This is a genomic window from Streptomyces sp. NPDC054872 (genome assembly GCF_053610705.1).
In genome coordinates this window covers 199811-252459 of record NZ_JBSGYY010000010.1, presented here as the reverse complement: position 1 = coordinate 252459, position 52649 = coordinate 199811, and the positions used below count along the sequence as shown (strand labels likewise).

46 protein-coding genes and 1 tRNA gene are annotated in these 52649 nt (G+C 67.8%); 21 read left to right on the top strand and 26 right to left on the bottom strand.

What is annotated here, in order from left to right:
* Positions 1–58: 58 nt before the first annotated feature.
* A complete protein-coding gene (locus ACWGIH_RS15295) occupies positions 59–187 on the bottom strand; it encodes a DLW-39 family protein (protein WP_003999697.1) in 129 nt (42 codons plus the stop codon).
* 337 nt (positions 188–524) lie between these two features.
* Here ACWGIH_RS15295 and ACWGIH_RS15290 point away from each other — a divergent pair, with 337 nt between their 5' ends.
* Positions 525–854 (top strand): DUF6344 domain-containing protein, encoded by a 330-nt coding sequence (locus ACWGIH_RS15290; RefSeq protein WP_453452804.1) that lies wholly within the window; start codon positions 525–527, stop codon positions 852–854.
* Between the two features lie 95 nt (positions 855–949).
* Here ACWGIH_RS15290 and ACWGIH_RS15285 read toward each other — a convergent pair.
* The 9 genes from ACWGIH_RS15285 to dnaA all read right to left on the bottom strand — a co-directional run bounded on the left by ACWGIH_RS15285 (position 950) and on the right by dnaA (position 13720).
* A tRNA-Ile gene (locus ACWGIH_RS15285) sits at positions 950–1023 on the bottom strand.
* Positions 1024–1294: 271 nt separating this feature from the next.
* Positions 1295–2011, bottom strand: a complete 717-nt coding sequence (locus ACWGIH_RS15280; RefSeq protein WP_453451513.1) for a DUF3566 domain-containing protein — start codon at positions 2009–2011, stop codon at positions 1295–1297.
* 18 nt (positions 2012–2029) lie between these two features.
* Complete coding sequence (gyrA, locus tag ACWGIH_RS15275; RefSeq protein WP_453451512.1) at positions 2030–4630, bottom strand: DNA gyrase subunit A; 2601 nt, start codon at positions 4628–4630, stop codon at positions 2030–2032.
* 42 nt (positions 4631–4672) lie between these two features.
* Positions 4673–6742: a DNA topoisomerase (ATP-hydrolyzing) subunit B gene (gene gyrB / locus ACWGIH_RS15270; protein ID WP_453451511.1), complete on the bottom strand. Its 2070-nt coding sequence runs from the start codon at positions 6740–6742 to the stop codon at positions 4673–4675.
* A gap of 265 nt (positions 6743–7007) precedes the next feature.
* Entirely contained in the window at positions 7008–7571 is a 564-nt protein-coding gene (locus ACWGIH_RS15265) for a DUF721 domain-containing protein (protein ID WP_453451510.1), read from the bottom strand.
* Between the two features lie 22 nt (positions 7572–7593).
* Positions 7594–8715, bottom strand: a complete 1122-nt coding sequence (gene recF, locus ACWGIH_RS15260; protein ID WP_453451509.1) for a DNA replication/repair protein RecF — start codon at positions 8713–8715, stop codon at positions 7594–7596.
* An 81-nt stretch (positions 8716–8796) separates the two neighbouring features.
* On the bottom strand, positions 8797–9681 hold the full coding sequence (gene gnd, locus ACWGIH_RS15255; RefSeq protein ID WP_453451508.1) for a phosphogluconate dehydrogenase (NAD(+)-dependent, decarboxylating): 885 nt from the start codon (positions 9679–9681) through the stop codon (positions 8797–8799).
* An 89-nt stretch (positions 9682–9770) separates the two neighbouring features.
* Positions 9771–10901, bottom strand: coding sequence for a DNA polymerase III subunit beta (gene dnaN / locus ACWGIH_RS15250; RefSeq protein WP_344518427.1), 1131 nt, complete (start codon positions 10899–10901; stop codon positions 9771–9773).
* A 926-nt stretch (positions 10902–11827) separates the two neighbouring features.
* Entirely contained in the window at positions 11828–13720 is a 1893-nt protein-coding gene (gene dnaA / locus ACWGIH_RS15245; protein WP_453451506.1) for a chromosomal replication initiator protein DnaA, read from the bottom strand.
* Between the two features lie 367 nt (positions 13721–14087).
* Between dnaA and rpmH the strand changes: the two genes are divergently transcribed.
* The 9 genes from rpmH to ACWGIH_RS15200 all read left to right on the top strand — a co-directional run bounded on the left by rpmH (position 14088) and on the right by ACWGIH_RS15200 (position 21016).
* Positions 14088–14225 (top strand): 50S ribosomal protein L34, encoded by a 138-nt coding sequence (rpmH, locus tag ACWGIH_RS15240; RefSeq protein ID WP_006381191.1) that lies wholly within the window; start codon positions 14088–14090, stop codon positions 14223–14225.
* Between the two features lie 19 nt (positions 14226–14244).
* Complete coding sequence (gene rnpA, locus ACWGIH_RS15235) at positions 14245–14616, top strand: ribonuclease P protein component (protein ID WP_363210336.1); 372 nt, start codon at positions 14245–14247, stop codon at positions 14614–14616.
* Positions 14613–14972 carry a membrane protein insertion efficiency factor YidD gene (yidD, locus tag ACWGIH_RS15230; protein ID WP_453451505.1) on the top strand — a complete coding sequence of 120 codons (360 nt, stop codon included), beginning with the start codon at positions 14613–14615 and terminating at the stop codon, positions 14970–14972. Before rnpA ends, yidD begins: the two co-directional genes overlap by 4 nt.
* A 3-nt stretch (positions 14973–14975) precedes the next feature.
* Entirely contained in the window at positions 14976–16268 is a 1293-nt protein-coding gene (gene yidC, locus ACWGIH_RS15225) for a membrane protein insertase YidC (protein WP_453451504.1), read from the top strand.
* Between the two features lie 14 nt (positions 16269–16282).
* Complete coding sequence (locus tag ACWGIH_RS15220; protein WP_363210333.1) at positions 16283–16804, top strand: Jag family protein; 522 nt, start codon at positions 16283–16285, stop codon at positions 16802–16804.
* A gap of 99 nt (positions 16805–16903) precedes the next feature.
* Positions 16904–17620: a 16S rRNA (guanine(527)-N(7))-methyltransferase RsmG gene (rsmG, locus tag ACWGIH_RS15215; protein ID WP_453451503.1), complete on the top strand. Its 717-nt coding sequence runs from the start codon at positions 16904–16906 to the stop codon at positions 17618–17620.
* Between the two features lie 285 nt (positions 17621–17905).
* Positions 17906–18982: a ParA family protein gene (locus tag ACWGIH_RS15210; protein WP_453451502.1), complete on the top strand. Its 1077-nt coding sequence runs from the start codon at positions 17906–17908 to the stop codon at positions 18980–18982.
* Entirely contained in the window at positions 18979–20091 is a 1113-nt protein-coding gene (locus ACWGIH_RS15205) for a ParB/RepB/Spo0J family partition protein (protein ID WP_453451501.1), read from the top strand. Before ACWGIH_RS15210 ends, ACWGIH_RS15205 begins: the two co-directional genes overlap by 4 nt.
* A 307-nt stretch (positions 20092–20398) precedes the next feature.
* Positions 20399–21016, top strand: a complete 618-nt coding sequence (locus tag ACWGIH_RS15200; RefSeq protein WP_363210329.1) for a GNAT family N-acetyltransferase — start codon at positions 20399–20401, stop codon at positions 21014–21016.
* A 107-nt stretch (positions 21017–21123) separates the two neighbouring features.
* Here the strand turns inward: ACWGIH_RS15200 and trxA are convergent, their stop codons facing one another.
* From trxA to ACWGIH_RS15165, 7 genes are all read right to left on the bottom strand, one after another.
* The gene (trxA, locus tag ACWGIH_RS15195) at positions 21124–21456 is read right to left on the bottom strand and encodes a thioredoxin (RefSeq protein WP_190082982.1); all 333 of its coding nucleotides are present in this window, start codon (positions 21454–21456) and stop codon (positions 21124–21126) included.
* 43 nt (positions 21457–21499) lie between these two features.
* Positions 21500–22459: a thioredoxin-disulfide reductase gene (trxB, locus tag ACWGIH_RS15190; protein ID WP_453451500.1), complete on the bottom strand. Its 960-nt coding sequence runs from the start codon at positions 22457–22459 to the stop codon at positions 21500–21502.
* 183 nt (positions 22460–22642) lie between these two features.
* Complete coding sequence (locus tag ACWGIH_RS15185; protein ID WP_453451499.1) at positions 22643–23128, bottom strand: hypothetical protein; 486 nt, start codon at positions 23126–23128, stop codon at positions 22643–22645.
* A 452-nt stretch (positions 23129–23580) separates the two neighbouring features.
* A complete protein-coding gene (gene sigM / locus ACWGIH_RS15180; protein WP_453451498.1) occupies positions 23581–24315 on the bottom strand; it encodes an RNA polymerase sigma factor SigM in 735 nt (244 codons plus the stop codon).
* Positions 24316–24347: 32 nt separating this feature from the next.
* The gene (locus ACWGIH_RS15175; RefSeq protein WP_453451497.1) at positions 24348–26057 is read right to left on the bottom strand and encodes a protein kinase family protein; all 1710 of its coding nucleotides are present in this window, start codon (positions 26055–26057) and stop codon (positions 24348–24350) included.
* 118 nt (positions 26058–26175) lie between these two features.
* On the bottom strand, positions 26176–28446 hold the full coding sequence (gene murJ, locus ACWGIH_RS15170; RefSeq protein ID WP_453451496.1) for a murein biosynthesis integral membrane protein MurJ: 2271 nt from the start codon (positions 28444–28446) through the stop codon (positions 26176–26178).
* Positions 28447–28493: 47 nt separating this feature from the next.
* Complete coding sequence (locus ACWGIH_RS15165; RefSeq protein WP_453451515.1) at positions 28494–30839, bottom strand: DUF6049 family protein; 2346 nt, start codon at positions 30837–30839, stop codon at positions 28494–28496.
* A 193-nt stretch (positions 30840–31032) separates the two neighbouring features.
* On the opposite strand from ACWGIH_RS15165, the gene ACWGIH_RS15160 reads away from it, so the two are divergent.
* Positions 31033–32499, top strand: a complete 1467-nt coding sequence (locus ACWGIH_RS15160) for a CCA tRNA nucleotidyltransferase (protein ID WP_453451495.1) — start codon at positions 31033–31035, stop codon at positions 32497–32499.
* Positions 32500–32603: 104 nt separating this feature from the next.
* On the opposite strand, the gene ACWGIH_RS15155 is transcribed toward ACWGIH_RS15160, so the two are convergent.
* The 4 genes from ACWGIH_RS15155 to ACWGIH_RS15140 all read right to left on the bottom strand — a co-directional run bounded on the left by ACWGIH_RS15155 (position 32604) and on the right by ACWGIH_RS15140 (position 36354).
* Entirely contained in the window at positions 32604–33077 is a 474-nt protein-coding gene (locus tag ACWGIH_RS15155; protein WP_453451494.1) for an LppU/SCO3897 family protein, read from the bottom strand.
* Positions 33078–33190: 113 nt separating this feature from the next.
* Positions 33191–34447: an MFS transporter gene (locus ACWGIH_RS15150; RefSeq protein ID WP_453451493.1), complete on the bottom strand. Its 1257-nt coding sequence runs from the start codon at positions 34445–34447 to the stop codon at positions 33191–33193.
* 78 nt (positions 34448–34525) lie between these two features.
* Entirely contained in the window at positions 34526–35608 is a 1083-nt protein-coding gene (locus ACWGIH_RS15145; RefSeq protein WP_453451492.1) for an inositol-3-phosphate synthase, read from the bottom strand.
* A 59-nt stretch (positions 35609–35667) separates the two neighbouring features.
* Entirely contained in the window at positions 35668–36354 is a 687-nt protein-coding gene (locus ACWGIH_RS15140) for a helix-turn-helix transcriptional regulator (RefSeq protein WP_453451491.1), read from the bottom strand.
* Positions 36355–36929: 575 nt separating this feature from the next.
* Here ACWGIH_RS15140 and ACWGIH_RS15135 point away from each other — a divergent pair.
* The 3 genes from ACWGIH_RS15135 to ACWGIH_RS15125 all read left to right on the top strand — a co-directional run bounded on the left by ACWGIH_RS15135 (position 36930) and on the right by ACWGIH_RS15125 (position 41163).
* Entirely contained in the window at positions 36930–37106 is a 177-nt protein-coding gene (locus tag ACWGIH_RS15135) for a hypothetical protein (protein ID WP_453451490.1), read from the top strand.
* Complete coding sequence (locus tag ACWGIH_RS15130) at positions 37103–39481, top strand: transglycosylase domain-containing protein (protein ID WP_453451489.1); 2379 nt, start codon at positions 37103–37105, stop codon at positions 39479–39481. Before ACWGIH_RS15135 ends, ACWGIH_RS15130 begins: the two co-directional genes overlap by 4 nt.
* A 134-nt stretch (positions 39482–39615) precedes the next feature.
* Positions 39616–41163: a glycosyltransferase family 87 protein gene (locus ACWGIH_RS15125; protein WP_453451514.1), complete on the top strand. Its 1548-nt coding sequence runs from the start codon at positions 39616–39618 to the stop codon at positions 41161–41163.
* 94 nt (positions 41164–41257) lie between these two features.
* On the opposite strand, the gene ACWGIH_RS15120 is transcribed toward ACWGIH_RS15125, so the two are convergent.
* The 3 genes from ACWGIH_RS15120 to ACWGIH_RS15110 all read right to left on the bottom strand — a co-directional run bounded on the left by ACWGIH_RS15120 (position 41258) and on the right by ACWGIH_RS15110 (position 43958).
* Positions 41258–42289, bottom strand: a complete 1032-nt coding sequence (locus tag ACWGIH_RS15120) for an alanine racemase (RefSeq protein WP_363210315.1) — start codon at positions 42287–42289, stop codon at positions 41258–41260.
* A gap of 89 nt (positions 42290–42378) precedes the next feature.
* Positions 42379–43500: a lipid II:glycine glycyltransferase FemX gene (locus ACWGIH_RS15115; protein ID WP_361828908.1), complete on the bottom strand. Its 1122-nt coding sequence runs from the start codon at positions 43498–43500 to the stop codon at positions 42379–42381.
* 146 nt (positions 43501–43646) lie between these two features.
* Entirely contained in the window at positions 43647–43958 is a 312-nt protein-coding gene (locus ACWGIH_RS15110) for a hypothetical protein (protein WP_453451488.1), read from the bottom strand.
* Between the two features lie 276 nt (positions 43959–44234).
* Between ACWGIH_RS15110 and rpsF the strand changes: the two genes are divergently transcribed.
* From rpsF to rplI, 4 genes are all read left to right on the top strand, one after another.
* Positions 44235–44525 (top strand): 30S ribosomal protein S6, encoded by a 291-nt coding sequence (rpsF, locus tag ACWGIH_RS15105; protein ID WP_006604399.1) that lies wholly within the window; start codon positions 44235–44237, stop codon positions 44523–44525.
* Positions 44526–44605: 80 nt separating this feature from the next.
* Positions 44606–45214: a single-stranded DNA-binding protein gene (locus ACWGIH_RS15100; protein ID WP_453451487.1), complete on the top strand. Its 609-nt coding sequence runs from the start codon at positions 44606–44608 to the stop codon at positions 45212–45214.
* A gap of 57 nt (positions 45215–45271) precedes the next feature.
* Positions 45272–45508, top strand: a complete 237-nt coding sequence (rpsR, locus tag ACWGIH_RS15095; protein ID WP_003949403.1) for a 30S ribosomal protein S18 — start codon at positions 45272–45274, stop codon at positions 45506–45508.
* A gap of 18 nt (positions 45509–45526) precedes the next feature.
* Positions 45527–45973 carry a 50S ribosomal protein L9 gene (rplI, locus tag ACWGIH_RS15090; RefSeq protein ID WP_190082966.1) on the top strand — a complete coding sequence of 149 codons (447 nt, stop codon included), beginning with the start codon at positions 45527–45529 and terminating at the stop codon, positions 45971–45973.
* Positions 45974–46139: 166 nt separating this feature from the next.
* Here the strand turns inward: rplI and ACWGIH_RS15085 are convergent, their stop codons facing one another.
* Positions 46140–47477, bottom strand: a complete 1338-nt coding sequence (locus tag ACWGIH_RS15085) for an MATE family efflux transporter (RefSeq protein ID WP_453451486.1) — start codon at positions 47475–47477, stop codon at positions 46140–46142.
* 460 nt (positions 47478–47937) lie between these two features.
* Here ACWGIH_RS15085 and dnaB point away from each other — a divergent pair, with 460 nt between their 5' ends.
* Positions 47938–49416: a replicative DNA helicase gene (dnaB, locus tag ACWGIH_RS15080; RefSeq protein ID WP_451215015.1), complete on the top strand. Its 1479-nt coding sequence runs from the start codon at positions 47938–47940 to the stop codon at positions 49414–49416.
* A 31-nt stretch (positions 49417–49447) separates the two neighbouring features.
* Here the strand turns inward: dnaB and ACWGIH_RS15075 are convergent, their stop codons facing one another.
* Positions 49448–50425, bottom strand: coding sequence for a helix-turn-helix transcriptional regulator (locus ACWGIH_RS15075; protein ID WP_453451485.1), 978 nt, complete (start codon positions 50423–50425; stop codon positions 49448–49450).
* Between the two features lie 136 nt (positions 50426–50561).
* On the opposite strand from ACWGIH_RS15075, the gene ACWGIH_RS15070 reads away from it, so the two are divergent.
* The gene (locus tag ACWGIH_RS15070) at positions 50562–50957 is read left to right on the top strand and encodes a RidA family protein (RefSeq protein WP_453451484.1); all 396 of its coding nucleotides are present in this window, start codon (positions 50562–50564) and stop codon (positions 50955–50957) included.
* A gap of 168 nt (positions 50958–51125) precedes the next feature.
* Positions 51126–52508 carry a serine hydrolase domain-containing protein gene (locus ACWGIH_RS15065; RefSeq protein WP_453451482.1) on the top strand — a complete coding sequence of 461 codons (1383 nt, stop codon included), beginning with the start codon at positions 51126–51128 and terminating at the stop codon, positions 52506–52508.
* Positions 52509–52649 lie beyond the last annotated feature (141 nt).

Here is a 52649-nt window from a genome sequence, read left to right as displayed (position 1 = left end):
GCACAGGGCCCCGGCCGCAGAAGCGGCCGGGGCCCTGTTAAGAGACTGTTGTCGGTACTCACGAACCCGTGGGCACGGAGTCAGTCGCCTCCGTCCACAGATCCTGCTCGGCGCGATCCGCCTGGATCTGGCGGTACACGAGGAGCCCGCCGATGGCGGCCAGTGCGACCAGGAGAAGCTTCTTCACCGCGCGACCTCGTCTTTCTTGACGTAAGGGACCTCTGGCGCCCGACTATACACACCGATCGATACCGATCGGTGACCTGGATCCACCCCAACTCCCGCCCCGATCACAGCAGTCGAATCGGGGTGTCGCCGCTCTCCGGCGCCTCACGGCCCGCCGCGGAGTTCACCGCTCCCGACCCCACCCGGGCCTCTCCCAGGCCCTCCAGAGGCCTTTTACGGCCATACGGGTGGTGTTCATCTGAACATCGACGCGCCACGAGCGTCGGTCCCCCACTCTCGGCTCGACATACACATGATGAGGAAAGTACGCAAATCGCCCAACCCGAAAGTGAGAAGCCATGACCGGCTCCAAGGCCATGAAGCTGTGGACCACGCTCATCACCGCCTTCCTCGCACTGTTCGCCACGCTGGGATTCACCACGACGGCAGCGGCGGCCACGCCGGTACAGCAGGCCACGGAAACGTGCAAGAGCACGCCGACCATGACGGCCCCACTCGCGGCCTACTGGGCAGCAGCGTACGAACGGTCCCTGCCGCCCACGATGAAGCAGCGCATCCGGGCCGAGGCCCACGGGTCGTCCCCCAGCTGCCGCCACCTCCCCACGGACGACACGGAGACGGCCGTTGAGGCCGAGGCCCATCCGGGCGGGCTCGCCGCGGAACCGTAGTCACACCCCGGCCACCCCGGCCGCTGTCCCCCAGGGATTCGCACAGACACGAAGAAGACCCCCAGCCGACGGGCTGGGGGTCTTCTTCGTGTCTGTGGGGCTAACAGGATTTGAACCTGTGGCCTCATCCTTATCAGGGATGCGCTCTAACCAACTGAGCTATAGCCCCGCCGCGCTGCGGTGTGTGTCCCGCGCGCTGACCTCTGAAGATTAGCGCACGTGCGGGCCAGTCCCAAAATCGATACCTCCGTGGGCACCGCGCAGGCCGATGCACGCGACAGGACCCCGCCCTGAACGGGCGGGGCCCTGGCCGCGAAGACCCCGGCGTGGAGCACCGGAGGGGAGGTGGAGCTCGGAGGGAGCGCCCCAAGAGAGGGACCGCTACAAGAGAGGGAGCGCTATGACCCTCTTCTTAAAGAAGAGGGTCAAGGAAAGAAGAACTACTCGTCCTCGGCCAGCGTCAGCTCGACGCCGCCCACGAAGCCCGCGGAGAGGTTGTAGATGAAGGCGCCGAGCGTCGCGAGCGCCGTGGCGAGAACCACGTCGATGACCGCGATGATCGTCGTGAACATCAGGACGCGCGGCAGCGACAGGAAGGACTGCAGGTCGAAGCCGTTGGACTCGTTCGAGCCCGTCGCCTCCGAGATCGTGCCGCCCACCGTGGAGAAGACGCCCATGGCGTCCATGACCATCCACAGCACGGCGGCCGCGACGATCGTGCAGATGCCGAGCGCGATAGAGAGCAGGAAGCTGACCTTCATCACCGACCACGGGTCGGCCTTGGCCACCCGCAGTCGCGCCTTGCGCGTACGAGGCGTCGTGCGCGCGCCCGTCCGCGGCCTGCGCACGGAACCCGTCTGGGAATTCTGCTGGTAGGCCTGCGGCGGGTGGTACGGCTGGGAGGCCTGCTGCTGGGGCTGGCGCTCACCGGGCAGGGCACCGGTGGCGCTCTGGGACCCCTGAGTCGCGTGGCCCCCTTGGGCCCCGTCGGCGTACTGCGCTGACTGAGCCGACTGCGGCCCTCGGGTGTCGGTCACGGTTCCCCCCTGGGATCCACGGGACTCATGCGAGTCGGGAGAATCAGTGGCGGAGCCACGGACACCGTCTGTACCGGCTTGGCCGGTTCCACTTGCTCCGGCGCCCGTGGCTCCACTCACGATGACTCTCTCCTCGCGCTACTCGGCCGCGGACTCCGTGCCCTCGTCCGTACCGACGGCCGGCTCGCCGTCGGCCGATTCGACGACGATGTCTCCGTCGACTTCCTCAGCCTCGCGTCCGGCCTCGGCGTTACGAGCGATACCGACCACGGCATCGCGCTTGCCCAGGTTGATCAGTTGGACGCCCATGGTGTCACGGCCCGTCTCCCTGACCTCGTTGACTCGCGTACGAATCACACCGCCGCTCAGGGTGATGGCGAGGATCTCGTCGGTCTCCTCCGTCACCAGCGCCCCCACGAGTTCGCCGCGGTCCTCCACGATCTTGGCGGCCTTGATTCCGAGGCCGCCGCGACCCTGGACGCGGTACTCGTCGACGTTGGTCCGCTTCGCGTACCCACCGTCGGTTGCGGTGAAGACGAAAGTACCCGGCCTGACGACATTCATCGAGAGCAGTTCGTCGCCACCGCGGAAACTCATTCCCTTGACGCCCGACGTCGCACGGCCCATGGGGCGCAGCGCGTCGTCCGTCGCCGTGAACCTGATCGACTGAGCCTTCTTGCTGATGAGCAGCAGATCGTCCTCGGACGAGACGAGTTCGGCACCGATCAGCTCGTCGTCCTTGCCGTCGTCCGTCTCGCGGAGGTTGATGGCGATGACACCGCCGGAGCGAGGCGAGTCGTAGTCCTTGAGCGGGGTCTTCTTGACGAGGCCGCCCTTGGTGGCGAGAACCAGGTAGGGCACCGCTTCGTAGTCCCGGATCGCGAGGATCTCGGCGATCTGCTCGTCCGGCTGGAAGGCGAGCAGGTTGGCCACGTGCTGGCCGCGGGCCTCACGGCCGGCGTCGGGCAGTTCGTACGCCTTCGCGCGGTAGACGCGGCCCTTGTTCGTGAAGAACAGCAGCCAGTGGTGCGTCGTCGACACGAAGAAGTGGTCGACGATGTCGTCCTGCTTCAGCTTCGTGCCGCGCACGCCCTTGCCGCCGCGCTTCTGCGAGCGGTAGTCCTCCGTCTTGGTGCGCTTGATGTAGCCACCGCGCGTGATGGTGACGACGATGTCCTCTTCGGCGATCAGGTCCTCCATGGACATGTCGCCGTCGAAGGGCACGAGCGCCGAGCGACGGTCCTCGCCGAACTTGTCGACGATCGCCGCGAGCTCCTCGCTGATGATCTGGCGCTGCCGCTCGGGCGAGGCCAGGATCGCGTTGTACTCGTTGATCTTCGCCTGCAGTTCGTCGTGCTCGGCGACGATCTTCTGGCGCTCCAGGGCGGCGAGGCGGCGCAGCTGCATCTCGAGGATGGCGTTGGCCTGGATCTCGTCGATCGAGAGCAGGCCCATCAGGCCCTCACGCGCGACGTCGACCGTCTGGCTGGCCCGGATGAGCGCGATGACCTCGTCGATGGCGTCCAGGGCCTTGAGGAGGCCGCGCAGGATGTGCGCCCGCTCCTCGGCCTTGCGCAGCCTGTACTTCGTGCGCCGGACGATGACCTCGACCTGGTGGGTGACCCAGTGCCGGATGAAGGCGTCCAGGGAGAGGGTGCGCGGCACGCCGTCGACCAGGGCCAGCATGTTGGCGCTGAAGTTCGACTGGAGGTCGGTGTGCTTGTAGAGGTTGTTCAGGACGACCTTGGCGACCGCGTCCCGCTTCAGGACGACGACGAGGCGCTGACCCGTACGGGATGACGTCTCGTCGCGGACGTCGGCGATGCCGCCGACCTTGCCGTCCTTGACCAGGTCGGCGATCTTCTGCGCGAGGTTGTCGGGGTTGGTCTGGTAGGGGAGCTCGGTGACCACCAGGCACTGGCGGTTCTGGATCTCCTCGACCGCGACGACCGCGCGCATCGTGATGGAGCCACGGCCCGTGCGGTACGCCTCCTCGATGCCCTTACGGCCCACCACCAGTGCGCCGGTGGGGAAGTCGGGGCCCTTGATGCGCTCGATGAGCGCGTCGAGCAGCTCCTCGTGCGAGGCCTCCGGGTGCTCCAGGGCCCACTGCGCGCCCGCCGCGACCTCGCGGAGGTTGTGCGGCGGAATGTTGGTGGCCATGCCGACCGCGATGCCCGCCGAGCCGTTGATCAGCAGGTTCGGGAAGCGCGCCGGCAGGACCGTCGGCTCCTGGTTGCGGCCGTCGTAGTTGTCCGTGAAGTCGACGGTCTCCTCGTCGATGTCACGGACCATCTCCATGGCCAGCGGCGCCATCTTGCACTCGGTGTACCGCATGGCGGCCGCCGGGTCGTTGCCCGGGGAGCCGAAGTTGCCGTTGGAGTCCACCAGGGGCATCCGCATCGACCACGGCTGGGCCAGGCGGACCAGGGCGTCGTAGATGGAGGAGTCGCCGTGCGGGTGGTAGGTGCCCATGACGTCGCCGACGACGCGGGCGCACTTGTAGAAGCCCTTCTCGGGGCGGTATCCGCCGTCGTACATCGCGTACAGGACGCGGCGGTGCACGGGCTTCAGGCCGTCCCGTACGTCGGGCAGCGCGCGCGACACGATGACGGACATCGCGTAGTCGAGGTACGAGCGCTGCATCTCCGTCTCGAGCCCGACGGGCTCGACACGCAGGCCCACGCCGGGGACGGCGGGCTCCTCTTCGGGCATCACAGGGGTGTTCTCGTCGGCCATTGCTGGTCAAAGTCCTTTCGAGGTGCGGCTTGTGCGGCCGACTCAGATGTCGAGGAAGCGGACGTCCTTGGCGTTGCGCTGGATGAACGAGCGCCGTGCCTCGACGTCCTCTCCCATCAGCACCGAGAAGAGGTCGTCGGCCTGCGCCGCGTCGTCCAGGGTCACCTGGCCGAGGACGCGGTGATCCTGGTCCATCGTCGTGATGCGCAGCTCCTCGGCGTTCATCTCACCGAGACCCTTGAAGCGCTGGACCGAGTCGTCCCTGATGCGCTTGCCCGCCTGGCGGCCGAGCTCGACGAGCGCGTCGCGCTCACGGTCCGAGTACGCGTACTGGAAGTCGTCCCGGCTCCACTTGATCTTGTAGAGCGGCGGGCGCGACAGGTAGACGTGGCCGGACTCGACCAGCGGCCGCATGAAGCGGAACAGGAAGGTCAGCAGCAGGGTGTTGATGTGCTGGCCGTCGACGTCGGCGTCCGCCATCAGGATGATCTTGTGATAGCGGAGCTTCTCGATGTCGAAGTCCTCGTGCACGCCCGTGCCGAAGGCCGAGATCAGGGCCTGGACTTCCTGGTTCTGCAGGATCTTGTCGATCCGTGCCTTCTCGACGTTCAGGATCTTGCCTCGGATGGGCAGGATCGCCTGGTACATCGGGTTGCGGCCCGACTTCGCCGAACCACCGGCGGAGTCACCCTCGACGATGAAGATCTCGCACTTCGTCGGGTCGTTCGACTGGCAGTCGCTGAGCTTTCCGGGCAGCGAGGCCGATTCGAGCAGCCCCTTGCGGCGGGTCAGGTCGCGCGCCTTGCGGGCGGCGACACGGGCCGTGGCGGCCTGGATGCCCTTGCGGATGATGTCCGCGGCCTCGTTCGGATTGCGGTCGAACCAGTCCGTGAGGTGCTCGTGCACGACCTTCTGCACGAAGGTCTTCGCCTCCGTGTTGCCCAGCTTGGTCTTGGTCTGGCCCTCGAACTGCGGCTCGCCCAGCTTCACCGAGATGATCGCCGTCAGACCCTCGCGGATGTCCTCGCCCGTGAGGTTGTCGTCCTTCTCGCGCAGCAGCTTCTTCTCGCGCGCGTACCGGTTGACCAGGCCCGTCAGCGCGGCCCTGAAGCCCTCTTCGTGCGTACCGCCCTCATGCGTGTGGATCGTGTTCGCGAAGGAGTAGACACCTTCGGTGTACTGCGAGTTCCACTGCATGGCGATCTCGGCCGAGAGCATGCGCTCCTTGTCCTCGGCCTCGACGTCGATGACGGTCGGATGAATCATTTCTCCCTTGCGGGAGTTGAGGTACTTCACGAAGTCGACGATGCCGCCTTCGTAGTGGTACGTCACCGTGCGGGCCTCGGCGGCCTCGTCGTCGGTGGCCTCGGCCGAGTCCGCACCCGCCGTCGCCTTCGCCGACTCGCGCTCGTCGGTGAGCTTGATGGTCAGTCCCTTGTTGAGGAACGCCATCTCCTGGAAGCGCCGTGCCAGCGTTTCGAAGGAGTACTCCGTCGTCTCGAAGACGTCCGGGTCGGCCCAGAAGGTGACCGTGGTGCCCGAGTCCTGGACCGCCTCGTGCTTGGCGAGCGGGGCCGTCGGCACACCCAGCTTGTAGTCCTGGGTCCAGCGGTAGCCGTCGGTCCGGATGTCGACCGCGAGCTTCGTCGACAAGGCGTTCACGACGGAGACACCGACGCCGTGCAGGCCACCGGAGACCGCGTACCCGCCGCCGCCGAACTTGCCGCCCGCGTGCAGCACGGTGAGCACGACCTCGACGGCCGGCTTCTTCTCGACGGGGTGGATGCCCACCGGGATGCCTCGGCCGTTGTCGATGACGCGTACGCCGCCGTCGGCAAGGATCGTGACGTCGATGGTGTCCGCGTGCCCGGCGAGGGCCTCGTCGACGGAGTTGTCGACAACCTCTTGCACGAGGTGATGCAGGCCACGCTCACCGGTCGACCCGATGTACATGCCGGGCCGCTTGCGGACCGCGTCCAGACCCTCGAGGACGGTGATCGCGCTGGCGTCGTACAAGGCTGTGACCTCGCCGTTCTCGCCAGCGACGGTAGACGGGATGTTCTCGTTGGGGTTGCCGGAATCGGCCACGAAGCGCCCTTTCTGGCACAGCACAAGCCAAGCACCCGGCGGTGGCCGGAGCGGCTGCGTCGTTCAGCGATAGTCAGCGTTGTTCTATGGGTCCCACGAGTGGGGCGGGATTAGCTTCCAGTCTACCGGTAGCGCCGACAGTGATGGGGGTTTGCCGGTACCTGAGTCCGCATGTGCCGTCCTGAAGCGGCGTCCTCCGACTCCCCATATGCGGAGCGGGGCCCTAGGAGGCTCACAGCGGCACTCAGCGCTTCGGGGTGTCAACCTTGAGCTACCACTCGGTACGGACTCAGCCGTAGGTGTCCCCGGGACCCGTGCTGCCCGGTGCACGCAAGGGCCCGAAGCGCCGCGTGGGGCCGCTGGGACCAAGGACTTTGATGAGGCGCACGGTGCCGTGGCCCAGGTCCTCGTTGAGACGCGCGACCAGCTGCGGGGCCAGGAGGCGCAGATTCGTCGCCCAGGCCGTGGAATCGCACTGGACGGTCAGGACGCGCTCGTTCTCGTCGTACCGCTGGGGCACGCAGTGCTTGGCCAGGTCCTCGCCGACGATCTGCGGCCAGCGGCCCATCACACCGCCGACCGCGGCTGGGGTCTCCCAGCCGCGCTCGGTGATCAAGCGGTTGATGGCGGAGCCGAGCGGCTGCGGGTCACGCCCGTCGGCGCGAGCGCCGGAGCGAAGACCTCCTCTGCGGGCCTGCTTCTTCTGCTGGGCGGCGTCCCCACGCGCGCGTGCCTGTTCCTTGGCGGCGCGCAGGGCGACCCGGGCGAGGTCGACACCGGAGGGCTCGGGCGGCTTCGGCGTCTCCTTGGGAGCGTCCTGAGGCGTGCCCTTGGCGGGCTCTTCGGCGCTCATGTGCGCTCGCTGCTCGGGCGCGTCATACGCGCTCCACCGCGCCGTCCGACACCGCGAACCGCGTCCCGGCGAGCACGCCCGGCACGTCGTCGTCCACCGCGGCCGTGACCAGGACCTGCTCGCCCGGCGCCACCAGCTCGGCGAGGCGCTCCCGGCGGCGCGCGTCGAGCTCCGCGAACACGTCGTCCAGGACGAGCACGGGTTCGTTCCCCTCGGCGCGCAGGAGGTCGTACGAGGCGAGGCGCAGCGACAGGGCGTACGACCAGGACTCGCCATGGCTCGCGTATCCCTTGGCGGGAAGCTGGCCCAGCTTCAGGAGCAGGTCGTCGCGGTGCGGGCCGACCAGCGTCACGCCCCGCTCGATCTCCTGCTTGCGGGCCTCTTCGAGGGCGGCGATCAGCTGCTCGAACAGAGCCTCGCGTGTATGGCCGTCGCCCGGCGCGGACGGCTTGTACTCAAGGGTGACGGGTCCGCCGCCGGGCGCCAGCTGTTCGTACGCCTTGTCGGCGAGCGGCTGCAGCGCGGCGATCAGGTCGAGCCGCTGTGTGAGCAGCTCGGCGCCCGCGCGCGCGAGGTGCTGGTCCCAGACGTCGAGTGTGGACAGGTCCATGGAGCGCCCGCCGTGCCGCCGTGCCAGGGCCGCCGACTTCAGGAGGGTGTTGCGCTGCTTCAGCACCCGGTCGTAGTCGGAGCGGACGCCCGCCATCCGGGGGGAGCGGGCCGTGATCAGCTCGTCCAGGAACCGCCGGCGCTCACCGGGGTCGCCCTTGATCAGCGCCAGATCCTCGGGAGCGAACAGCACCGTGCGCACGATTCCGAGCACGTCACGGGGTCTGACCTGCGACGACCGGTTGATACGGGCGCGGTTGGCCTTGCCCGGGTTGAGTTCGAGCTCGACCAGTTGCTGACGCTCAGCCTGGCGGACCTGGGCCCTGATGACGGCGCGCTCGGCGCCCATGCGCACCAGTGGGGCGTCCGAGGAGACCCGGTGGCTGCCGAGCGTGGCGAGATAGCCGACGGCCTCCACGAGGTTCGTCTTCCCCTGGCCGTTGGGGCCCACGAACGCGGTGACGCCCGGGTCGAGAGGGACCTCGACCCGGGCGTACGAGCGGAAGTCGGCCAGCGACAGATGCGTGACATGCATGGTGTGCGCCGACCTCCCCCGGCTTGCTTCTCTTGCTGAGAGGCCTGTGGGAAACAGCTGCCGTTCCCCACAGGCTGTGGATCAGTTCTCGCTCTTGGACTCGACCGCGTGGCCACCGAACTGGTTGCGCAGTGCCGCGATCATCTTCATCTGCGGGGAGTCGTCCTGCCGCGAGGCGAACCGGGCGAAGAGGGAGGCCGTGATCGCGGGCAGCGGCACGGCGTTGTCGATGGCGGCTTCCACCGTCCACCGGCCTTCTCCGGAGTCCTGCGCGAAGCCGCGCAGCTTCTCCAGGTGCTCGTCGTCGTCCAGGGCGTTGACCGCGAGGTCGAGCAGCCAGGAACGGATGACCGTGCCCTCCTGCCAGGAGCGGAAGACCTCGCGCACGTCCGTGACGGAGTCGACCTTCTCCAGGAGCTCCCAGCCCTCGGCGTAGGCCTGCATCATGGCGTACTCGATGCCGTTGTGGACCATCTTCGAGAAGTGGCCCGCCCCGACCTTGCCGGCGTGCACGGAGCCGAAGTCGCCCTCGGGCTTCAGCGCGTCGAAGATCGGCTGGACCTTCGCGATGTTCTCGGCGTCGCCGCCGTACATCAGCGCGTAGCCGTTCTTGAGGCCCCAGACGCCGCCGGAGACGCCGCAGTCGACGAAGCCGATCCCCTTGGCCTTGAGCTCCTCGGCGTGCTTCTCGTCGTCGGTCCAGCGGGAGTTGCCGCCGTCCACGACGACGTCACCGGGCTGGAGCAGCTCGGCGAGCTCGTCGACGGTGGACTGGGTCGCGGCTCCGGCCGGAACCATCACCCAGACGACACGCGGGCCCTTGAGCTTGCCCACAAGCTCTTCGAGGCTGTGGACATCCGCGACGTCCGGGTTGCGGTCGTATCCGATGACGGTGTGGCCTGCGCGGCGGATGCGCTCACGCATGTTGCCGCCCATCTTGCCGAGGCCGACGAGACCGAGCTCCATCAGTGGTTCCTTAAGTAGCGATGTGGCGTGGAGGCACCTTCGTACCCGCGTCCGAGCCTACGCCCGGACGCCCGCTCACACCTGTGGGCTCAGCCGCTCAGACGTACGGGCATGATCAGGTACTTGTAGGCCTCGTCGGCCTCCGCGTCCACGGCCGGCCTGCCGCTCAGGAGCGCGGGCTTCGTCGACGTCGTGAACGACAGCTGGGCGACCGGGGAGTCGATCGCGCTCAGGCCGTCGAGCAGGAACGTCGGGTTGAAGGCGATCGAGACGTCGTCGCCCTCGAGCTGGGCGTCGACCCTTTCCACAGCCTGTGCGTCGTCGCTGGAGCCGGCCTCCAGGATCAGCACGCCCTGCTCGAAGCTGAGCCGGACCGGAGTGTTCCGCTCGGCCACCAGGGCCACGCGCTTGACGGCCTCGACGAACGGGGCGGTCTCGATGACCGCGATCGAGTTGAACTCCGTGGGGAAGAGCGTCTTGTACTTCGGCAGGTCGCCCTCGAGGAGACGCGTGGTCGTACGCCGTCCGGCGCCCTCGAAACCGATCAGTCCCTCACCGGCACCGGAGCCGGACAGCGCCAGGGTGACCGTGTCGCCGCTCGTGAGCGCCTTCGCGGTGTCCAGGAGCGTCTTGGCGGGCACCAGGGCGACCGCGGACGCCTCGGGGTTCTCCGGCTTCCACAGGAACTCGCGGACCGCGAAGCGGTAGCGGTCCGTGGACGCCAGGGTGACCGTGTCGCCCTCGATCTCGATGCGTACGCCGGTCAGGACGGGCAGCGTGTCGTCGCGGCCCGCGGCGATGGCCACCTGCGCGGCCGCCGAGGCGAAGACCTCACCGGGGACCGTGCCGGTCGCGGTGGGCATCTGCGGCAGCGCGGGGTACTCCTCCACAGGAAGTGTGTGGAGTGTGAATCGCGAGGAGCCGCAGACCACCGTGGCCCGCACACCGTCCGTGGAGATCTCCACCGGGCGGTTGGGAAGGGCGCGGCAGATGTCGGCGAGGAGCCGGCCGGAGACGAGCACCGTGCCCTCGTCGTCGATCTCGGCGTCCACGGAGACACGCGCCGAGACCTCGTAGTCGAAGCTGGAAAGGCTGAGTGCGCCTTCCTCGGCCTTCAGCAGCAGGCCCGCGAGGACAGGTGCCGGTGGCCGGGCCGGGAGACTGCGCGCCGCCCACGCCACTGCCTCCGCGAGTACGTCGCGTTCCACCCGGATCTTCACTTAGCCGCCCTCCTGCTGTTGCTGGCACTGGGGACCAGTCTGACGCACCGCACTGACAGTGGGTGCCCGTCGGGGTCAAGTCGTGACGAGCGGCGGGCGAGGTCCGGAGCGCGAGTTGTGCACAGGCCCCTCTTCGAAGCCAATTCCCCGGTGACTCTAGGGGGCAGTAGTAGTAGGGCCTGTGGAAACCGTGGATAACCGTGTATGCGCAGGTCAGTGCCGGTTTTTTATCCACTGCGCCTGTGGGCGGAGGCGGTGGACAACCGGTGGTTTCTGTGGACGGGCGAAAGTTCTGCACACCCGATGCACAGGCAGGGGGTACTTCTCCCCAGCGCCGTCCCCAGTTTTACCCACCTTCCCCACAGGCCAACCGACCACCTTGGTGTGACGCCTTTCACTCGGCACGGTGACGGGGCGCGTTGCGTTGCCGAACAGTGGACAGCCGTGTGGAGAAGCTGGGGAAAGCTGGGGACAACCGGCCCGAGCCTGTGGGTTGCCGGTGGACAAGTTCATGCACACCCTGTGGACGAGATTTTCCTCCACAGCCTGTGGAGGACCGTCGTCCACCAATCCACAACCACGTGACCTGGCTTGATGATCCTTCAGCAGGGTCCCCTGTGGACAGAGTCTGGACAACTTCCCGGTCCCCAGGGTGTGGAGGGGAAAAAGTGCGCACATCTGTGGAGAACAGGCCTCTCAGCTGGGGAAATCGAACAGCGAGGGGCGTCGTGCGGCTCGGATCGGACTCGGATCGGGTGCGGATCCGGCTCAGCTCCGGCTCGAATCCGCCTCGTAGCGAGCTGCACGCGCGCGTGCACAACGGCGAAGGGCGCCCCGGACATTGGTCCTGGGCGCCCTTCGTGACGTGTCGGCGCTACGTCTCCGTGGCTCTCGGCGCAGCCGTGAGCGTGCGTGCCGGCTCTGCGTCAGCCGTTCTTGATGCGGTTGGTGAGCTCGGTGACCTGGTTGTAGATCGAGCGTCGCTCGGCCATCAACGCGCGGATCTTGCGGTCCGCGTGCATGACCGTCGTGTGGTCGCGGCCGCCGAACTGCGCGCCGATCTTGGGCAGGGAGAGATCCGTCAGCTCGCGGCAGAGGTACATCGCGATCTGGCGGGCCGTCACCAGCACACGGCTACGCGAGGATCCGCAGAGGTCGTCCACCGTCAGACCGAAGTAGTCCGCGGTCGCGGCCATGATGGCCGGAGCCGTGATCTCCGGAGAGGCGTCCTCGCCGCCCGGGATCAGGTCCTTCAGGACGATCTCCGTCAGGCCCAGGTCCACTGGCTGCCGATTGAGCGAGGCGAAGGCCGTGACCCGGATCAGCGCGCCCTCGAGTTCACGGATGTTGCGTGAGATACGGGACGCGATGAACTCCAGGACCTCCGGCGGGGCGTTGAGCTGCTCCTGCACCGCCTTCTTACGAAGGATGGCGATACGCGTCTCGAGCTCCGGCGGCTGGACGTCGGTGATCAGTCCCCACTCGAAGCGGTTGCGCAGCCGGTCCTCCAGCGTCACCAGCTGCTTGGGCGGCCGGTCGCTGGAGAGCACGATCTGCTTGTTCGCGTTGTGGAGCGTATTGAAGGTGTGGAAGAACTCCTCCTGCGTCGACTCCTTGCTCGCGAGGAACTGGATGTCGTCGACGAGCAGGATGTCCATCTCGCGGTACCGCTTGCGGAAGGTGTCGCCCTTGCCGTCGCGGATGGAGTTGATGAACTCGTTCGTGAACTCCTCGGAGCTCACATAGCGCACGCGCGTGCCGGGGTAGAGGCTGCGGGCGTAGTGACCGATGGCGTGCAGCAGGTGCGTTTTGCCGAGCCCGGACTCTCCGTAGATGAAGAGGGGGTTGTACGCCTTGGCGGGCGCCTCGGCCACGGCGACGGCCGCTGCGTGTGCGAAACGGTTCGAGGCGCCGATCACGAACGTGTCGAAGAGGTACTTCGGGTTGAGGCGCGCGGTGGGTTCGCCGGGCGCCGACGCCGGGGCCGGCTGAGCGGCCAGCGGGCCGGGGGTGCCGCTGCCGTGGACACCGTGGCCGTTGCCGTGGCCGCTGCCCCTGGGGTCGTGGCCGCCGGATCCCTGCGACTGGTCGTGACGCTCACGTCTGTCGTGCCGGTCGTGACGGTCCTGCTGCTCCTGCCGGTCCTGGCGGTGCTGCTCATAGGGGGAGCGCCCCTGCGGGGGCTGCGACCGGTAGTCGTGCTGGGGCTGCTGCTGCGGGCTCGCGTACGGGTCCCGCTCGGGGAAGCCGAGCCGCTGCTGCTGCCAGCCGTAGTCGTCCTGCTGGGGCGGCTGCTGCTGCGGCCAGGCGCCGGGCGAGGGGCGCTGGTAGTCGGGGTACGCCGGGCGGGCGGTCGGCAGCTGGTCGGGCCCGTGGCCCGGGGCGTGGTCGTCCGAGGTACGGCGGCCGTAACCGTCGTAGGGCTCGTGCCCCTGATTGGGGCCCGGGTGCTGCTCCGGCTCTTCGTAGCGCTGCTGCTGTTGCTGGCCTGGCTGCTGCTGGTACGGCGGCGGCGTGGGGCCGGGTCGGTCCATGGGCTCGCCGACCGAGTCGTCCACCGTGATGGCGATACGGATCGGTCGGCCGCACTCGCGGCTCAGCGACTCGCTGACGATGGGGGCCAGGCGGCCTTCGAGCACGCCCTTGGCGAACTCGTTCGGCACGGCGAGCAGGGCGGTGTCGGCGACCAGCGCCAGTGGCTGGCAGCGCTTGATCCAGCGCTCGTCCTTCGCGTCTACTCCGTGTCCCCGCCCCTCACCCAGCAGCTGCTCCAGAACTCGTGGCCACACTGCGGCAAGATCGGCAGGTACATCAGCCACAAGGCACGCTCTCTCACGGGGTCCCACGAAGGTGTGATTCGTGGGACGGAAATCGGGATGGGGAGGGAGAAGGGAATGAATCGGAGTTTGGCCAAGGTAGTCAGGGCAACGGCTGCGGTTCAAGTTGTTGTCCACAGGCTGTGCACAGTGTCTCTCCCTGACGGTCGGTTTGACCGGATGGCGTAGCCCCGCGTACCGTGACCAGGTCGAGTTGTCGATGGCTGCTGCCGCCTGCCTCCGATGGGCAAAGATCACGATCTGTGATTGTGAAGCGGTGCACTCGGTGCGTATTCGCGAGCTTCTCGTGGGCGCACGGTGACAGCCAGGCGATGTCCCGCCACCACACAATCATTTCTGGAGCCCCCGAGTGAGCAAGCGCACCTTCCAGCCGAACAACCGCCGCCGCGCCAAGACCCACGGCTTCCGCCTGCGGATGCGCACCCGTGCCGGCCGCGCGATCCTCGCGAACCGTCGTGGCAAGGGTCGCGCCAGCCTTTCCGCCTAATCGTTTAGGTCATGACGTCGTGCTGCCTACCGAGCATCGGCTGAGGCGGCGCGAAGACTTCGCGACCGCGGTACGCCGAGGACGACGGGCCGGACGCCCGCTTCTCGTCGTCCATCTTCGTAGCGGTGCAACGGACCCGCACGCGCCTGGGGAGAGCGTTCCCCCGACGCGTGCGGGTTTCGTCGTGAGCAAGGCCGTTGGCGGAGCAGTCGTACGCAATACGGTGAAGCGCAGGCTTCGCCATCTGATGCGCGACCGGGTGGGCCAGCTGCCCCCCGGTAGCCTGGTAGTCGTACGAGCGTTGCCCGGATCGGGCGACGCCGCCCATGCACAGCTGGCCCAAGACCTGGACGCCGCTCTTCAGCGGCTGCTGGGAGGGGGCGCTCGATGAAGTACCCACTGCTGGCTCTGATCAAGCTGTATCAGTGGACGATCAGTCCGCTGCTTGGTCCGGTGTGCAAGTACTACCCGTCGTGCTCTCGCTACGGCTACCTGGCCATCGACCGGCACGGTGCGATCAAGGGAACGGCGCTGACGGCCTGGCGCATCCTGCGGTGCAATCCGTGGTCGCTCGGTGGTGTCGACCATGTCCCGCCGCGCAAGCGTCCGCGGTGGCACGAGATGCTGCGCGCCATGTGGCGCGAGCGCAAGGGCGGGCCCTCCGCCGCTGGCGTGCCCTCCGAGGAGATTTCCCCGGATACCCCGAGCCCGGCCGCCGAGACCCCGTCCCATGCTCAAGGAGCCTGATTAGTGGACACGATTGCCAGTCTGTTCAGCTTCATCACGACACCCGTTTCCTGGGTCATCGTCCAGTTCCACTCGCTGTACGGGGCCATCTTCGGTCCTGACACGGGCTGGGCCTGGGGCTTGTCCATCGTGTCCCTGGTGATCTTGATCCGTATCTGCCTGATCCCGCTCTTCGTGAAGCAGATCAAGGCGACCCGGGCGATGCAGACGCTGCAGCCCGAGATGAAGAAGATCCAGGAACGCTACAAGAGCGACAAGCAGCGTCAGTCCGAAGAGATGATGAAGCTGTACAAGGAGTCGGGCACCAACCCGCTCTCCTCGTGCCTTCCCATCCTGGCGCAGTCGCCGTTCTTCTTCGCCCTCTACCACGTGCTCTCCGGCATCGCGTCGAACGACACCATCGGCGTCATCGACAAGCCGCTGCTCGAGAGTGCGCAGAAGGCGCACATCTTCGGCGCCCCGCTGGCCGCGAAGTTCATGGACAGCCAGGAGAAGGTCGAGGCGCTCCACGCGTCGCTGACCGACGTCCGCGTCGTCACCGCCATCATGATCATCCTGATGTCGGCGTCGCAGTTCTTCACCCAGCGCCAGCTGATGACGAAGAACGTGGACACGACGGTCAAGACGCCGTTCATGCAGCAGCAGAAGATGCTGATGTACGTCTTCCCGATCATGTTCGCCGTGTTCGGCATCAACTTCCCGGTCGGTGTTCTCGTCTACTGGCTGACCACCAACGTGTGGACCATGGGTCAGCAGATGTTCGTGATCCGCCGTAACCCGACCCCGGGCTCCAAGGCTCAGGCCGCGTATCTCGAGCGCCTGCAGAAGCAGATCACGCACCACAAGAAGGTGCGGGGCCGCGGCAACGTGAACGTCATGAAGGCGATCGTCGCCAAGGGACGTGACCGCAACGAGTTCGAGCGCAAGTTCATCAACGGCCTGAGCAAGGCGGGCCTCGTGGCCCAGACCGACGGCTCCGTCGCGCCGAGCGACTCCGCTGTCGCCACGGAGACCGAGGACGGGGCTCCCGTCGGCGGCGCTACCCCGAAGCGGCAGCAGCCCAAGCGCCAGAGCAAGTCGCAGCGCCAGTCCGCCGCCACACACGGCAAGGCGGAGAGCGACACAGAGACGCCTTCGGACGCGAAGACGTCACTGGAGAAGACTCAGGACGAGCCTGAGGACGCCGCTCCCCAGGGCAAGCCCGAGGGCGGCAAGTCCGGGTCAGGTAACGCACGCCAAGCCAAGTCGGGGCAGCGCAAGGGCCAGCAGCGGCCCAAGCACCCGTCCAAGAAGTAGAAGGAGTCCATCCCGTGACGGAAGGCACCACCGCCCCCGCCGAGGCCGAGGTCGAGGCCGGCGACACCCTCACCCGCCTTGAGCAGGAGGGTGAGATCGCGGCGGACTACCTCGAGGGTCTGCTGGACATCGCCGATCTCGACGGCGACATCGACATGGACGTCGAGGCCGACCGCGCCGCTGTCTCGATCATCAGCGACTCGCACAGCCGCGACCTGCAGAAGCTCGTCGGCCGTGACGGTGAGGTCCTGGAGGCGCTCCAGGAGCTGACGCGTCTCGCCGTACACCGCGAGACCGGTGACCGCAGTCGCCTCATGCTGGACATCGCGGGCTACCGCGCCAAGAAGCGCGAGGAGCTCTCCGAGCTGGGTGCCAAGGCCGCGGCCGAGGTGAAGAGCTCGGGTGAGCCGGTCAACCTCAAGCCGATGACGCCCTTCGAGCGCAAGGTCGTGCATGATGCGGTCAAGGCCGCCGGTCTGCGCAGCGAGTCCGAGGGCGAGGAGCCGCAGCGCTTCGTCGTCGTACTTCCCGCCTGATCGCACGTTGTTTCCCCGGCCCCGTCTGTTCGCAGGCGGGGCCGGTCTTTGTCAGCCTGATAGTCAGCCACCCCAGTGCGGTACGGAAGGACGGTCCCCGTGACGGAGGCAGCGGAGCTCCCCCCGGCGCCCGAGCAGGCCCGGACGGTATTCGGTGAGCGCTTCTCGGACGCGGTCCGGTACGCGGAGTTGCTGGCCGACGCGGGAGTGCAGCGCGGGCTGATCGGCCCGCGCGAAGTGCCTCGACTGTGGGAGCGGCACCTGCTGAACTGCGCGGTCCTCTCCGAGGTCGTGCCCGAGAACGTGATGGTGTGCGACGTCGGCTCGGGAGCGGGCCTGCCGGGCATTCCGCTGGCGCTCGTCCGCCCGGATCTCAAGATCACACTGCTTGAACCTCTGCTGCGGCGGACCACCTTCCTCACCGAAGTGGTCGAGCTGCTCGGGCTCGACCATGTGACCGTCGTGCGGGGGCGCGCCGAGGAGGTTCTTGGCAAGCTGCCTCCCGTCCACGTGGTGACCGCGCGGGCGGTGGCGCCACTGGACCGCCTCGCGGCCTGGGGAGTGCCGCTCCTGCGCCCCTATGGGGAGATGCTTCTACTCAAGGGCGACACGGCCGAGGAAGAGGTCAAGGGTGCCGGGGCCGCGCTGAGCAAGCTCGGCGCGGTGACCACCTCGGTGCTGCATGTCGGTGAGGGCGTGGTGGACCCGCTGTCCACGGTCGTACGGGTCGAGGTCGGGGAGAGCCCCGGCGGTGTGCGCTTCGCGGCCAAGCGCGCGAAGGCTGCCCGGACCGGGCGTACCCGACGTCGCCGCTGAGCGGTCCCCACCCTCGTCGTTGATCCGTCCTGACGACGAGCCGTACTCCACAAAAGCTGCCAAACGTACGCATACCGGGGTGTCGCGCATGCGGCACCCCGGCTGCCGTGCATCGTGTTTCACGTGAAACGTCGCTCACTGCTGCATGGCATCATCAGTCGCGGCCGCGCTGCGGAACCTCGCGAGCGTCGGCCACTCGGTTCCCTCGATAAGGGAACGGAGTTGTCCACAGAGGTGGATTCGTCCACAGAAGACCGGGCCTCGCTGGTTCACGACCCTCAAAGCATGGGAGGCTCTGTTCATTGCGAGCCTGAAGTCGAGGAGAGTGAATCCTTGCGGTCCGACGCCAACATCGCGGGACCGATGACCGATCCGGTCCCCGGTCCCCGTACCGAGTCGGCGGGGGAGGATGTTTCACGTGAAACACCGCCCCCGATGGACGACACCCCCATCGGTCGTGCTGCCCAACTGGCGGTGGAAGCCCTGGGCCGTGCAGGCGAAGGCCTGCCACGACCCGAGCAGACCCGAGTCATGGTGGTTGCCAACCAGAAGGGTGGAGTGGGCAAGACGACGACAACCGTCAACCTCGCCGCTTCACTCGCTCTGCACGGCGCGCGCGTCCTGGTCATCGACCTCGACCCGCAGGGCAACGCCTCCACGGCTCTGGGTATCGACCACCACGCGGAAGTGCCGTCCATCTACGACGTGTTGATCGACAGCAGGCCGCTCTCCGAAGTCGTGCAGCCGGTCCCCGATGTCGAAGGACTCTTCTGCGCCCCGGCCACCATCGATCTCGCCGGTGCGGAGATCGAGCTGGTGTCGCTGGTGGCACGGGAGAGCCGACTGCAGCGGGCGATCCAGGCGTACGAGCAGCCGCTGGACTACGTCCTCATCGACTGTCCGCCGTCGCTCGGGCTTCTGACGGTCAACGCCCTGGTTGCCGGCGCGGAGGTGCTGATCCCCATCCAGTGCGAGTACTACGCACTGGAAGGCCTCGGCCAGCTCCTGCGCAACGTCGACCTGGTGCGGGGGCATCTCAACCCCCATCTGCATGTCTCGACGATCCTGCTCACGATGTATGACGGCCGGACCCGGCTCGCCTCCCAGGTGGCGGACGAGGTGCGCACCCACTTCGGCGAGGAGGTCCTGCGGACGAGCATTCCCCGCTCGGTCCGCATCTCCGAGGCGCCGAGCTACGGCCAGACCGTGCTCACCTACGATCCGGGATCGAGCGGTGCCCTCTCGTACTTCGAGGCGGCACGGGAGATCGCGCTACGCGGCGTCGGCATTCGCTACGACGTACAGCACGCCCACATGGGCGCTCAGAATGATCAGCACAGCACGACGGAGGGGATGCAGTGAGCGAGCGACGGAGAGGGCTGGGTCGAGGCCTCGGCGCCCTGATCCCTGCGGCCCCGACGGAGAAGTCGACCGCCCAGGCCATGAGTGGAGCTTCGGCCTCGCCCAGTGCCGTACCGGTACTCACCGCCGAGCGGGGTGTGGCGGCCGCGAAGGTGGCGGCGCTCCCGCAGAGCCCCGTTTCACATGAAACGGAGCAGCCGCTGAACGAAGCGGTGGAGGCCGAGGAGAGTCCCGTCGGTGCGCACTTCGCCGAGCTGCCTCTCGACTTCATCACGCCCAACCCGAGGCAGCCCCGTGAGGTCTTCGACGAGGATGCCCTCGCAGAGCTGGTGACCTCCATCAAGGAGGTCGGGCTTCTCCAACCTGTCGTCGTACGGCAGGTAGGGCCCTCGCGCTACGAGCTCATCATGGGCGAGCGGCGCTGGCGGGCTTGCCGTGAGGCAGGGCTTGAGCGCATCCCGTCGATCGTCCGCGCGACGGACGACGAGAAGCTCCTCCTGGACGCTCTCCTGGAGAACCTGCACCGTGCGCAGCTGAACCCGCTGGAAGAGGCTGCCGCCTACGACCAGCTACTCAGGGACTTCAACTGCACTCACGATCAGCTGGCGGACCGGATCGGCCGTTCCCGCCCGCAGGTCTCGAACACGCTGCGGCTGCTGAAGCTGTCCCCGGCGGTTCAGCGCAGGGTCGCTGCCGGAGTGCTCTCCGCGGGCCACGCTCGTGCTCTGCTGTCCGTCGAGGACTCGGAAGAGCAGGACCGCCTGGCGCACCGGATCGTGGCCGAGGGGCTCTCGGTGCGTGCTGTCGAGGAGATCGTGACCCTCATGGGCTCGCGGCCGCAGAGTACGCCGCGGGCCAAGGGGCCGCGTGCGGGCGGTCGGGTGTCGCCGTCGCTGACCAGCCTCGCCACTCGACTCTCCGACCGGTTCGAGACCCGCGTGAGGGTGGACCTGGGGCAGAAGAAGGGCAAGATCGTCGTCGACTTCGCCTCGCTGGAGGACCTGGAGCGCATCCTCGCGACGCTCGCTCCGGGCGAGGGGCCGGTCCTGAAGAACGGGCTCGCCGAGGACTCCGCCGAGGACGACACGTCCGAGGGCGAAGAGGCCTGAGCCCATCAGTCAGTCCGCCGAGAGCGGGCCGTGTCCGGTGTGTCCCGGAACACGGCCCGCTCTTTGCTTTCCTACGGTATCGGTGCAATCGCTTCGTGGATACGATGCGAGTGGGTATGGCACATCCAGCTGGCGGCACCTCATTGGGGAGGGGGAGGGCCATGCGATCGGTGAGCCGGACCGGATTGATGACTGCGGGCCTTGGGCTAGGAGCTGTCGGCGGATTCGTCGGCAGCCTGCTGAAGGAACGGAGCGCTCTGACTGCCGCCCGTGATGCGGCGGGCGAAGGAAGTGAGGAACAGCCTTCATGGGGCGTCGGCTCGTACCGCTCACGCTGGACAACCTTCCGGACCTTCCCCAGCGTTGCCGGACGTGTGTCTTCTGGGAGCTGGACCCGGTCAGTGGCCAGGCCGCGGTAAAGGCGGGTACGCCCGAGCTCGAAAAAGAGGCGTGGATCTCCGCGGTCCTGCTTGAGTGGGGGTCCTGCGGTCGGGTCGTCTACGTCGACGATCTTCCGGTGGGCTTCGTGCTGTACGCCCCGCCGGCCTATGTGCCTCGTGCCACCGCCTTCCCGACGAGCCCCGTGTCCCCCGATGCCGTGCAGCTGATGACCGCGTGGATCATGCCGGGTTATCAGGGCCAGGGGATCGGCCGTGTCATCGTCCAGACAGTGGCGAAGGATCTGCTGCGTCGGGGGTTCAAGGCGATCGAGGCTTTCGGGGATGCCCGATGGGAGAAGCCCGCCTGTGTGCTCCCCGCCGATCACCTGCTGGCGGTGGGCTTCAAGACGGTCCGTCCACACCCCTCATACCCGCGGCTGAGGCTTGAGCTGCGTACGACGCTGTCCTGGAAGGAAGACGTCGAGATGGCGCTCGATCGGTTGCTGGGGGCGGTGCAGAAGGAGCCCGTGCTCCGGCCGCTCTGATCTTGCCCGGCGCCGACGACCCCTGTCATGCGAATGGGCCAGCCCTGCAGGGCTGGCCCATTCGTGTTTCACGTGAAACAACGCGTCGCCTGTTGTGGCGTCGCTCGTTACTCGGAGATGAAGTCCTCGAGGTCGCGCTCCAGGGCCGCCTTCGGCTTGGCGCCGACGATCGTCTTGGCCACCTCGCCGCCCTGGTACACGTTCAGGGTCGGGATGGACATGACGCCGTACCGGGCCGCGATGCCGGGGTTCTCGTCGATGTTGAGCTTGACGATCTCGATCTTGTCGCCGTGCTCGGCCGCGATCGCCTCAAGCGACGGCGCGATCTGGCGGCACGGTCCGCACCATGCAGCCCAGAAGTCCACCAGGACGGGCTTGTCGTTCTTCAGGACGTCTTCCTCGAAGGAGGCGTCGGTCACGTTCTTCAGAGTGCCGGCCACGGCGGGCTCCTTAACTCGGTGATGCGGTGGGGAGGAGGGGATGTCAGACGGTGGCGGCGGCCGTCTCGCTGTCCACGAGGGCAGCGAGGAACCGCTCGGAGTCCAGGGCGGCGGAGCAGCCGGTGCCGGCCGCCGTGATCGCCTGGCGGTACGTGTGGTCGACGACGTCACCGGCGCCGAACACGCCGGGCACGTTCGTCCGGGTCGAGGGGGCGTCCACCTTCAGGTAGCCCTCGTCGTCCAGGGTGAGCTGGCCCTTGAAGAGCTCCGTGCGCGGGTCGTGGCCGATCGCGATGAAGAGGCCGGTCACGGGCAGCTCGGAGGTTTCGCCCGTCTTCAGGTTGCGCAGCGTCAGGCCGGAGAGCTTCTGCTCGCCCTTGATCTCGGCGACCTCGCTGTCCCAGACGAAGCTGATCTTCGGCTCGGCCATCGCGCGCTCCTGCATCGCCATGGACGCACGCAGGCTGTCGCGACGGTGCACGATCGTCACGGACTTGGCGAAGCGCGAGAGGAAGGTGGCCTCCTCCATCGCGGTGTCGCCGCCGCCGATCACGGCGATGTCCTGGTCCTTGAAGAAGAAGCCGTCGCAGGTCGCGCACCAAGAGACGCCGCGGCCAGAAAGCGCGTCCTCGTTCGGCAGGCCGAGCTTGCGGTGCTGGGAGCCCGTCGTGACGATGACGGTCTTCGCGCGGTGCACGGTGCCCGCCGTGTCCGTAACGGTCTTGATCTCGCCGGTGAGGTCGACGGAGATCACGTCGTCCGGCACCAGCTCGGCGCCGAAGCGCTCGGCCTGGGCCCGCATGTTGTCCATGAGCTCGGGGCCCATGACGCCGTCCTGGAAGCCGGGGAAGTTCTCCACCTCGGTGGTGTTCATCAGCGCACCGCCTGCGGTGACGGCGCCCTCGAACACCAGGGGCTTCAGCGACGCTCGCGCGGTGTAGAGCGCCGCCGTGTAGCCGGCGGGCCCGGAGCCGATGATGATCACGTTACGGACGTCGGTCACGGCTTGATTCCTCGTCTCTGGAGACTGCTGCGTACTGCTGGTGGGTGCCTGTCTCAGGTCTCTCATCCCACCCAACGGATCCTACGGGGCATGCATTCCCGACGTGTCCGAGCGCACGGAAGCATGTCAGGGGACGCCAGGATGCCACGTTGAGCCGGGTCTCTCGCCGCAGTGGTGGGGAGGTCAGGGCCGCGCGTAGGAGTTGGTCAGCAGAACCTTGCCCGCAGCGGAGGCCGACGACGCCTTGTCCACGCACGTCGCGTCGACCACGTACGCGGAGACCTTCGTCGTGTCGGAGTCATGGGACGCCACGACGAGGTAGGCGTCCTTCCCCTTATAGGTGCCCTCTTCGGCGGCGAGAGGGGTCCTGTCGCCGATGCCGAGCTGGATGCACGTCGGGACGGTGACCGTGGCCTCGCGCATCTTCTGTTCCTTCGGAGACTCCGGGCTGGACCGCACGTCGAAGGACGGCTTGTCGCTGCCGGACTCGGGACCGGTGGTGGGCGCCTTGGCGAGCAGGTCCGTCACCTGACCCTTGAGCTTGTCCTCGGAGAAGGCGTGGGCGGAGTCGCTGTGCTCCGAAGCCGTCTCACCCGAGTCGCCGCCCATGTTCTGCAGCAGCAAGGAACCCAGACCGATCGCGGCCGCCGTGAAAACGGCACCCAGCACTACATTGCGCCGTCGGCCGCCCCGCAAGCGACTGCGTCGTCCAGGCCCAGTGGCAGCGCGGGAGTGCCCCGCGGGACGGTCGGCGGGCTCGGCGCGTTGCGCGGAGGCGGGCGATGTTTCACGTGAAACACGTGCGGCGGCCGTCGGCTTCGGTTCTGGTTCTGGTTCTGGATCCATCGCCTCGACGGATCCGGGTGCGATGGAGTCAAGGAGTGCCTCCGCCGCCAGTGCGGCGTCGATCCGTCCTGCGACATCGGTCGGCATCCGTGGCGGCCCCGGCAGAGTGCCGAGAATCCCCCGGATCTCTTCCAAGGAGTCGTAGACGTCGGCACAAAGCTCACAGTCGTCCAGGTGCTGTCGGACATCGACGGTCCGGGACGGAGGCAGCAACCCCTCCGTGAGGTCGGAGATCTCGGCGACTTCTGGGTGCCCGGCCGAATCGGTCGTGGTTGTCACGCTCGCCCACCTCCGCCCTTCACAGCAGCTGAATCGCTTGGTCCCGCGTCCCGTGGCCCCGCTGCAGGTGGGACGGATGTCCCCTGCGTCCGGTTCCTTCCCGGGCCAGACTTCTTGTCTTGCTCGTCGTCGCCGCCGTCTCCGCTCTGCTTACGGGGTTCGCTACGCAGGTGGGTGAGCAGCGGCAGCAGTCTGGCTCTGCCGCGAGCGCAACGGCTCTTCACGGTGCCGGTGGGTACTTCCAGCACGCTGGCAGCTTCGGCCACCGGGTAGCCCTGCATGTCCACGAGGACGAGGGCGGCGCGCTGGTCGTGCGGCAGGGTGCCCAGAGCTTCGATGAGCTCGCGGTGGAGATCGCCGCGCTCGACGGGCGCTTCCGCCGACTCATGCGGGTCGAGGAGCTGCTCGAGCCGTTCGGTGTCGTCGATGGGGGACGTCTTGCGGGACGCCGCCTTGCGGGCCCTGTCGAGGCAGGCGTTCACGGTGATCCGGTGCAGCCACGTCGTGACGGCCGACTGACCGCGGAAGGTGTGGGCGGCGCGGTAGGCGGAGACCAGGGCGTCCTGGACGGCGTCAGCGGCTTCCTCGCGGTCGCCCAGCGTGCGCAGGGCCACGGCCCACAGGCGGTCGCGATGGCGCCGGACGAGCTCGCCGAAGGCGTCCTTGTCTCCTGCCACGTGGCGGGCCAAGAGGTCCTGGTCGCTCATCTCGCCGTGCGTGGTGTCGTCCACCGTCGAACCCCCTCCCCCGGTGAGCCTCGGCCTCAGCCTGCGAACTTCACTTCCGTGATGGCCTGCTTGTACCCAGCACGGCTGTACTCGTCACCGGCCGACTTCGGTACATCGGTGAGCCAGACGAGCACGAATTGTGTCTTGACCGGCTTCTTCGCCTTGACCGTCACCGTGGTGCCCGTGGTCGTGCCGCCGCCGATCGCCTTCATGCCGGTCGGAGGCGTCGTGGAGGACAACGAGTCCGCGGCGTAGAGCTTGACCGTCGTGTGGTCCCCAGCGTCGCGGAGCTGGATCGACGCGCTCGACACGTCCTGCTCCTTGCCCAGGTCATAGATGATGCCGACGCCGGACTTGTAGGGCGCCAGCCGAGGGCCGTCTATGAAGCTGTTGGTCCGCCAGTACGTCGACTTGTTGCCGTCGTAGGAGTTGGGGACGCTTTCGGGGTTCTGCGCATTGCCGTCGAGGACGTACTCCCGGCCATCGGAGATCGTGATGGGCTCCGCAGGCTTCGGCTTGTTCTTGTCGCCCTCGTCGGAGGTGTCCGTGTTCCCGGGCTCATCGGAGTTACCGCGGTCCATCAGTGCGTCGGCGAGCTGCCAGCTGCCGAGCCCCAGGGCGGCGATGAGCAGTGCGGACACGGCCCACTTGAGGGCCTTGCCGGTACGGCTCTGCAGCGGGGGCGGCGGGGTGGGGACCGGCTGGGTGGCGCCCGGGCGGGGCGTCGTGCGGCCGTACGTGCCCTGCTGATAAGTCGTGCGCTGGTACTCGGGCGGTGCGGTGAACGCGGGCTCCGGAGGGCGGATGCGCGGCATCTCGCCGATCGCCTTCACCAGCTCCTCCGGCGTCGTGCACGGCGGCTCCTGGCGGGAGGCCGTCGCGCCCTCGTTCACGAGCGCGCGCATGGCGAGCTCGGAGAGGCCCCTGTGCACGCCTGCGCGCACCTGGTCGGGGGCGATGAGGCCGACGCCCTTGGGGAGCCCGGAGAGGCCGTACGCGTCGTCCTCGTACGGCCAGCGCTGGGTCAGCGAGGCGTACAGGAGCGCGCCGATCGCTTCGGTGTCCGTGCGCTGCGGGGTGTCCGAGCTGATGCCGCGAAGCGCCGCGTTCACGGCGAGGCCGCGGATGCGGTACTGACCGGAGGACGTCCGCAGCACCGCGCTCGGGGTCAGCCGCAGGTGGGCGAGCCCCTCGCGGTGGGCGGCCGCCATGGCCTGGGCGACCTGACTGACGAGCTGGTACGCGTCGTGTGCCTCGAGAGGACCGGCGGCGAGCAGCGCGGTCAGTTCCGTGGCGTCGGGCAGCCACTCGTGCACCACGTAGACGAGGTCGTTCTCCTCGACCGCGTCCAGGACGTGGACGAATCGGGGATCGCCGAGCAGCGCCGACGAGCGGGCCGCGGCGAGCACTGATCGTGCCCGCGGATGGTCGGCCGGCAGCAGGTGCACGCCGACAGCCCGGCGGAGCTTCTCGTCCACCGCACGCCAGCTGCTGAAACCGTCCAGACGGGTGACGCACTCTTCGAGTCGGTAGCGTCTGGCGAGCTTGTGGCCGCTGTGCAGCTCGGGGGGTGATGCCGCCCCCGCGCCCATGGGCTCACCCATCTCTGCTGCGCCTTCTTCTGCCGTTTCCCGCTCCCGGGTCTGGGCCACCCCGTCGGCCGTGGCCTCGTCCGCCTTCGCGGTCAGCGGCTCATCGCCGCTGTTGTCTGCCACGTCGACGGCAGCCGTGCTCCGTTCCGCCACCGTCGTTCCTGCCTCCCCATCCATCGCGCTTCGTCAGACGCCAAAGCCAATTGTGCCCACAGTCCGGCGCTATGCACGACACGCGGTGGCCGGTGATGGTTGTGCGAACCCCTGTATCTCACCGTCCGAGACGGCCGCGGACCATCCCGACCATCGAATTGAGCTCCGCAATCCGCATCTTTCGGGCGGCCACGAAGAAGACACCGCCGAGAATGACTCCGCCGACCACCAAGGCGATCAGGGAACCGCCCGCGCCGTCGCCCAGAGCCTTGAGGATTCCGTAACCTGCGGCGCCGCCGAGAAGGGCCGCGGGGATGCACGCCATGGAGAGCCGGGCGTACGTACGCAGGACTTGAGTGCCGTCCAGATCGCCGCCGAGGCGGTTGCGCAGCCTGCGCCAGGCGACACCGACGCCGACCGCGTAGGCGAGGCCGTACGAGGCGGCCATGCCGACCACGGCCCACTCCGCGGGCAGGAGCACGTAGGCCAGGACGCTCGCCGCCGCGTTGACGGCGGCCACGATGACCGTGTTGTAGAAGGGCGTCCGGGTGTCCTCGTAGGCGTAGAAGCCGCGCAGGACGACGTACTGCACCGAGTACGGGATCAGCCCCAGGCCGAACGCCATCAGGACGAAGCCCATGGACTGGGCGGCCTGGCTGCCGCTGGAGGCGAAGAGCAGGGTGCACATCGGGACGCCGAGGGCGACGAACGAGAAGGCGACCGGGACGATCGCCACCGCGGAGGTGCGCAGTCCCTGCGAGATGTCGTCACGAACCGCGCCGGGGTCGTTGTCGTGGGCCGACCGCGAGATGCGGGGCAGCATGGCCGCCATGACGGAGACGGTGATGATGGCCTGCGGCATGCCCCAGATCAGCTGGGCGTTGGAGTAGGCCATGATGCCCGAGCCGTCCTTGCCGGAGGCCTTGCCCGCTGCGGTGGCCAGCTGGGTGACGACGAGCACGCCGGCCTGGTTGGCGAGGACGAAGAGCACCGTCCACTTGGCGAGCTTGACCGCCTTGCCGAGGCCGTGGCCCTTCCAGTCGAAGCGCGGCCGGAACCGGAAGCCCGTCTCGCGCAGGTACGGGATCATCGCCAGGGCCTGGACCACCAGACCGAGCAGGGTGCCGATGCCGAGGAGACGGACACCGTCCGCCGGGATCGTATGCACGTCCATGCCGGAGTCGCCTGAAGTGCCGTAGACCCAGATGAACAGGCCGAACGTGAAGATCATGACGATGTTGTTGAGGACCGGCGTCCACATCATCGCGCCGAACTTGCCGCGGGCGTTGAGGATCTGGCCCATCACCACGTGCACGCCCATGAAGAAGATGGTGGGCAGGCAGTAGCGGGCGAAGGTGACCGCGACGTTGTTGGCCGCCTCGTCGTTCGCGATGGGGGTCGACATGAGCTTGACCAGCAGCGGAGCCGCGAAGACGGCGAGGCCGACGATGAGCCCCAGCGCGACCATGACGAGGGTCAGCAGACGGTTGGCGTATGCCTCGCCGCCGTCCTTGTCGTCCTTCATGGCTCGCACCAGCTGCGGCACGAACACGGAGTTGAGGCCGCCGCCGACGGTCAGGATGTAGATCATCGTCGGCAGCGTGTACGCGACGGTCCAGGCGTCTCCGAGCGTCGCGGCGCCGAGGGCCGCGGTGATCACCATGGTGCGCACGAAGCCGGTGAGGCGCGAGACCATCGTGCCCGCGGCCATCACCGCGCTCGACTTCAGCAGGCTCGATGCCCGCCCGCCGCCGCCCGACTTCGGGGCCGGGGCGGGGGCCGGGGGAGCTGCCGGTGCCGGGACCATCGGAGGCTCGGCGGGCTGGTAGCCGCCCTGCTGCTGATACCCGTCGCCCTCGGGGTACCCAGGGCTCTGCGGGTAGCCGTTGCCCTGGGGGTAGCCGTCCTGCTGGTAGCCACCGGACTGCTCGCGGTAGCCGCCGGGCTGCTGGTCCCGGAAGAGGTGGGCGAAGGCGTCCGGCTCGTGGCGCTCCTCGCCGGCCTGGGTGACCAGGTCGTCGACGCCCACGAATTGCGTCGTGCGGGCGTCGTCACCGTACGGGAGGTGCCGGGTCGGGCCTTCGGGTTCGGGGGCCGGGGTCTGCGCCCACACGCGAGGGTCCGGGGCGTGCTGAGGGGAGGGCGGCTGAGCGTAGAGCGGCTGAGGGTCCTGGTAGTAGCCGGGCGGCGGCGGGGGGTGCGCGGCGCGGTCGTACAGCGCCTCGGTCACCGGGTCCTGGGCGGCGAGATCCTGTGCCCGGTAGGGATCCTGGTCGTAGGCATCCTGGAGGTAGACGTCCGGCGCAGGCTGGGGTGGCACCTGCCCGTCCTCAGGAGGACCGGAACCGCCCGCACCCTGGCCACGGTCACCGTCGTACGGCGCGTTCATGGATTACCCCACCTCATCGTCCCCGGGCCCACCGGCCACGACATCGCTCAACGGTCCACTCTCTCACCCGTGTCCGACGGGTCGGTGCTTTCCGGAGCGGTGTCCGGTGTCGGGTCACTCGGCTGCTCGGGGTCGTCCTCCCCGGGCTCCGTGCCGGACTCGCCGTCAGGCCCGTCCTCAGGGCCCTCCTCCGCCTGCTTCCGGGCGGCCCGCTTGCGCTGGGTGTACATCCGGAATCCGGCGAGGACGAGGAGCAGCACGCCGCCCGCGATGACCAGCATCACCGTGAGGGTGATCTCGGTGACGTTCACATCGAACTGGACCCTCTTGCCGTACGGCTGCCCGTCCTCGGTGTAGAGCTGGGCGTAGACAGGGACCGGGCCGTTGGCATTGGCCGTGGTGGTGAACTTCACCGACTGGGCATGCCCGCCCGAGACCCTGACCTCCTGCTCCGAGTAGGCCTTGCCACCGATCTTCAGACGGGTGGGGTTCTCCGACGTCAGGCGCAGAACCATGTGATCGACGCCCTGCACCAGGTTGTTCTGCACCGTCACGGGGATCGTCGCGCTGCGCCCCGAGAGCTTCGCGTCCGACTTGTCGATCAGCGCCACTTGCTCGACGAGCGTGGTCAGGTAGGCCGCCACGCCCTGGCGGAATGTCGCTGCCTCAGCGGCCCTGCCCCGCCAGGACGTGGACATCTCGCGGTCTATGGCCCGTCCGAAGGGTGTGATGACGCGGTCGGGCTCGCTGAGGATCGTCTGGAAACGGTTGAGCTTGTTCTTGGTGCCCTGGATCGACGTGAAGGCCGACTTCGGCAGCTCCTGCTTGCGCAGCGCCGCCGGATAGGACCTGGCCGACGGGACCTGGGTCGTGGCCGCCGGGTCCGGCTTCGCCTTGGCCGCGGCCGAGAGATCCTGCGGCTCGGACCAGCGCTCTTCGGAGAGCGCGGTCAGGGCCTTGGCCATCGACTGGGCCTGGCTGGCGGACGGCATGCGCTGCGGGGCCACCACGATGCTCCGCTGCTTGTCCGGGTCCTGCAGCGTGACCATCAGGCTCTGGGCGAGGAACTGCTGCACGGCGAGCGTGGAGTTCTCGGCCCCCGTCATGTCGCCCTGGAAGGCCGTGGACAGGCGTGCGTCGGCCACCACGGCCGTCGTGCCGCCACCGATGGGCCGGGCGGCGTTGGGCGTGTACGGCAGCGCGTTGCCCTCACGCAGGCTGTCGCTCCGGGCGATCACCGAGTGGGCGCCCGCCGAGGTGGAGACGTCGACGATCGACGGGTCGAGGGCGCCGTCCACGGGCCATGCGAAGTCCGACTGCGGCTTGACGTGGAGGATGGAATCCACGGCCAGTGCCCCCGCGTCAGTGGCGTCCTTGAGCTGGCCCAGGGAGCCGGTGACGGTCCTGCCGTTGTGGGCCAGCGAGGCCAGGTCGGGATCGGCGAAGGGCAGCGCGACGACCTTCTTGTTCTTCACGGTCTGCTCGAGCTTGTTGAGCCACTCCTTGGCGAGGGCCTGGTTCTTTCCCGCCGTGGTGCCCTTGCCGTCGGCGGTCTGCACCCGGTAGTTCCGCGTCATGTGGTCGACCGAGGCCAGCAGGTCGGGGTCGACGACCCAGGTCACATCGAGCTGACGGCCCAGGGACAGCATCTGCTCCAGGCGACCGCCCGGAGCGAGCTCCTTGGCCAGGTCGTCGTCCGTGAAGACGGGCGTCTGCTGCTCGTCCGAGCCGGTCTCCGCCGTGAGGTGCGAGGTGGAGATGAGCGGCCACAGGTAAGTCGTCTTGGTCTTGGTGTCGGCGGCGCCCGACTGCCACGGCAGGAACGTCCGCTCGAAGCCGAGTACCTGGGACCACGGCTGGGCCGTGGTCCGGCCGGTGAGCGAGACGCCCAGCTGGTAGACACCGTCGGCGCCGAGGTCCAAGGCCTTGACCGGGACGGAGATGCTGAAGTCCTGGCGGATGCCGGGGGCGAGCTTGGCGAACTTCTTGACGTACTTGCCGCCCACCTCGGTGCCGTCGGCTCCCGGCCGGTAGCCGGTGCGCTTGGCGGCGGAGTCGATCTGGCTCCGGCCGTTCAGGACCGGCCCCAGGCGCAGCCCGACCTGGGCCCCTGTCACCGGCTGCTTGCTTTCGTTGGTGACGGTGCCGGAGATCGTGAGCGTGTCGCCGTCCGTCGGCGCGGTGGGTGTGAGTTTGTTGAGCGAGACGTCGACGGTGTTCGAACCGGTGGCGTCTGCCGGCGCGCTCGGCGTCGCGGCGTGTGCTGTCGGCTCTGCCGACAGCTGCAACACGCCGGCCAGCAATGGGGCCCCAGCCAGCAACGCTGCCGTACGCCGCAGCCACCGGCGGGCAGGTGAGGGACTGGTCCCCGGGAAGTCTGCCGCCTCGGCCACGCGTTGCCCGTCCTCGTTGTCGTCAGTGGTCGTCGGTTGTGCGTCCACGCATGGTAACGAGGTGCGCTGTGGCGAAGTGCCGCGGACTGCTCCACATGATCGGAAGACCTGGCCGGAGAGGGGCGCGCGACCCTGGAGGCCCCGCCGAAAACGGGGCGGCTGGGGGCGTCCGGGGCACGTACCCTTTTCTGTTGTGCCGAACGCCAATGAAGAAAATCCCAGCGCACTGAGTCAGGTGCAGCGCCGCGCGGTCAGTGAACTGCTGCGTGTGTCCCCTGTCGCGGACGACCTTGCCCGCCGTTTCCAGGAGGCCGGGTTCTCTCTCGCCCTGGTCGGTGGGTCGGTCAGAGACGCGCTCCTTGGCCGGCTCGGCAATGACCTGGACTTCACGACAGATGCCCGGCCCGAGGACGTACTGAAGATCGTCAGGCCGTGGGCGGACTCGGTCTGGGAGGTCGGGATCGCCTTCGGCACGGTCGGGAGCCAGAAGGACGCCCGCGTCGGAGACGCTGATCAGCGCTTTCAGATCGAAGTCACGACATATCGGTCCGAGGCCTACGACAGGACCTCGCGCAAGCCCGAGGTGTCGTACGGCGACTCCATCGAGGAAGACCTCGTGCGCCGTGACTTCACTGTCAACGCGATGGCCGTCGCTCTCCCGGAGAAGGAGTTCATCGACCCGCACGGAGGGCTCGAGGACCTGGCGGAGCGTGTCCTGCGCACCCCAGGGACCCCGGAGGACTCCTTCTCCGACGACCCGCTGCGCATGATGCGGGCTGCCCGGTTCGCCGCGCAGCTCGACTTCGAGGTGGCTCCGGAGGTCGTCGCGGCGATGAAGGCCATGGCCGAGCGCATCGACATCGTCTCCGCGGAACGTGTCCGTGACGAATTGAACAAGCTGATCCTCTCGCCGTACCCGGCGAAGGGGCTGGCTCTACTTGTCGACACAGGTATCGCCGACCGTGTGCTGCCGGAGCTTCCGGCGCTGCGTCTGGAGAGTGACGAGCACCACCGTCACAAGGACGTCTATGACCACTCGCTGATCGTCCTCGAGCAGGCGATGGCGCTGGAGGAGGACGGCCCGGACCTGACGCTGCGGATCGCGGCGTTGCTGCACGACATCGGGAAGCCGCGGACGCGACGCTTCGAGGACGACGGCCGGGTCTCCTTCCACCACCACGAGGTGGTGGGCGCCAAGATGACCAAGAAGCGGATGACGGAGCTCAAGTACTCCAACGAGCTCGTCAAGGACGTCTCGCGTCTGGTGGAGCTGCACCTGCGCTTCCACGGCTACGGGACGGGTGAGTGGACGGACTCCGCCGTACGCCGTTACGTACGCGACGCGGGCCCCCTCCTCGACCGGCTGCACAAGCTGACCCGGTCCGACTGCACGACGCGTAACAAGCGCAAGGCCAATGCGCTGTCGCGTGCGTATGACGGCCTTGAGGAGCGCATCGCGCGGCTCCAGGAGCAGGAGGAGCTGGACTCCATCCGCCCGGATCTCGACGGCAACGAGATCATGGAGATCCTGGATGTACGGCCGGGCCCGGCGATCGGCCAGGCCTACAAGTTCCTTCTGGAGCTGCGGCTGGAGAACGGACCCATGGAGCGGGACGCGGCGATCGCGGCGCTCAAGGAGTGGTGGGCCGCGCAGGAGTGAGAGGGGCCAGGCGCGATGTTTCACGTGAAACATCGCCCCGGATCCGGACATGCGAAGGGGGGGCACTGTTTCACGTGAAACAGTGCCCCCCCTTCGCGTAGGCGCTACTTGTTCTTCAGGCAGAGCACCACGTCGTGGCCGCTACCGGTCTGGTAGTAGGAGACCTCGGTCCCCTTGACCGCTTCGCACTTGCTGACGCTGCTCGTGTTGTCGAACTTCTCGATGACCTCGAACTCGGCGTCGCTCGAGGAGCAGTCGGTGTTCTTGAGGTCCGGCGCGGACTGTGTGCCCTTGTTGTGCAGGCAGTCACCGACGGCCGTCGTCTCGGCGTCGCTCTGGCCGAAGTACCACTTACCGGCGGCGATAAGGATGGCGACGACTATGAAGCCACCGATGCGCAGCATGAGCTTCTTGCCGCGACCACCACTCGGTGCGGCCGGCGGAGGAACCGGCGCCCCCTGGTTGTACGGCGGGTAAGGCTGCTGCGGCACGGTGGGCTGACCGGGCTGGCCCGGCTGCCCGGGGTGCGGCTGCACGCCCTGGCCGTACGGATTCTGGCCCTGGGGCGGAGTAGTCACTTGGGGGTCCCCCTCGAACGGAAGCGCAATGGCGCGGATACGACGTCCGTAAGTTATAGGGATGCGGGGACATCTCTGAAGCCCAGAGGTGCTCTGTGTCACTGATGTGACACTTACTGCACGCCAAATCTGGCCATAGCGGCAGCAATTGCTGCGTAGATAACGGCCACCGTGACCACCAGCGGCACCGATCGGCCGTCAGGTGGCAGCATCAGCGCCGCCACTCCCGCCGCGGCGACGAACGCGACGTTGAACAGGACGTCGTAGACCGAGAAGATCCGGCCACGGAAGTTGTCCTCCACCGCCGACTGCACCACCGTGTCCGTGGCGATCTTCGCCCCTTGCGTCGTCAGCCCCAGCAGGAACGCGGCGATGAGGAGCGGGGTCGGCGTGAAGGGGAGGGCGAGCGCCGGTACCAGGATCGCTGCGGCGCCCGCGCAGGTGATGATCCAGCCGCCGGCCGTCAGTCTGCTCACCGCCCAGGGAGTCAGCACGGCCGCAGCGAAGAAGCCCGCCCCCGAGGCCCCCACGGCGAGCCCGAGCAGGGCCAGCCCGTCGGACTCCGAGGACGACCACGCGTACCGGCAGAGCATCAGGACCATGACCGTCAGGGCGCCGTAGCAGAACCGCATGAACGTCATCGCGAGCAGCGCACGGGCGGCCGGGCGTCTCTGCGACAGATGCCTCACCCCGGACACCAGATCCCGCGCCGTGCCGGACAACGCCGCGACGAGGCGAGGCTGCACCACCTCCGGGTCCGGACCCAGCAGCTCACGCGCCATCCGTAGTGAGGCGAGCGCCGCGCAGAGATACAGGGTGGCCCCGAGCAGGATGACCGCCGCGTCCGAGTCGGGGCCCACCAGGCGCACGACGAACGCGAGGCCACCGCCCACGGTGGCGGCGAGCGTTCCCGCAGTCGGTGAGAGGGAGTTGGCCACCACCAGGCGCTCGGCGTCGACCACACGCGGCAGCGCGGCCGAGAGCCCGGCGAGGACGAAACGGTTGACGGCCGTGACACAGAGCGCGGAGGCGTAGAACAGCCAGTCCGGTACGCCGCTCAGCATCAGCACCGCGGTCACCGAGGCGAGAGCGGTCCGCAGCAGGTTGCCGTAGAGAAAAACCTGACGGCGTGGCCAGCGGTCGAGGAGGACGCCGGCGAAGGGGCCGACCAGTGAGTACGGGAGGAGCAGCACCGCCATCGCGGAGGCGATGGCGCCCGGCGAGGTCTGCTTCTCCGGCGAGAAGACGACGTACGTGGCGAGGGCCACCTGATAGACGCCGTCCGCGCCCTGGGAGATCAGCCGCACGGCGAGCAGCCGCCGGAAGTCCCGCAGGCGCAGCAGTACGCGCAGGTCACCGACGACAGCCATGATCCCCAGCCTCACATACGAGGAGGGTCCCCGGGCGGATTGCCCGGGGACCCTCAACAGCCGTTCAAGGGGCGAGCTTTAGCGCTCGACCTCGCCCTTGATGAACTTCTCGACGTTCTCGTACGCCTCGTCGTCGAAGTACTGCACGGGCGGGGACTTCATGAAGTACGAGGACGCGGAGAGGATCGGGCCGCCGATGCCGCGGTCCTTGGCGATCTTCGCGGCGCGCAGGGCGTCGATGATGACACCGGCCGAGTTCGGGGAGTCCCAGACCTCGAGCTTGTACTCCAGGTTCAGCGGGACGTCACCGAAGGCGCGGCCCTCGAGGCGGACGTACGCCCACTTGCGGTCGTCGAGCCACGCCACGTAGTCCGAGGGGCCGATGTGGACGTTGTTCTCGCCCAGCTCACGGTCGCGGATCTGCGAGGTGACGGCCTGCGTCTTCGAGATCTTCTTGGACTCGAGGCGGTCACGCTCCAACATGTTCTTGAAGTCCATGTTGCCGCCGACGTTGAGCTGCATGGTGCGCTCGAGACGGACACCGCGGTCCTCGAACAGCTTCGCCATCACGCGGTGCGTGATGGTGGCGCCGACCTGGGACTTGATGTCGTCGCCGACGATCGGGACGCCTGCCTCGGTGAACTTGTCGGCCCACTCCTTGGTGCCGGCGATGAAGACCGGAAGGGCGTTGACGAAGGCGACCTTGGCGTCGATGGCGCACTGCGCGTAGAACTTCGCAGCGTCCTCGGAACCGACGGGCAGGTAGCAGACGAGGACGTCGACCTGCTTGTCCTTGAGGACCTGGACGACGTCGACCGGGGTCTCGTCGGACTCCTCGATGGTCTGGCGGTAGTACTTGCCCAGGCCGTCGAGGGTGTGGCCGCGCTGGACGGTGACGCCCTTGCTCGGCACGTCGCAGATCTTGATGGTGTTGTTCTCGCTGGCGCCGATGGCGTCCGTGAGGTCGAGGCCGACCTTCTTGGCGTCCACGTCAAAGGCGGCGACGAACTCGACATCACCGACGTGGTACTCGCCGAACTGGACGTGCATCAGGCCCGGGACCTTGGCGTCCGGGTCTGCGTCCTTGTAGTACTCGACGCCCTGGACCAGCGAGGCGGCGCAGTTGCCCACGCCGACGATGGCTACGCGAACCGAACCCATTCCGGTTGCTCCCTGTGTGATCTGTGTATTCCGGATGAGACCCCGCGGACCGCGGGGCCTCACTTGGCGGTGTCATCGGACGGATCCGGCGGCGGGTTCGTGTCCCGCCGCCGGGGCAGGCCGCCCGACTCCCCAGATGTGCTGTCGTGCTGAGCGGAGCCGTCCGGGGCGGACCGTTGCTGGTCCCGCCCCGCGCGCTCGCTCTCGATGAGCTCGTTCAGCCAGCGCACTTCGCGCTCCACGGACTCCATTCCGTGCCGCTGCAGCTCAAGCGTGTAGTCGTCCAGGCGCTCCCGGGTACGGGCCAGGGAGGCGCGCATCTTCTCCAGACGTTCCTCGAGGCGGCTGCGACGCCCCTCGAGCACCCGCATGCGTACGTCCCGCGAGGTCTGCCCGAAGAAGGCGAAGCGGGCGGCGAAGTGTTCGTCCTCGTACGCGTCGGGGCCGGTCTGGGAGAGCAGCTCCTCGAAGTGCTCCTTACCTTCCGCTGTCAGCCGATAGACGATCTTGGCGCGGCGCCCGGAGAGAGGCGCCGCGAGCGTCTCCTCGGGGGTGCCGCCCGTTTCCTCGATCAACCAGCCGTTGGCGACCAGCGTCTTGAGGCAGGGGTAGAGCGTCCCGTAGCTGAAGGCGCGGAACACTCCCAGCGAAGTATTGAGCCGTTTACGCAGCTCATAGCCGTGCATCGGGGACTCGCGCAGCAGGCCGAGGACGGCGAACTCGAGGATGCCGGAGCGTCTGCTCATCTTCGCCTCCCGTCTGTCAGCGTCTGTCGACACGGTCTTTATGCCGAGCTGATGTATCGACTCGATACATCGAGACGATAGAACGGCCCGCCTGTTGAGACAAGAGGGGAAGCGGTGAACGGCGTCACATCACCGATTCGTAGGAAGTAACTTGCCTGATTTGGGGTGAACTTCTGCGCTAAGAGGGTTTTGACGGTGCGTAGTCTGTGCGCCATGCAGACCGCCGGGAACCAAGTGACGCGTGAGGGCGTCGTTGACCCTGGTGTAGTGCGGATGAGTGCCGGCAGCGGCGCATCCGTACTTCGGGGGGACCGGAAACCAGCCGCCGTTTCCAGGCGCGGATACCTGCGCCTGCCCGAGGAGTAATCGTTCGATGAGCGAGCACCGTCGCAAACCGCCGCAGCCGCAGGGCGGCGGACGCGCCGCGGCCAGACGCGGCGTCCCAGGGGCGTCGTCGGGTCGCCGCGCGGCACCGCGTGGCGCCACTGGATCGCCCACTTCCTCAACCGGCTCGCACGGAGCAGGGGCCCCTGACGACGGGGACCGCTCCTACGGCGGCCGCGCCGAGGCCCGCCGTGCCGCGCAGCGCAGTGGTGCTGTCGGTGCGGGTGGAGGCCGCCGCAGAGCGGCCGACGGAGCCGGCTCCGGGCGCGGAGGCGCCGGAGGGGGCGGTCGGCGTGGTGGCGGCGGCCCGAACGGGCCCGGCCGAGGGCGAGGCCGTGGTGGGCACGAGCCCGGCAAGAAGCGGTTGATCAACTACCCGCGTGCGGACAAGGACGGCTTGCGCCGCTGGGTCCCGTCCTGGCGTCTTGTCACCGGCCTGTTCGTCGGATTCCTCGGTGGCCTGATGGCGGTCACCGGGATCGCGTACGCCCTGGTGGAGGTGCCGAAGGTCGACGAAGCGGCCAAGGCGCAGAACAACGTCTACTACTGGGCCAACGGCAAGCAGATGGTCGCGACCGGTGGTGAGACGAACCGCCAGATCATCGACTACGACAAGATCCCCGAGGCGATGCGCACCGCCGTCATCTCGGCCGAGAACAAGACGTTCGAGGACGACAAGGGTGTCGACCCCATGGGCATCGCGCGGGCCGTGGTCAACATGGCCAAGGGCGGTGAGACCCAGGGCGGCTCGACCATCACTCAGCAGTACGTGAAGAACGCGCGCCTGGGCGACCAGTCGCAGACGTTCACGCGTAAGTTCAAAGAGCTCTTCATCTCCATAAAGGTGGGCCGGACGGAGTCCAAAGAGAACATCATGGCGGGGTATCTCAACACCGCCTACTACGGTCGTGGGGCCTACGGCATCCAGGCAGCTGCCCGCGCCTACTTCGACGAGGACGCCGCCAACCTGAACCCCAGCGAGTGCGCGTTCCTGGCGACTGTCCTGAAGGGCGCCACGTACTACGACCCGGCCGGCTCTCCTGAGGTGGACCCCGCGGCCTCGGCGCAAGCCAACCGCGCTCGTGCCACGAAGCGGTGGAGCTGGATTCTTGACGAAGAGGTCAAGGACGGTCATCTGACCGCCGAGGTCCGAAACAAGTACAAGGACTTCCCGGAGCTGCAGAACCCGCGCTCCAACGGCAAGCTGGGCGGACAGGTCGGCTATCTGGTCGACCTGGCCAAGGCCTACGTGATCAACAACAGCAACGGTCAGATCACGGCCAACGATCTTCAGCAGGGCGGCTACGAGATCCACACGACCTTCTCCAAGTCGAAGGTCGACAAGCTCGAGAAGGCCGTGGAGAAGGTCCGCAAGGCGAAGATCAAGCCCAAGCAGCGGCCGGACAAGGACACTCACGTCCAGTTCGGTGGCGCGTCCGTGAATCCCAAGAGCGGGGCGATCGAAGCCATCTACGGCGGTGAAGACGCGACCAAGCACTTCACCAACAACGCGGACCAGACCGGTGCGCAGGTCGGCTCGACGTTCAAGCCCTTCGTGCTGGCGGCGGCCTTCAAGGATGGAACGCGCGACAAGGACGGGTTGCCGGACCAGGGCGAGGACCAGCGCACCATCGTCAACCCCAAGAGCCTGTACAGCGGCAAGAACAAACTCAAGATCCAGAACTACGACGGCAGCATCTGGAAGGACAAGGAAGGCAAGGAGTGGCTGCAGACCAACGACGGTGACGCGTCGTACAACGCACCCACCTACCAGATCGACCTCCGTGAGGCGATGCGGGAGTCGGTCAACTCGGCCTATGTGCAGCTGGGCATGGATGTCGGCCTGGACAAGGTGAAGGAAGCGGCCATCGCCTCCGGCATCAAGGAGAACAGCCTGGCCAGCGCCAACTATCCGTCCTTCTCGCTCGGCACGTCCTCCCCGAGCGCGATCCGCATGGCCGGTGCCTATTCCACCTTCGCGGCCAGCGGCAAGCAGAACGAGCCGTACTCGGTGAAGGAAGTCGAGTACAAGGGCAACACCGTCTACCAGCATGACGCGGAGCCCAAGCGTGCCTTCGACGAGGAGGTGGCCGACAACGTCACCGACGTGCTCAGGACCGTCGTCGAGAAGGGCACGGGTACCTCGGCCCAGCTGAGCGGCCGCCAGGTGGCGGGCAAGACCGGTACGACCGACGGCAACAAGTCCGCCTGGTTCGTCGGATACACCCCGCAGCTTTCGACCGCGATCAGCATGTACCGCCTCGACGACAACGAGGGGAACAAGAAGCGCGAGTTCCTGGAGATGTTCGGTACGGGTGGCGAGGAGAAGATTCACGGTGCCTCGTTCCCCGCGCAGATCTGGAAGAGCTACATGGAGCAGGCTCTGAAGGGCCAGCGCGTGATCAACTTCCCGGTCCCGCGGCCGATCGGTTCGGTCGTCGGTGAGACCCCGCCCCCGGCCCCGAGTCCGACCCCCTCGAAGACCGAGGAGCCGGAGGAGACCCCCTCGCCGACTCCCTCGGACACCGGGCCGTCCCCGAGTCCCTCGGAGAGCCCCGACCCCGATGAGTCCTGTGCCGACTGGGACTGGCAGTGCAACAACAACGGCGGCCAGGCTGACGGTGGCGCCACTGATGGCGGTACCGGTGGGGAATCGCCACCCGTTACGGAGGAACCGACGGGGGGCGGAAACAACAACGGGAACGGCAACGGAGGCGGCCTATTCGGCGGCACAACGGGCTGACCGAACTCCCCATGAGTGTGTTTCACGTGAAACGCACTGTTTCACGTGAAACATGCGCCATCGAGCGCTGACGAGGGCCGCCACACCGCACCGGTGTGGCGGCCCTCTCCGTGTTCTCAGGTGCATACGGCAGGATGTGCGGCATGCCCAGTGCAGAGACGACGCGCACGAGCGTGCACAAGACCACTAGTGCACAACAGTCGGAGCCCGTACGGCCGACCCGGGAGGATGAGGTCGCCGCGGCCGGCAGTGAGCTGATCGGCGGAGCCATCGGCCGCAGAGTGCTGTACGCGGCGACATGGTGGACTCCCGTACGCGTCATCGCGCTCGTGGCCATCGGGATGTTCGCGCTCGGCATGGTGCAGAAGATGCCCTGCTACGACGGCGCCTGGTTCCAGGGTGCGAGTTCGCAGTACACGCACGCCTGCTATTCCGACATCCCGCACCTCTACCAAGGGCGCGGATTCGCCGACGGGCTGGTCCCCTACTTCGACAAGCTGCCCGGCGACATGGAGTACCTCGAGTACCCGGTGCTGACCGGTGTGTTCATGGAGGTGGCCTCCTGGCTGACCCCGGGCAGCGGCAGCATCCAGCACCAGGAGAAGTTCTACTGGATGGTCAACGCCGGGATGCTGATGGCCTGTACGGCGGTCATCGCCGTCTGTGTCGCCCGCACCCACAGGCGCCGCCCCTGGGACGGCCTGATGGTCGCCCTGGCGCCCGCTTTCGTGCTGACGGCCACCATCAACTGGGACCTGTTCGCCGTCGCACTCACGGCCGCCGCGATGCTGATGTGGGCACGTGGCGGGACGCTCTCCGCGGGCGTCCTGCTGGGCCTGGCGACCGCCGCGAAGCTCTACCCGGCGCTGCTCCTGGGGCCGCTGCTCATCCTGTGCTGGCGAGCGGGGCGCTGGCGGGCCTTCTGGATGACGGCCGGGGCCGCAGTCGGTGCCTGGCTCGTGGTGAACCTGCCCGTGATGATCACGCACGACGCGACGGGCTTCCACATCCGCGAGGGCTGGGCGAAGTTCTACACCTTCAGCCAGGAGCGAGGTGTCGACTTCGGATCGTTCTGGCTGATCCTCTCGCAGCGCATGGACGACCCGCTGTCCACGGACACGGTCAACACCCTGGCGACGGGGCTGATGCTCCTGGCCTGCCTCGGTGTCGGCGCGCTGGGCCTGACCGCGCCGCGCCGGCCGCGCTTCGCGCAGCTCGCCTTCCTGGTCGTCGCCGCGTTCATCCTCACCAACAAGGTCTACTCGCCCCAGTACGTGTTGTGGCTGATCCCCCTCGCAGCGCTTGCCCGACCGCGGTGGCGAGACTTCTTGATCTGGCAGGCGTGCGAGGTCGCGTACTTCCTGGGGATCTGGCTGTACCTCGCGTACACCACCAGTGGAGACGCCCATAAAGGCCTTCCGACCGAGGGCTATCAACTCGCCATCGTGGTGCACCTGCTGGGGACGCTGTACCTGTGTGCCGTGGTCGTGCGCGACATCCTGATGCCGGAGAGGGACCCGGTGCGGAGGTCGGGCGACGACGACCCCTCGGGGGGCGTCCTGGACGGTGCACCGGACGTCTTCGTCCTCGGTCAGGCGGCCCATCCGCCGCGGCATGCGGTGCACGTCACGGAGGGGCCTCAGGTGCGGTGGGGGTCGGCTCCGACCGACGTTTCACCCTGAGCGAACACGCCGCCAAATGGCAAAAACGAACTGAAGGGCCGGGAGCGACAAGTGTCGCTCCCGGCCCTTCAGTCTGTGGTCGGTCCTGCTGTCGTCAGCGGTCGACGATGCGGTCGAACTGCGTGGTGGTGTGCCGCAGATGGGCCACCAGCTCCTCGCCCACCTTCGGCTCGGGCGCGTCCGAGGGCACGAAGAGGATGGAGACCTGCATGTGCGGCGGCTCCGCGAACCAGCGCTGCTTGCCGCCCCAGACGAACGGCGAGAGGTTGCGGTTGACGGTCGCGAGGCCCGCACGGGCCACGCCCTTCGCCCGCGGCACCATGCCGTGCAGCGCCTTCGGCGCCTCCAGGCCGACGCCGTGCGAGGTGCCGCCCGCGACGACCACCAGCCAGCCGTCGGACGCGACCTTCTGCTGGCGGTAGCCGAAGCGGTCGCCCTTGGTCACCTGCGTGACGTCCAGGACGGCGCCGCGGTACTGGGTGGCCTCGTGGTCACCCAGCCAGAGATGCGTGCCGATGCGGGCGCGGAAGCGCGTCTGCGGGAACTGCTGCTGCAGGCGGGCGAGTTCGTTGGCCTTCAGGTGGCTGACGAACATCGTGTGCAACGGAAGACGGGCGGCACGCAGCCGGTCCATCCAGCCGATGACCTCCTCGACGGCGTCCGAGCCGTCGGTGCGGTCCAGCGGCAGGTGGATCGCGAAGCCCTCGAGCCGTACGTCCTCGATGGCCGCGTGCAGCTGTGAGAGCTCCTGCTCGCTCACGCCGTGCCGCTTCATCGAGGACATGACCTCGATGACGACGCGGGCGCCCACGAGGCCGTGTACGCCGTCCAGGGACGACACGGAGCGGATGACGCGGTCGGGCAGTGGCACGGGCTCCTCGCCCCGCCGGAACGGGGTCAGGACCAGCAGATCGCCGCTGAACCAGTCCTTGATCCGGGCGGCTTCGTACGTGGTGCCGACGGCGAGGACGTCGGAGCCGAAGCGGGTCGCTTCTTCCGCGAGGCGCTCATGACCGAAGCCGTAGCCGTTGCCCTTGCAGACCGGGACGATTCCCGGAAACTGCTCCAGCACGTGCTTGTGGTGTGCCCGCCAGCGCGCGGTGTCGACATAGAGCGTGAGCGCCATGGCCGGATCCCGGAACCTTTCTCGTGGCTGCGGTGTATCAGAGGTATGAAGACTATTCGGGGTTGCGCGAATTGTGCCGGGGCGTGCGGTCAGCGGCGCGACATGTAGATGTCGAGCGCCTTGTGGAGCAGCTTGTTGAGCGGGAAGTCCCACTCGCCGATGTACTCGACAGCCTCTCCACCCGTGCCCACCTTGAACTGGATCAGTCCGAAGAGGTGGTCCGTCTCGTCCAGGGAGTCGGAGATGCCCCGCAAGTCATAGACGGTGGCGCCGAGCGCGTAAGCGTCCCGGAGCATCCGCCACTGCATCGCGTTCGAGGGCCTGACCTCACGGCCGATGTTGTCCGATGCGCCGTAGGAGTACCAGACGTGCCCGCCGACGACGAGCATCGTCGCCGCGGAGAGGTTCACGCCGTTGTGCCGGGCGAAGTACAGCCGCATGCGGTTGGGGTCCTCGGAGTTGAGGGCCCGCCACATCTGCTGGAAGTAACCCAGCGGCCGCGGACGGAACTTGTCGCGGATCGCGGTGATCTCGTAAAGGCGCTGCCATTCGGCGAGGTCCTCGTAACCGCCCTGGACGACCTCGACGCCGGCCTTCTCGGCCTTCTTGATGTTGCGTCGCCACAGCTGGTTGAAGCCCTTGAGGACCTCGTCCAAGGAGCGGTTGGCCAGCGGCACCTGGAAGACATAACGCGGCTGTACGTCACCGAAGCCGGCACCGCCGTCCTCGCCCTGCTGCCAGCCCATCTTCCGCAGCCGGTCGGAGACCTCGAAGGCACGCGGCTCGATGTGCGAGGCCTCGACGTCACGCAGGCGCTTCACGTCCGGGTTCTGGATGCCCGACTTGATCGCGGGAGCGTCCCAGCGCCGGATGACGACCGGCGGGCCCATCTTCACGGAGAAGGCACCCTGCCGCTTCAGATGCGCGAGCATCGGCTGCAGCCAGTCGTCCAGGTTCGGCGCGTACCAGTTGATGACCGGGCCCTCGGGAAGGTACGCGAGGTAACGCTTCACCTTGGGCAGCTGTCGGTAGAGCACCAGGCCCGCACCGACGAGTTCGCCGGTCCGGTCGTCGAACCAGCCCAGGTTCTCCGAACGCCATTCACTCTTCACATCCGCCCATGCCGGGACCTGGCAATGACTTGCCGACGGCAGGCTCTGGATATACGCCAGATGCTGCTCGCGACTGATGGTCCTCAGGGTCAGACTCATTCGGGGCGCTCCTCGGGCTGGTGTGTCCCCATGGGTACAGGGGCTCCGGCTCTCGCGCCGAAGCCTACTGTGCCCCGAGAGCGCCCCGTCTGGGCGTACGGAACCTGGGCCCCCCGCTCAGGTGCGGCGGGGGCCTGCGGGGGTGGCTACCAGAGTCCGCCGAAGAGTCCGCCGTGGGCCATACCCAGGAAGAATCCGACCGCCGAGGCTCCGAGGCCGAGGATCAGGCCGAAGCGCTCGCGGGTCGTCTCGGAGATGAACTGTCCCCACGCACCCGTGGCGATCCCCACCAGACCGGCCCATGAGCTGAGCAGGTGGAGGTTGTGGAACATCGCCGACACGAAGGCGATGGCACCCAGGACCAGGGTCACGCCGAGCAGCGTGTCCTGCATGGGATGGGCCTTGCCGTCCGTGGCGAAGAGAGATCCGGCGGTGTTCGGTCGCATTGCCTGTGCCATGAGGCACCTCCTGCGGAAGGCGGCGCATCGTAGCGCCATACACACCCGATGTGTACAGATTCTGCCCGTCCGCGGCCGGATTTCAACCGGAAGCCTAGGTGCAGGTAGTCTGTACCGTCTGCACCGGTGTCTGCCCAGGCCATGGCAGGGACTCCCGATCGGCCTAATGATCGGGGAGCCCGATTGTCAGTGGCTGCCGATACCGTTGCGTACGCATCACGACCCTCCTGCCACGGAACGACCGTGGCCGCTGAGTCCAAAGGAGGTGGGTTCCACATGCGTCACTACGAAGTGATGGTCATCCTCGACCCCGATCTCGAGGAGCGCGCTGTCTCCCCGTTGATCGAGAACTTCCTCTCCGTCGTCCGTGAGGGCAACGGAAAGGTCGAAAAGGTCGACACCTGGGGCCGTCGTCGTCTCTCGTACGAGATCAAGAAGAAGCCCGAGGGCATCTACTCGGTCATCGACCTGCAGGCCGAGCCTGCGGTCGTCAAGGAGCTCGACCGCCAGATGAACCTGAACGAGTCGGTCCTCCGGACCAAGGTCCTCCGTCCCGAGACCCACTGAGCTTCCTAGCTCAGCGGTATTCGGGATCCGAGTAGCAGCAGCAAAAGCAGCCAGCAGCAAACCCGCCGAGAGGTTCCCCCATGGCAGGCGAGACCGTCATCACGGTCGTCGGCAATCTTGTCGACGACCCCGAGCTGCGCTTCACCCCGTCCGGTGCGGCGGTCGCGAAGTTCCGTGTCGCGTCCACTCCCCGCACCTTCGACCGTCAGACCAATGAGTGGAAGGACGGCGAAAGCCTCTTCCTCACCTGCTCGGTCTGGCGTCAGGCGGCGGAGAACGTCGCGGAGTCGCTCCAGCGAGGCATGCGCGTCGTCGTGCAGGGCCGGCTGAAGCAGCGGTCCTATGAGGACCGTGAGGGCGTCAAGCGCACGGTCTACGAGCTGGACGTCGAGGAAGTGGGCGCCAGCTTGAAGAACGCCACGGCCAAGGTCACCAAGACCACCGGTCGAGGTGGCCAGGGCGGTTACGGCGGCGGTGGCGGCGGCCAGCAGCAGGGCGGCGGCAACTGGGGCGGCGGCCCCGGTGGCGGCGGTCAGCAGCAGGGCGGCGGCGGTGCTCCCGCCGACGACCCCTGGGCGACCGGTGCGCCGGCCGGCGGCGGTCAGCAGGGCGGCGGCGGTGGCTGGGGCGGAAGCTCCGGCGGCTCCGGCGGCTCTGGCGGCGGCTACTCGGACGAGCCCCCCTTCTAGGCCTCAGGGCCAAGGGTGGGCCGTTCCCACACTTCTTGATCACACAGGAGAAACACCATGGCGAAGCCGCCTGTGCGCAAGCCTAAGAAGAAGGTCTGCGCATTCTGCAAGGACAAGGTCACGTACGTGGACTACAAGGACACGAACATGCTGCGGAAGTTCATTTCCGACCGCGGCAAGATCCGTGCCCGCCGCGTGACCGGCAACTGCACGCAGCACCAGCGTGACGTCGCCACGGCCGTGAAGAACAGCCGTGAGATGGCGCTGCTGCCCTACACGTCCACCGCGCGATAAGGGAAGGGTGACCGACTAATGAAGATCATCCTCACCCACGAGGTCTCCGGCCTCGGTGCCGCCGGCGAGGTCGTAGACGTCAAGGACGGCTACGCCCGCAACTACCTGATCCCGCGGAACTTTGCGATCCGCTGGACCAAGGGTGGCGAAAAGGACGTCGAGCAGATCCGTCGTGCTCGCAAGATCCACGAGATCGCGACCATCGAGCAGGCCAACGAGGTCAAGGCCAAGCTCGAGGGCGTCAAGGTCCGTCTGGCCGTCCGCTCCGGCGACGCCGGTCGTCTCTTCGGTTCCGTCACCCCGGCTGACGTCGCTTCGGCGATCGAGGCTGCCGGTGGCCCGAAGATCGACAAGCGTCGTGTCGAGCTGGGCTCGCCGATCAAGACGCTGGGCGCCCACGCGACGTCCGTGCGTCTGCACCCCGAGGTTGCCGCTCAGGTCAACATCGAGGTCGTCTCCGCCTAAGCACTTCGCTTGGCAGGGCTGAAGCAAGCGTTGGGCCGCACCCTCAGGGTGCGGCCCAACGTGTTTCACGGACGTGCTGTTTCACGGACGTGCTGTTTCACGGACGTGTTGTTTCACGTGAAACAGCGGGGCGGGAGTCAGAGCGTCCAGTGACCCGCAGGGCCGGTTAGCGGGTGGCGCCGGTGACGATCCAGTGGCCGGAGCGCGTACGCAGCCAGAGAGTCACCATGCGGACCGCCATCATCAGGGTCATCGCTCCCCAGATGGCGGTCAGTCCGCCCCCGAGGGTGGGCACGAGGAGTGCCACCGGGGCGAAGACCGCCAGCGTGGCCAGCATCGCCCAGGCCAGATACGGGCCGTCTCCCGCACCCATCAGGACGCCGTCGAGGACGTAGACGATGCCGCAGATCGGCTGGGAGATGGCCACCACCACCAGTGCGGGCAGAGCAGCGTCCTGAACGACGGAGTCACTGGTGAAGAGCGGGATGAACAGTGGCCGGGCGAGGACGACCAGCACACCGAGGGCAACGCCCGAGGCGATGCCCCACTGCACCATGCGACGGCAGACGTCGCGCGCCCCCTGTGCATCGTTCGCGCCGAGGTAGCGTCCGATGATCGCCTGGCCTGCGATGGCGATGGCGTCGAGCGCGAAGGCCAGCAGGCTCCACAGAGACAGGATGATCTGGTGGGCGGCCACGTCGGCGTCGCCGAGGCGGGCCGCCACCGCGGTCGCGATCATGAGGATCGCCCGCAGTGAGAGCGTACGGACAAGAAGCGGGGCGCCCGCTTGGGCGCAGGCCCTGATGCCGGCGGCGTCGGGACGCAGGGAGGCGCCGTGGCGTCTGGCCCCGCGGACGACGACGAAGAGATACACGGCGGCCATCGCGCACTGGGCGATGACGGTGCCCCAGGCGGAGCCGGCGATGCCCAGGCCGGCGCCGTAGACAAGGGCCACGTTGAGGACGCCGTTGGCGACGAAGCCGCCGATCGCGACGTACAGCGGGGTCTTGGTGTCCTGGAGCCCGCGCAGGACACCGGTGGAGGCCAGCACGACGAGCATGGCGGGGATGCCGAGCGAGGAGATGCGGAGATATGTGATCGCGTAGGGCGCCGCGGTGTCCGATGCGCCGAAGAGCTCCACGAGCGCGGGTGCGGTGGGCAGAACGACGGCGATGACGGCGGCGCCGAGCAGGAGGGCGAGCCAGATGCCGTCCATGCCCTGGCGGATGGCGGCCTGGAGATCTCCGGCGCCCACCCGGCGGGCGACGGCGGCCGTGGTCGCATAGGCGAGGAAGACGAAGACGCTCACAGCGGTGGTGAGGAGCGCCGAGGCGACGCCGAGTCCGGCCAGTTGGGCGGTGCCGAGGTGGCCCACGATGGCACTGTCGGCCATCACGAAGAGAGGCTCGGCGACGAGCGCGCCGAAGGCGGGAACGGCGAGGGCGATGATCTCTCGGTCATGCTGTCGCCGAGCGGCCTTGGGCGCCGCGGGAGCCTGTGTCATGAGCACCAATCTAATCTTCCACAGGTAAGAGATGCAATGCTCCTAAGACCCTTACTTGGTCTCGAGTCGGACACTCTTCGGAGCGCTGTTCCACAGGATCTTGGTCCGACTGGGGAAGTTTTTCTTCTGCACAGCCGGTGGATGGGAAAGTTGCAGGTCAGAGCGTGTTTGGAAAGAACGCTGAGTGCTTGTTCACAGGGCTGTCCACCGAGCCGTGCACAGGTTTGGCGGGGTTCTCCACAGCAACGCGCCCGTCATCCACACCGCCTGTGGATAACCAGATTGGCTGACGGTGCCCACGGGCCTACCGTGGGGCGGCGCCCCCCTCGTGATCCGGCCTCGGAAAGCCCGTAAAACCGACGCGTCAGAACCGGAGTTGGGCCGCTTATTTGTCAGTGTCGTGCCGTAAGAAAGAAGGGCACGGCGAGGTCCGCTCGGCGGACGTGAGGGAGGTGGCCCGGTGAGTATTTCCGAGCCCTTGGACGACCCCTGGGCCGACAGCGGTCCCAGTGACCGTCTGCCCGCCTCCCGACAGCGTCGCGACGGAGGCAGGAGCCGCGACGAGCAGCACGAGCGCGGCCGCGAAGGCGGTGGCTGGGACGGCGGTGGCACCGCCTTCGAGCGCGTACCGCCGCAGGATCTCGACGCCGAGCAGTCGGTGCTCGGCGGCATGCTGCTCTCCAAGGACGCCATCGCCGATGTCGTCGAGGTGCTCAAGGGCCACGACTTCTACCGGCCCGCGCACGAGACGATCTACACGGCGATCCTCGACCTGTACGCCAAGGGGGAGCCTGCCGACCCGATCACCGCGGCGGCCGAGCTCACCAAGCGCGGTGAGATCACGAAGGTCGGCGGGGCCTCGTACCTGCACACGCTGGTACAGACGGTGCCGACCGCGGCGAACGCCGAGTACTACGCCGAGATCGTCCACGAGCGAGCGGTCCTGCGACGCCTCGTCGAGGCGGGCACGCGCATCACACAGATGGGATACGCGGCCGACGGCGACGTCGACGAGATCGTCAACAGCGCCCAGGCCGAGATCTACGCGGTCACCGAGCAGCGCACCAGCGAGGACTATCTGCCGCTCGGCGACATCATGGAGGGCGCACTCGACGAGATCGAGGCGATCGGTTCGCGCAGCGGCGAGATGACCGGTGTGCCGACCGGCTTCACGGACTTCGACTCGCTGACGAACGGTCTGCACCCTGGCCAGATGATCGTCATCGCGGCCCGCCCCGCCATGGGTAAGTCCACGCTGGCCCTCGACTTCGCGCGCGCCGCGTCCATCAAACACAACCTGCCCAGCGTCATCTTCTCCCTGGAAATGGGGCGCAACGAGATCGCGATGCGCCTGCTGTCCGCGGAAGCCCGGGTGGCGTTGCACCACATGCGCTCCGGCACGATGACGGACGAGGACTGGACGCGGCTCGCGCGCCGGATGCCCGAGGTCTCGGCGGCCCCGCTCTACATCGACGATTCCCCGAACCTGTCGATGATGGAGATCCGCGCGAAGTGCCGCCGCCTCAAGCAGCGCGCCGACATCAAGATGGTGATCATCGACTATCTGCAGCTGATGCAGTCCGGTGGTTCCAAGCGGGCCGAGAGCCGCCAGCAGGAGGTCTCGGACATGTCGCGAAACCTGAAGCTCCTTGCCAAGGAGCTAGAGGTCCCGGTCATCGCGCTCTCGCAGCTGAACCGTGGCCCCGAGCAGCGCACGGACAAGAAGCCCCAGGTCTCCGACCTGCGTGAATCCGGCTCCATCGAGCAGGACGCGGACATGGTGATCCTGCTGCACCGCGAGGACGCGTACGAGAAGGAGTCCCCGCGCGCGGGCGAGGCGGACATCATCGTGGGCAAGCACCGTAACGGCCCGACGGCGACGATCACCGTGGCCTTCCAGGGTCACTACTCGCGCTTCGTGGACATGGCGCAGACGTAGCCGGTTCCGCTTCCCGGGGGCAGGGCGCCCGTCACCGAGGCGGTGGGCCCGCGTAGCGGTCGGCGATCGTGGCGGCACGGTCGCGCAGGGCGATGCGCAAGGACTTCGGGGACAAGGCTTCCGCGTCCGTGCCGAGTTGCCACAGAGCCCACTCGGCATGACGTGAATCTTGAAACGTCACCTCCAGCCGCAGCCAGCCGCCTGCCTCGGGCTCTTCGGCGCGGACCGCCAGCGCGTTCGTCATCAGGTCCTCGCGCCGCTCCGGACTCACCCGTACCAACACGGTGATGTGGCCGTCGGACAGAAACCGCGCACAGCGTTCCCGCCAAGCCTGTTCCAGATCGACCCGGCTCGGTCGCTGTGCTGGTTCGGGGAGTTCCTCGGCGGCCAGCATGCGCGAGAGCCGGTAGGTGCGGTCCGCGCCGGATCTCCTGGCCAGCAGGTACCCGCGGTCGCGCACCGTGACCAGGCCGATCGGGTCCACCGTGCGCCACTGAGGCGGCTGGTCGGTGGCCGCGTAATGGATGCGCAGCCTGTGTCCGGCGAGCACCGCGCGCCGGACCTCGATCATGGTGGCGTCGGGCACCTCCTCAGTGACCGGTCGCCGTGAGAGCAGGTCGGTTTCCGGCTCGACGAGTATGCGCCGGGCCGCGTCGCTCGCGGAGGCCTGATGGCTCTCGGGCAGGGCGTCGACCACCTTGCGCATGGCTGAGGCGAGCGCCGAGCCGAGGCCGAACGTCTGCTCGCCGCGTCCCGATCCGGCGGTCAGCAAGGCGAGGGCCTCGTCGTGATTGAGGCCGGTGAGCTCGGTCCGGAAACCGGGCAGCAGAGCGAAGCCGCCGTGTCGTCCGCGTTCGGCGTAGACCGGGACGCCGGCCGCGGACAGTGCCTCGATGTCACGCAGCACGGTGCGGGTGGACACCTCGAGCTCGCGGGCCAGCATGTCCGCGGTCAGTCGGCCGCGCTGACGCAGCAACAGCACCAGCGAGACGAGTCGGTCGGCGCGCATACGAGAACCCTTTCAAATACATGACCGAGGATGTCGTGATTTGTTGCGAGGCTCGTGAGCACCGACGTCACCGCTGGCGCTTGCCGCACCGACGGACGTACGTGCTCGTCATGAATCGAATGGAGCTGATGTGGCAATGGAACGAACGGCAGTGAACCCGGTGACGTGGTCGGTGGAGATGGGATTCAACCAGGGTGAGGTCGTCTCTGGGCACACCAGGACCCTGTACTGCTCCGGGCAGACCGCGATGAGCGGTGACGGCAAGCCCCAGCATGACGGTGACATGGCCGCTCAGTTGGCGCTGAGCCTCGACAACCTGGAGGCCGTGCTCGGTGAGGCGGACATGTCCCTCGCGAACCTTGTGCGGCTCAACGTGTACACCACCGACGTCGACCTGTTGTTCCCGCACTACGGCGTGCTGGCATCGCGGTTGGGTGTTGCCGGGGTGGCGCCGACCACCACGATGCTCGGAGTGACGCGGCTGGCGATCCCTGGTCAGCTGGTCGAACTCGAGGGCACCGCCGTCGCGTGAGGTGCCCTCTGCGCTCACCCACGTAATGATTCTGGCGGTATGGCAAAGGGTCTTGGCGGTACGTCAGGGCAGGCGCCGCACGGCATCGTCGAGGCGTCGCCCTCGACGATGCCGGTGGGACAGCGGAATTGGCTCGACGCGCGGCTTCTCCGAAGGTGGACTAGGGCCATGACATCACCGCGTGAAGAGTTGCTGCCCACCACCCGCCGAGCCTTGCTGCACCGCGTCGCCACCGCCCAGGCGGAGGGGAGGGCGCCCTCCCTTGTCGCTTCGGTGCTCAGAGACGGTGAGTTGGTGTGGACCGAGGGCCGCACCTGCGTCGAGGGGCACGCACCGGACCAGAACGTGCAGTACCGCATCGGCTCGATCACCAAGACCTTTACCGCCGCGCTGGTGATGCGGCTGCGCGACGAGGGTGTCATCGACCTCTCCGACCCCCTGGAGAAGCACCTTCCGGGCACGGCCGCGGGCGATGTCACCATTGCGGAGCTTCTCGCGCACACCAGCGGGTTGGCGGCCGAGACCCCGGGCGAATGGTGGGAGCGTACGCCCGCTTCGCAGCGCCCCGAGCTCGGGGACGTGCTGGGCCAGCAGCCCTTCAAGCACCCCACAGGGCGGCGCTTCCACTACTCCAACCCCGGCTACACATTGCTCGGTTCGCTGATCGAAGCACTGCGGGGAGAGCCCTGGGAAGCCGTGCTGCGCCGCGAGATCCTGGAGCCGCTGGGCCTGAACCGTACGAGTGCGCAGCCGCAGACCCCGCACGCGGGTGGCTGGGCCGTCCACCCGTGGGCGGACGTGATGATGCCCGAACCCGCCGAGGACCTGGGCCTCATGGCTCCGGCCGGGCAGCTGTGGTCCACGACGGCAGATCTGGGACGCTTCGCCGCCTTCCTCCTGGAGGGCGACGACCGGGTGCTGTCCGCCGACACGGTGCGGGAGATGCGGGAGCCCGCGTCACCCCTCCCGCCGGGGGACTGGGACGTCACGTACGGCTTGGGCACGCAGCTGATCCGCGGGGACGGACGCACCCTGTTCGGGCACGGCGGGTCGTTGCCTGGCTTCATGGCCGGGCTGTGGGCGAGTGCGGAGGACGGCCTGGTGGCGGTCACGCTGACCAACTGCACCTCGGGCCCCGCTGTGACGGCGTTGGCCTTCGACCTGCTGAAGATCGTGGCCGATGCCGAACCTCGAATCCCCGAGGCGTGGCGCCCCCTGCCCGAGCTGGACGAGGGCCTGCTGGAGTTGGCGGGGCCCTGGTACTGGGGGACGAGCACCTTCGTGCTGCGGCCGAAGGGCGACGGTGCGCTTGAGTTGGCGCCCCTTGCGGGCCGGGGCCGCGGATCGGGGTTCCGGCCGGACGGCGACGGGGCCTGGGTCGGGCTCGACGGCTACTTCGCCGGGGAGCAGTTGCGGGCGGTGCGGCGACCCGATGGATCGGTGAGCCATCTTGACCTTGGCTCGTTCTTCTTCACCCGGGAGCCGTACGAGGCAGGGACTCCTGTGCCGGGTGGGGTGGACCCGGCAGGCTGGCGCGGGCTCCCCTTGTAGGGGTCCCTACAGGGTGTGCGAGCCGGTGGGGGGGGGGGGGTGGGGGTGGTAAAAGACCCCCCCACCGGGGGGACCAAGAACACACCCGAAGACAAGGAGATTTTTAGCGCAACATTGTGGGGGGTAGACCACCACCGCCAA

What these genes read in the sequence shown, in the direction of transcription:
- ACWGIH_RS15290 (WP_453452804.1), top strand. Translation starts at nt 525, where the DNA reads ATGACCGGCTCCAAGGCCATGAAGCTGTGGACCACGCTCATCACCGCC.
- gyrA (WP_453451512.1), bottom strand. Translation starts at nt 4,630, where the DNA reads ATGGCCGACGAGAACACCCCTGTGATGCCCGAAGAGGAGCCCGCCGTC.
- ACWGIH_RS15265 (WP_453451510.1), bottom strand. Translation starts at nt 7,571, where the DNA reads ATGAGCGCCGAAGAGCCCGCCAAGGGCACGCCTCAGGACGCTCCCAAG.
- recF (WP_453451509.1), bottom strand. Translation starts at nt 8,715, where the DNA reads ATGCATGTCACGCATCTGTCGCTGGCCGACTTCCGCTCGTACGCCCGG.
- gnd (WP_453451508.1), bottom strand. Translation starts at nt 9,681, where the DNA reads ATGGAGCTCGGTCTCGTCGGCCTCGGCAAGATGGGCGGCAACATGCGT.
- yidD (WP_453451505.1), top strand. Translation starts at nt 14,613, where the DNA reads ATGAAGTACCCACTGCTGGCTCTGATCAAGCTGTATCAGTGGACGATC.
- ACWGIH_RS15210 (WP_453451502.1), top strand. Translation starts at nt 17,906, where the DNA reads ATGGGAGGCTCTGTTCATTGCGAGCCTGAAGTCGAGGAGAGTGAATCC.
- ACWGIH_RS15200 (WP_363210329.1), top strand. Translation starts at nt 20,399, where the DNA reads ATGGGGCGTCGGCTCGTACCGCTCACGCTGGACAACCTTCCGGACCTT.
- murJ (WP_453451496.1), bottom strand. Translation starts at nt 28,446, where the DNA reads ATGAACGCGCCGTACGACGGTGACCGTGGCCAGGGTGCGGGCGGTTCC.
- ACWGIH_RS15150 (WP_453451493.1), bottom strand. Translation starts at nt 34,447, where the DNA reads ATGGCTGTCGTCGGTGACCTGCGCGTACTGCTGCGCCTGCGGGACTTC.
- ACWGIH_RS15145 (WP_453451492.1), bottom strand. Translation starts at nt 35,608, where the DNA reads ATGGGTTCGGTTCGCGTAGCCATCGTCGGCGTGGGCAACTGCGCCGCC.
- ACWGIH_RS15140 (WP_453451491.1), bottom strand. Translation starts at nt 36,354, where the DNA reads ATGAGCAGACGCTCCGGCATCCTCGAGTTCGCCGTCCTCGGCCTGCTG.
- ACWGIH_RS15125 (WP_453451514.1), top strand. Translation starts at nt 39,616, where the DNA reads ATGTGCGGCATGCCCAGTGCAGAGACGACGCGCACGAGCGTGCACAAG.
- ACWGIH_RS15120 (WP_363210315.1), bottom strand. Translation starts at nt 42,289, where the DNA reads ATGGCGCTCACGCTCTATGTCGACACCGCGCGCTGGCGGGCACACCAC.
- ACWGIH_RS15115 (WP_361828908.1), bottom strand. Translation starts at nt 43,500, where the DNA reads ATGAGTCTGACCCTGAGGACCATCAGTCGCGAGCAGCATCTGGCGTAT.
- ACWGIH_RS15110 (WP_453451488.1), bottom strand. Translation starts at nt 43,958, where the DNA reads ATGGCACAGGCAATGCGACCGAACACCGCCGGATCTCTCTTCGCCACG.
- rpsF (WP_006604399.1), top strand. Translation starts at nt 44,235, where the DNA reads ATGCGTCACTACGAAGTGATGGTCATCCTCGACCCCGATCTCGAGGAG.
- ACWGIH_RS15100 (WP_453451487.1), top strand. Translation starts at nt 44,606, where the DNA reads ATGGCAGGCGAGACCGTCATCACGGTCGTCGGCAATCTTGTCGACGAC.
- rpsR (WP_003949403.1), top strand. Translation starts at nt 45,272, where the DNA reads ATGGCGAAGCCGCCTGTGCGCAAGCCTAAGAAGAAGGTCTGCGCATTC.
- rplI (WP_190082966.1), top strand. Translation starts at nt 45,527, where the DNA reads ATGAAGATCATCCTCACCCACGAGGTCTCCGGCCTCGGTGCCGCCGGC.
- ACWGIH_RS15085 (WP_453451486.1), bottom strand. Translation starts at nt 47,477, where the DNA reads ATGACACAGGCTCCCGCGGCGCCCAAGGCCGCTCGGCGACAGCATGAC.
- ACWGIH_RS15075 (WP_453451485.1), bottom strand. Translation starts at nt 50,425, where the DNA reads ATGCGCGCCGACCGACTCGTCTCGCTGGTGCTGTTGCTGCGTCAGCGC.
- ACWGIH_RS15070 (WP_453451484.1), top strand. Translation starts at nt 50,562, where the DNA reads ATGGAACGAACGGCAGTGAACCCGGTGACGTGGTCGGTGGAGATGGGA.
- ACWGIH_RS15065 (WP_453451482.1), top strand. Translation starts at nt 51,126, where the DNA reads ATGACATCACCGCGTGAAGAGTTGCTGCCCACCACCCGCCGAGCCTTG.